The following is a 57,671-nucleotide window of genomic DNA, read 5'->3' on the forward strand; positions in this document are numbered from 1 at the left end:
ATGAACGATTTCTGGCAACACTGTTCCGCACTGCTGGAGCGCGAGCTGACGCCCCAGCAGTACGTGACGTGGATCAAACCCTTGGCCCCGGTGGCCTTCGATGCGTCGGCGAACACGCTGTCCATCGCCGCGCCGAACCGCTTCAAGCTGGACTGGGTCAAGAGCCAGTTTTCGGGACGGATCAGCGATCTGGCCCGCGAATTCTGGAACACGCCGATCGAAGTCCAGTTCGTCCTCGATCCCAAGGCAGGCATGCGCAGCGCCGCCGCCGGCGCAGCACCGGCCGCCCCGCGCGCGCCGCTGGCCCCGACCGGCCCCGCCGCGACGGTGGCCGCGATCGCCGCCAACCTGACTGCGAATGCTTCGGCAGCGCCCGCCGCGCCGGCCGACGTGCCGATGACGCCGTCGGCAGCCGCCGCGCATCACCTGAACGCCGACGACGCCGACATCGACCTGCCGAGCCTGCCCGCGCACGAAGCGGCCGCCGGCCGCCGCACGTGGCGCCCGGGCCCGGGTGCCGCGCCGGCCAACGGCGGCGAAGCCGATTCGATGTACGAGCGCTCGAAGCTGAACCCCGTGCTCACGTTCGACAACTTCGTGACCGGTAAGGCGAACCAGCTCGCGCGCGCCGCCGCGATCCAGGTCGCGGACAACCCCGGCATCTCGTACAACCCGCTGTTCCTGTACGGCGGCGTCGGCCTCGGCAAGACCCACCTGATCCATGCGATCGGCAACCAGCTGCTGCTCGACAAGGCCGGCGCGCGGATCCGCTACATCCACGCCGAGCAATACGTGTCGGACGTGGTGAAGGCGTACCAGCGCAAGGCGTTCGACGATTTCAAGCGCTACTACCACTCGCTCGACCTGCTGCTGATCGACGATATCCAGTTCTTCTCCGGCAAGTCGCGCACACAAGAGGAATTCTTCTACGCGTTCGAGGCGCTGGTCGCGAACAAGGCGCAGGTGATCATCACCAGCGACACGTATCCGAAGGAGATTTCGGGGATCGACGATCGCCTGATCTCGCGCTTCGACTCGGGCCTCACCGTCGCGATCGAGCCGCCCGAGCTGGAAATGCGCGTCGCGATCCTGATGCGCAAGGCGCAGTCGGAAGGCGTGAACCTGTCGGAAGACGTCGCGTTCTTCGTCGCGAAGCACCTGCGCTCGAACGTGCGCGAACTCGAAGGCGCGCTGCGCAAGATCCTCGCGTATTCGAAGTTCCACGGCCGCGAGATCTCGATCGAGCTGACCAAGGAAGCGCTGAAGGACCTGCTGACCGTGCAGAACCGGCAGATTTCGGTCGAGAACATCCAGAAGACCGTCGCCGACTTCTACAACATCAAGGTCGCGGACATGTATTCGAAGAAGCGCCCCGCGAACATCGCGCGGCCGCGGCAGATTGCGATGTACCTCGCGAAGGAACTCACGCAGAAGAGCCTGCCGGAAATCGGCGAGCTGTTCGGCGGGCGCGATCACACCACCGTGCTGCACGCGGTGCGCAAGATCGCCGACGAACGCAGCAAGGACGCGCAGCTCAACCACGAGCTGCACGTGCTGGAACAGACGCTGAAGGGCTGAGCGCGCGGCGCGCTTGATAATTCGGCCTCCGCCCCAATTTAAGGGGGGCGGTTCGGTTTTGAGGCACAATACTGGTTTGACCGCCCCGGTGGTGGCGGGCCAAGAGCCCGGCCGGCGGGGCGCTGCGAGGCTGCTGCGCTGCAGGCCGTTACTCAACGAAGGAACTCTATGCAACTGGTCAAGACCGAACGAGACACCCTCCTCAGGCCGCTGCAAACGGTCAGCGGCATCGTCGAACGCCGCCATACGTTGCCGATCCTCGCCAACCTGCTGATCACCAAGAACGGCTCGGACGTTTCGTTCCTGTCGACCGACCTGGAGCTGCAGATCACCACGCGCGCCGATTTCGGCGTCGGCGGCGACCAGGTCGCGACCACCGTCGCAGCGCGCAAGCTGCTCGACATCCTGCGCGCGATGCCTGACGGCCAGGTCACGCTGTCGCTCGCCGACAAGCGCCTCACCGTTCAATCCGGCAAGAGCCGTTTCGCACTCCAGACGCTGGCGGCCGACGAGTTCCCGACCGTCGCGCAGGCGAAGGATTTCGGCGCCACGCTCACCGTCCCGCAGAAGTCGTTCCGCCAGCTGCTCGGCATGGTGCACTTCGCGATGGCGCAGCAGGACATCCGCTACTACCTGAACGGCATGCTGCTCGTCGTCGACGGCGACCAGCTGATGGCCGTGGCCACCGACGGCCACCGCCTCGCGTTCTCGTCGATGAAGCTCGAAGGCGGCACGTTCGGCCGCCAGGAAGTCATCGTGCCGCGCAAGACGATTCTCGAGCTGCAACGCCTGCTCGAAGACATCGACGACACCGTCACCATCGACATCGCGCAAACCCAGGCCAAGTTCACCTTTGGCCAGGTCGAGCTCGTGTCGAAACTCGTCGAGGGCAAGTTCCCCGACTTCCAGCGCGTGATCCCGAAGGCGCACAAGAACACGTTCGAGATCGGCCGTGAAGAGCTGCAGCGTTCGCTGCAACGCGCGGCAATTTTGACGTCAGACAAGTTCAAGGGCGTGCGCTGCATCATCGCGCCGGGCCAGCTGAAGATCATGTCGACCAACGCCGATCAGGAAGAGGCGCAGGAAGAACTGGAAATCGCCTACCAGGGCGATACCGTCGACATCGGCTTCAACGTCACGTATCTGCTCGACGTGCTCGCGAACCTGAAGGTCGACACCGTGCAGGTGAGCCTCGGCGACGCCAGCTCGAGCGCGCTGATTACCGTGCCCGAGAACGACGAGTTCAAGTATGTCGTGATGCCGATGCGCATCTGACGCGCGCGACATCACGACACACACCAGGGGGCGGCAAGCCCCTTTGGCGTTTTTATGGCGAACCGACAACCCGTCCTTTCGGTGCCTGACCGGCACCCTGGACGAGCCAGGAAACTGGAGCGGCCCGGCGATTTCTCTCGCTGAAACGCACCGCGCCGCCACTAGAGTGGCCTCGCAGAACCGGAAGATATCCATGAGTGAACAGCACAATTCGCAACCCGATAACAGCAGCTACGGCGCCTCGTCGATCCAGATCCTCGAAGGCCTGGAAGCGGTGCGCAAGCGCCCCGGGATGTACATCGGCGACACGTCGGACGGCACCGGTCTGCACCACCTCGTGTTCGAGGTGCTCGACAACTCGATCGACGAAGCGCTGGCCGGGTACTGCAACGACATCCACGTGACGATTCACGCCGACAACTCGATTTCCGTGACCGACAACGGCCGCGGGATTCCGACCGACGTGAAGATGAACGACAAGCACGAGCCGAAGCGCAGCGCCGCTGAAATCGTGATGACCGAGCTGCATGCCGGCGGCAAGTTCGACCAGAACAGCTACAAGGTGTCCGGCGGCCTGCACGGCGTGGGTGTGTCGTGCGTGAACGCGCTGTCGAGCTGGCTGCGCCTCACGGTGCGCCGCGACGGCAAGAAGCGGTTCATGGAGTTCCATCGCGGCGTCGCGCAGGATCGCGTGCTCGAGGTGGTCGATGGTGTCGAAGTGTCGCCGATGCTGGTGACGGGTGACACCGAGAACCGCGGCACCGAAGTGCACTTCATGGCCGATCCGACGATTTTCGGCACGGTTGAATATCACTACGACATCCTCGCGAAGCGGATGCGTGAGCTTTCGTTCCTGAACAACGGTGTGCGGATTCGCCTCACCGATCTGCGTTCGGGCAAGGAAGACGATTTCGCGTTCGCCGGCGGTGTGAAGGGTTTCGTCGAGTACATCAACAAGACGAAGACCAACCTGCACCCGACGGTGTTCTTCGCCAACGGCGAGAAGGATGGCGTGGGCGTCGAAGTCGCGATGCAGTGGAACGACAGCTACAACGAGAACGTGCTGTGCTTCACGAACAACATTCCGCAGCGCGACGGCGGCACGCACCTGACCGGCCTGCGGGCCGCGATGACGCGCGTCATCAACAAGTACATCACCGACAACGAAATCGCGAAGAAGGCGAAGGTCGAGACGACTGGCGACGACATGCGCGAAGGGCTGTCGTGCGTGCTTTCCGTGAAGGTGCCGGAGCCGAAGTTCAGCTCGCAGACGAAGGACAAGCTGGTTTCGTCCGAGGTTCGTGCGCCGGTTGAAGAAGTTGTGGCGAAGGCGCTGGAAGAATTCCTTTTGGAAACGCCGATCGACGCGAAGATCATCTGCGGGAAGATCGTCGAAGCGGCGCGTGCGCGTGATGCTGCCCGGAAGGCGCGTGAAATGACGCGCCGCAAGGGCGTGCTCGACGGCGTCGGCCTGCCCGGCAAGCTCGCGGACTGCCAGGAGAAAGACCCGGCAAAGTGCGAAATCTACATCGTCGAGGGTGACTCGGCAGGTGGGTCGGCCAAGCAAGGGCGCGATCGGAAGTTCCAGGCCATCCTGCCGCTGCGCGGCAAGGTGCTGAACGTCGAGAAGGCTCGCTACGACAAGCTGCTGTCGTCGGAACAGATCGTCACGCTCGTGACCGCGCTTGGGTGCGGCATTGGCAAAGAGGATTACAACCTCGACAAGCTGCGCTATCACCGCATCATCATCATGACCGACGCGGACGTCGACGGCGCGCACATCCGGACGCTGCTGCTCACGTTCCTCTATCGCCAGATGCCGGACATGATCGAGCGCGGGTACGTGTATATCGCGCAGCCGCCGCTTTACAAGATCAAGGCGGGCAAGGACGAGCGGTATCTGAAGGATGACGTGGAGCTCAACGCGCATATGCTGCGGTTGGCGCTGCAAGGGTCGGAGCTGGTGCCGGGTGAGAATGCGGCGGCGATTTCCGGCGATGCGCTTGGGGAGCTGGCGCGGTCGTATCTGCTGTCGAAGAGCGTGATCGAGCGGTTGAGCCGGTTGTATGACCCGGCCGCGCTGGAAGCGGTCATGGACGGTGTGGTGATCGATCTTTCCAACGAAGAGTCGACCGAGGCTTCGGCTAAGGCGCTGCACGCTGCGTTGCATGATGAAGCGCTGAAGAACGAAGTGCGCGTGGTGCCTTCGTATGACCCGGTTCGCGAACAGCGGGCGCTGCATGTCGAGCGGACGCATCACGGCAACGTGCGCGTTTCGGTCATCGACCAGGAATTCCAGCACACGGCGGATTATCAGCAGCTCGTGACCACGGCGAATACGTTCAAGGGGCTTATTGGGGAAGGTGCAGTCATCAAGCGTGGTGAGCGCAGCATGGCTGTGGCGGACTTCAAGAGCGCGATGAAGTGGCTGCTGGCGGATGCGGAACGGAACGTCTCCAAACAACGCTATAAGGGGCTCGGCGAGATGAACCCCGAGCAGCTTTGGGAAACGACGATGGATCCGGCAGTGCGGCGACTGCTGCGTGTGCAGATCGAAGACGCGATTGCTGCGGATGGGATCTTTACCACCCTCATGGGGGATGATGTCGAGCCGCGGCGGGCGTTTATCGAGTCGAATGCGTTGCGGGCAGGGAATATTGACGTTTAACCTAGGCTCTAAGTAACCTCATAGCCCGAGAAAATCGGACCCATAAGTCGAGAGATTTATGGGTCTTTTTTTAAGAGCCGGACTCCACACTCACTAGCTGAAGAAGTAATATTCTCGACGTCCGCGACATATTTGTCTCGGGATGCTCCACGAATCAACGGGTGCTTGTTTTCCGAAGACGTATACAACGATGGCAAAAGAGAAGAAAGACATCGCTTCAATATTTCGCTACATGGGGCCTGCATTAGACGCGCTCAGAGCGCTTGGCGGGTCCGGTACGCCGGACGAAGTTGTGGAGCGCATTGCTCAAGATCTCAATATTTCAGACGAGGCGCAGAACGAAATTCTGTCCTCAGGGGAAGGACGCTTCCGCAATCGGATACGATGGGCAAGGCTCTATCTCGTGAGGGAGGGTTTAGTTGATTCGTCGAGACGTGGGGTCTGGGCGCTCACCGAAACCGGTCGTCGCACGAACCTTTCGATAGACCAGGCTCGCAACTTAGCTACAAAATGGAACCGCATTTTTGCCGAGGAGCGTCGAGCGCGGGCTGATAGCTCCGAGCCCATTGCAGAGGAAGGCTCGGAGCCCGCAAACGTAGTCACAAACGATTACCGCTACCAACTCATTCAAACACTTAAGAATTTGCCAGCACCAGGCTTTGAACGGTTATCTCAACGACTTCTTCGTGAGGCCGGCTTTGTGCAAGTGGTTGTCACAGGCAGCAGTGGTGATGGGGGTATCGATGGGCACGGTACGCTACAAATCAATCCACTCGTGTCGTTTAAAGTCCTCTTTCAATGCAAGCGCTACGCGAAGTCGGTGTCGCCGTCACAAGTTCGCGACTTCCGAGGAGCAATGTCTGGGCGAACCGACAAAGGCATAATCATCACAACTGGAACATTTACGGCGGAAGCACGTCGTGAAGCTAGCCGCGACGGCGTCCCGCCAATTGAACTTATCGATGGTGAGAAGCTTGTTGACATGCTCGAACATCTTGAGCTCGGACTGCGGCCTGTACAAACCTACGTTGTCGACACATCTTTCTTTGACGAGTTCAAGAACTGACCTCCGGCCGCAAATCGATACTTTGGCGTATCACAATGCCGTAAAGCTGAGATCGATGCCGAGCAGCAACGAGATAAGACAACAAAGGCGAAATTCTACGCTCGACCTAGTCAGGAACTGACGCCTCGCATTCTCCATCGATAGAAGCGCCTGCGACCTCTGCCAAGGAACGACATGCCGCGAATAGTATTTGGACGAGATTGCGCCGCTGGCTTTTGGGGTAAGCTGTATAAGGCAGGACTAGATCAAGCAGACAGCGTCAGATCATCTGACTCAGTTCGGCCAGAAGCAGTCGGTCGGCATGAGCGCCTCGCTACTGGGCGCTCATGCCGCTAGCATCGGGCAGTTGTGCAGGACCAGACCGGTAGCGCGATATCCAATGTGGACGACGAGCGCGTAGGATCCTTGATCTCCCGCTCTGGTCAGCGGTTCAGTTCTTTCTACACATGGTAGAGGCATTGTATTCATGTCAGTCATTCTTAACGCGGGGGCCCTGATCGGTCAACCGAACGCAGCCCTCCAGATCCGCACCGGAAGCAGGGACGTCATTGCGGCTGGCACCGTCATCACTGCAGATAGTCGCAACTTGGAGTTTCAACTCGCGCACCTGCGCTTTGTATTTGAGTTTTCCACGGATGGCGGTAGCCCAAGAATAGAGTTCGACGCCCCCGGCACTTCTGCGCTGAATTTGCGCCTCTACAACTTTAGTAGCTCCATAGGATCCGGAACCACGTCACCAATTGAGATTGGAACGCTTGCTGGACGGAAACTTTTGCTCGCATTCGTGGTGTATGCGCTCAGCCCCGAAAGCAGCAAAACCGTGCACTACACGTTCATGGCGGGAGAACCGACATGAATCAAGGTGAAAATAGCACGCAGATCCAGGGAGAGCTTCGCACGCCCACGCTCCCTTCTTCATCGGGCACAATCGCCACCCCGATCCCTGGTGTGGTCACGCAGCAAATTGGTTCCGGCGAACATGCTCAGAACTCCATCGTGTATCGGACGATACTTTGGTCCTTCATTGGGGGCGGCCTGCTGTCTGTAGCGGCAGTGGTGATTGCTCTTCGTGACGGTAGCGAGAACCCCATGTCCCAGATAAAAGACGTCTGGTCGATTTTCGCGCCGCTGATAACTCTCGCCTTGGGATACGTGTTTGGCAAGGGCAGAGATGCCTAACGGCTCGGCAAATAGCATACTGCATTCAGTTTCTTCATCAGGTAAATCTGATGCAGCACCGTCCTCGAACGACCACACCGTTCACGAAATCCGCAAGAGTACGTCGGGCGACGCAGTTTCAGAGCAGCCTGCGGTGAGCCGAAAAGACATGTACAAAGAAGCCATCGCGATGGTCAAAGATACACTCGACGTCGCATGGAAAGTCGCTCCTGTTTCCTTCCTTCCAGCCGCGCTATTCGTTTGGAGTTATCTGCGGTCAATACATTGGACAAGCTTGTTCCAGGATTCGGCAATGTCAGGCAGTGGCTTGATCTTTCTTTTTATTGCAGCAATGCTTATCGCGGTCGCGGTCCTATTACAGTTCATCGCACCCTCGCTGCTTCTGATTGGCACCATGTGGAACTATCGTCAGGAACGCACTCTTCCGAAAGCGGTTCCACGGTTGTTTCTATGTGCAACTATTGGATGGCTCGCTGGATTCTTCTTGGTGGTTGAGCTGGACACGAGCCAGGTCTGGATTATGTTCGTGATGGCCTTTCTTGCAGCATTTTCGTTTGGAATCTATAACAGCAGATCATTAGATGTTTCTCAGAAGAGCGGTGCAAATTTTTCTATCCAAGCAGTCCACGCTGGTGGCTTGGCTCTAGCTGCCATTTTGGCACTGGCAGCGACATCGATTCCTCTCCTGATTACTCTGCACATCGCAGAGCGATATGCAGACGGCGGTTGGCTCGAGAAGCTGCTCGTGTTCACCGTATTCATTGGCACAACGGCCGTTAGCCTGCTGCCTGCAATCATGTATCTTAACGCTCGTACCTGGAGGTCGGGCTTTTACCAACCCCTTAAGCTGGCTTCGCTTGGGGTCTTTCTACTTTCGTACATCGTAGTGTCCGGCGCAGCGCTTTTTGTGCCCGTTTCTTCTACGGTCATGCGACTAGCCGGCATCTACAGCAACGAACAGCAAAGTTTTCAGATCTTGCAGCCCAGTCTCACCGCGGCACTTGACGCTGCCGGTGTACCAATTCATAAAGGTGAACAAACAAATATTGCCACCGGATACGTTAGGTATGGCTTCGGAGGTATTCGTCTCCTTTGCCGGCAGCCCTTCGATCCATCTCTCGTATCCGCCGATGCGATAAAGTTGGCGCAGAAAAACAAAACCCCTGATCCAACGATGCTCGCAGGTTCTGGTTGCGTCCAGGCGATGTCATCAGAACTGCGGCCCTTACGGATGTAAGAGAACATATGCCGGCACGACGGTGATCCGTCAAAGTATGGAATGGATCACAGCGTATGTTGATTTCAAGCGCAATGCTTACTTATGATATTGCAAAGGTCCACTGACCTGCCTGATTTCTTCGGGCCATTTCAATCTTGGAGAACGGCCTCGGTTACATCGGTTGAACAATACTGCTGCTTGAACTCGTCGGGCGTCAGGTATGCCAGACTTGAATGTTATCGCACAGCGTTGTAGTGACGCCGCCACTGCTCGATCACGACCATCGCCTCGGTGCGCGTCCGAAACCATTCGAGGCTCAGGCACTCGTCGCGGAATTTACCGTTGAAGCTCTCGTCCGCACCATTTTGCCAAGGCTTGCCGGATTCGCTGAGCGCCATTTCCATCCGACTATCCGCTGCCCACTTCAGGATAGCGCGCGACACGAACTCCGGACCATTGTCTGAGCGAAGGTAGCGTGGCGCTGACCAGCTTCGACAGAACCTCGATGACCCGTCCGGAGCAGATCGATCCCGCAACATCGATGGCCATGACCCGCACTCTCGCGCAGGGCGCCAGAGTACGTGCGACAGGCCTATAGCCCGATACCAACACGAGACCTTCCAGCTGTGCTCGCCCGATGGCAGTCACGCGCAATTCGCTGCACTGCGTGCGTGGCTGCTCGGCGACGGTCTGATTGGTGTTTGACGATATGGCAGGCGAGGCCTGCTCGAATTGTTGTCCCATGGCGGCTCCCTGTTCTTGTTGTTATTGGGCGGAGACGACACGTGTCGTGCATCGATATGCTTGCCTTTCTTCATTGGACGAAAGCCAAGATCAGTCTGGCCTTGGCTAACACAGCTCATCATTATGGCAGCAGCGGCAGCCCCAGCTCTTTGAGGAATTCGTTGTGCTGCTCGCTGGCCATCTTGATCTTCTTATCCAGCGAAACCAGTTCCGCATGTACTGCAGCGAGGGCGATCTTCTCCTCGATTTCCGCGGTGCTCACATAGCGTGAAATGTTCAGATTGAAATCGTTTTGCTCGATTTCTTCCATGCCCACGCGCCGCGAATAGCGATCCTCCTCCTTACGGAACTGGTAGGTATCGATAATCTTATCGATGTGCTCAGGCAGGATCTGGTTTTGCCGCTTCCCCTTCTCGAAATGCTCGGCTGCGTTGATGAACAGCACGTCATCGGGCTTCTTGCATTTCTTGAGCACTAAAATGCACACAGGAATGCCGGTGGAAAAGAACAGGTTAGCGGGCAGGCCGATCACTGTATCGATGTGGCCATCCTTGAGCAGCTTGGTGCGGATGCGTGCTTCGGCGCCCCCACGGAACAACACGCCGTGGGGCAGGATGATAGCCATTACTCCGTCTAGCTTCAGGAAATGGAAGCCGTGCAGCAGGAAGGCAAAGTCGGCAGCCGACTTGGGCGCCAATCCGTAATTCTTAAATCGCACGTCCTCGCCCAGGGCTTCGGTAGGCTCCCACCGGTAGCTGAACGGGGGATTAGCTACCACCGCGTCGAACTTCGGCATCTTGGCCGGATTGGTTTCACACAGCATGTCCCACTCGTTGAGCAGGGTGTCACCATGGAAAATCTCGAACTCCGAATCCTTCACCCCGTGCAGCAGCATGTTCATGCGCGCCAGGTTATAGGTGGTGATGTTCTTTTCCTGGCCGTAAATCTTCCCGATCGTTCCCTTTGCTTCTTTCAAGCGGTGGCGCACGTTCAATAACAGAGAGCCTGAACCGCAAGCCAGGTCCATCACACTGTCTAGATGAGAGCGCTTTCCCGTGGCGGGCTCTTGGCTATCGAGCGTCACGATGGCTGACAGGATGTCCGAAATGCGCTGAGGAGTATAGAACTCTCCCGCCTTCTTGCCCGAGCCAGCCGCAAACTGACCAATTAGGTACTCGTAGGCATCGCCCAGCGTGTCGCTATCGGTAGAAAACTGCTTCAGTCCGTCAGCAATTTCCTTGATGATCTTGCACAGGCGGGCATTGCGCTCGGTATAGGTTTTGCCGAGCTTGTCGGATGCCAGGTTGATCTCCGAGAACAGCCCTCGGAAAGTGCTGGCGAAGGATTCTGTCTCGATGTAACTGAAGCCCCTCTGCAAGGTTTTCAAGAGCGCCGCATCTTGTGTCCGCGCCATCTCGGCAATATTGCCCCACAGGAATTTCGGCTCGATCACATAGTGCACCTTCCGGCGCATTTGCTTCTCGAACTCCACTACATCGTCTAGGTTGCTCTCGTACCAGCGTTGCAGAGGCGTGGACACCGAGTTATCGAGCTGCTGCGGGTACTCCCGCCCCAACTCCTTCTTGGCAGCAGCTTCGTAATTGTCGGACAGGTAGCGCAGAAACAAGAAAGCCAACATGTAGTCGCGGAAGTCGTCTGCATTCATTGCGCCGCGGAGCTGATCTGCAATGGTCCAGAGAGTCTTGCCGAGCTTTTGTTTTTCGAGATCAGTCATTGGGTGCCTGCTTCCTCAACGGCTTGAGGAAATAAATCTGGATTAAAGGGATAGCGATTCAGGAAGTCGTTCAGAATCTTCCTAAAGTAAGCCTTGTTCTCGTCGAGCATCCGCTGGGGTTCGAACAGTGAATAGTTGCCGTGGCTCAGGATATTGATCAGGCGCGTGTACAAGATACCATCCGGGTCATCGTCTTCCTGCTTGATGCAGACTGAGAAGTTCTTGTGGCCGTGAAAGCTCGCCGTCTTCTCCAGAATGGTGCGCAGCATGTTGAAGTGATGGGTGAAAAGCCGATCGTCCTGCGCAGCCTGATACAGCTCGGCCAAGGCGGCGACGTGATGGAAGAACGGTGTGTCACCTGTTTCCTCACGCAACACATAGCTGCTGCCTGTTGAGATCTTGTTGACGAAATACTTGCGAGCCTTGCCCAGCTCGTTGCACAACACATTGAAGAACAACGTGTGGTGTGTCGAGATCACGGTTTTGAGCTTGCTGTCGGGCCGCTTGAGCAGTTGTGCCAAGTGGTTAGCCACGGCGATAGCGTTGTGCTCATCCAGCGACGAAATGGGATCATCGATGTAGATGTATTTCACCCACTGGTAGGCCTCTGCACCATCCAGCGCCAACTGGACGATTGCAAGGAAGAAGCACCAGACAAAGATGTTTTCCTCGCCGCGCGACACCTTGATGTTATCGATGGTTTTCCCGTCCACCGTGCGTGAAAAGCGCACTACCCATTCCTGGGTGTCGATTCGGAAATCAAAGTCCGCATAGCGCTGCAACAATGGACGGATACGGTTGTCCATCTCCAGCTCCGCCAGCCCGGCAAAGAAGCGAGAATCCGCGTTGAGGGTCAGCCGTCGGTCACTGTCGCCGTCAAGGTCGTTATCCCAGTGGAACAGGTCCTCGGTGAAAGCATTGAAGTAGAGCGTATCGCGCTTGGCCTCGTCACCTTCCCCCTGCCTGCCAAGGGTCTTGAATTCCATCGACAGGCGCGTCTTGCCCGTACCGTTGTAGGCATAAAGCAGGATGGTCTTCTTGTTCTCCAGTTCTTGCCGTAGCTGCGCCGCCAGCGCGGGCAGGTCGGCGAAGGCTTGGCCCGGCTTCATTCCTGCACCCCACTCTGCGCTACGAACAACCGCTGCATCAAGCCCTTCTTGTGGACTAGGAGGACGTCGATCTTTTGGTTTTGGACGGCGATTAGATCGTCAAGAGATGACAAACAATCGGCAATTGCTTGTTGTTCCTCTCGCTGTGGAACCAATGCCGTGAGACTCAAAATGTCACCCCGTGAAAGCCCCGGAATGAGATTGCCAGAAGCCAGCGCAATCAACCGTTGCCGTTGCGTCGCCAGAAAATGAAATAAAAACTCCCCATGTACACTTTTTGGTCTGACCGCCATCAACTGACGCCCCATAGCTACTTCATCAAGTTCTAGGTAGAGTAACTCACCCACACCACTCCCCTTGACAGTTATGAGGATGTCTCCCGAACGCCCTGAATTGACACTATGCGAAGTCCATTTGCTAACCAAAGCCAAATCATTTGCGTAATCTGACGGTCCTGTGAAGTATGGAACATCGCCAGCATCCGCGTACTCGTCTGGTGCTAGGTGAAGCCCCGAGATGAGGTCGATCCACGTCGAAAGTGCTGCTTCCTTCCACGCCTCAGCGGCCCGAAATTCAGGAAAACGCAAACGGGGGATGGTTTCGCCTTCGCGGGGGAAAAGCTGCTGCATCAAGCCCTTCTTTTGGTTCCTAATGGCGTCAAGCTTTTGATTTTCCGCCATGATCAGATCGTCGAGAGAAGATAAGCAATCGGCGATTTTTTGCTGCTCTGCTTTCTGGATAGGCAGCACAATAGGAAAAGATAAAAACATTTCAGCCTGAATGCGCTTCGCCTTTCGTCCGCCATCCGCAACCTCCCCATTCTTCTTATAGAACCCCTCGCGCTTCACATACTCAAGAAGAAATACTGGATCTAACTCTTCCCCGATGTCAAAACATGGCAAATCGACAGTAGATTCAAATCCGTCAAGCTCCTTCGGTACGATTCCAAAGGCTTGGTTGAGAAAATCAAGCTTACTGTAAATGAACTGTCCGGCTCGACGCTTATAATATTTAGTGTTCTCGCTACCCTTGATTGATTCTCGCTTTGCGAATACGCCTTTTCCCCAAAGCTTTACGGTAATTTTCTTCGCAATATCTCCAGCGCTACCTTCGATTCGACTTTCCGTCAGAAATTGTGCAAGCTTTTTCTCGTGCCACTCCCCTGCCTCCCGAAACTCGGGAAACCGCAACTCTGGCACCAGCGTCCGCTGCGCGCTCTTCTGTTCGCTCATCGCGCTCTTGTCCTTATTGCTCATACGCACTCAGCCCCGAAATCTCGCGCCCCTGAGCGAGTTTGTGCAGCAGTGGCGTCAGGTCTTCCACCAGCGCCAGTTCCTTTTGTGTGCGCGCTTTCCAGCCCAAACCTAGCGGAGCCATCAACTCGCTCAATGCTTCGCCATCAAAGATCCGACGGCGCAGCACCTCATCGATAAACGCATGCAGTGCATCAGCGGCCAGCCCGTGCTTACTAGCGATCTCGGTTAGTTCGCGCGTCTTCTTCTCGGCCTCGAAGCGCTCGTAGCCGTCGCGGATTTGCGTTTCGTCTAGAGCCTGCCCCACGGGCAGGCCACGGATGTATTCAGCAATGTCCTCGCGCTCGTCTATGAACTTCGCGTCGGACTGGATCAGGCCGATGAGCTGCTCGCGGCTGAGAGTTAGCTTGCCGGGCTTCTGCTGGGTCATGCGGGCGATCAGGCTCATGATGTAGTCGTAGTCGATCACCGCCGAGGCGAAGAGCACGAATTCGAAGTCGAGCTGCTGCACCTCTGGCGGGGTCTGGTCGCGGTCTTGCAGTGCCTTCAAGCGCTTGGCTGTCTCAAGGTACACCCCCTTGAAGCCCTGCATCCGGTCTGGCGGCACGATCTGAGCGATCTGCGCTTTTTGTTCTTCCGACAGGTCGGTGTACTGGTCCAACTGCGTCTTGAACCGCTGCACTTCCTTGAACAGGTTAACGAACTGGCTGCGTGCGGCATCGCCCTTCAGGTTGGAAACTTCTTCCGGCGCGTTCGTTAGTCCTTGTGACTGCATGAAGTCCGCCAGCTTTTGCGTGGCGGCTTGCAAGGTGTCGATGACCTTGGGTGCCGGGTCTACCAGCCAGATTTCACGAGGGTTGTCGGTCTTCTCGCCCGAGAACAGCGCAATGGCTTTTTCCACTGGCTCCTGTTGCTGGCGAAAGTCGAGGATGTTGCCGTAGGGCTTGCTGTCGTTGAGAACTCGGTTGGTGCGCGAAAAGGCTTGAATCAGGCCGTGGTACTTGAGGTTCTTGTCCACATACAGAGTGTTGAGGTACTTGGAATCGAACCCGGTAAGCAGCATGTCCACCACGATGGTGATATCGATCTTCTGCCTGTGCGGCAGATCGGCGTTGGGGTACTGCTGGTCCTTGATGCGCTTTTGCACGTCTTGGTAATACAGGTCAAACTCGCTGATGCGGTGATTCGTACCGTAGCCCGCGTTGTAGTCGGTCATGATGCGCGTGAGCGCGGCTTTCTTGCCCTCCGGGTCCTGCTCGTTGTCAGCCTTCTCCTGCGGCAGGTCTTCCTGAATCTGCTGCACGTCCTTGTTGCCTTCGGCAGGGGGTGAGAAGACGCAGGCAACGTTCAGCGGCACGAAGCCGTCATCCTCGGCCCGCTTCTTGTCCTGCAGCTCTTTGAAGGCCTCGAAATACTCGATAGCGTCATTGATGCTGGCCGTGGCCAGCACCGCATTGAACTTGCGCCCGTTGGTGGCGGCGTCGTGCTTAGCCAGGATGGTCTCGATAACCTTGGCCTTCGGCAGCCCCTCGCCCGGCTTAGGCGGCTTCTTGCCTTCGGGCTTGAAGAAGTCTATGTGGAACTTCAGGACGTTCTGGTCGTCAATGGCGTGCGTGATCGTGTACTCGTGCAGGCAGCGCTGGAACAGGTCATCCGTTGTGCGGTGGCTTGCTTGCTGGCCCTCGATCTGAACGACGGTGGCGTTGTCCTTGAAGATCGGGGTGCCCGTGAAGCCAAACAACTGGGCCTTCGGGAAAAACTCTTTAATCGCCTTGTGGTTGTCGCCGAACTGCGAACGGTGGCACTCGTCAAAGATGAACACAATGCGCTGCTCGCGCAAGGGTTCCAGACGCTGCTTGTAGGTTTCCTTGCCCTGCTTTTCCTTCTGCTTGTTGCGCTTGCTGTTCTCGTCAAGCGCCAGGCCGAGCTTTTGGATGGTGGTGACGATGACCTTGTCGGCGTAGTCGTCGGACAGCAGGCGGCGCACCAGCACCTCTGTGTTGGTGTTCTCTTCGACGCAGCCTTCCTGGAAGCGGTTGAACTCTTCACGGGTCTGGCGATCCAGGTCTTTGCGGTCCACCACGAACAGGCATTTGTCGATGTCCGGGTTGTCCTTGAGCAGAGTGGAGGCCTTGAACGAAGTCAGCGTCTTACCCGAGCCGGTGGTGTGCCAGATGTAGCCGTTACCACAATTCAGGTGGATGCACTCCACGATGGCTTTAACAGCATAGATTTGGTACGGCCGCATCATCAGCAGCTTCTGCTCGCTGGCCACCAGCACCATGTAGCGGCTGATCATCTGGCCCAGAGTGCACTTGGCCAAAAACTTGTCGGCAAAGGCATCCAAGAGGGTGATTTTCTTGTTGTCCTCACCCGCAAACTCGTACACCGGCAGGAAGCGCTCATCTGCTGTCGCGGGGCGGCGTAAAGGAGCCGGGGATGGGCGGCGTAATGGCGCCAGCAGAACCGGGGGTAAAACGCGGATTCGAACGGTTTCAAGGTTGCGGTTTTTTGCCGTTTTTGGCAACTGCATTTTGAGGGGGATCTGGCATCGGTTTCGGGGTGCGGTAACTGTCGCCCTCGAGGACGAGCCGGTAGGCGCCGTGGCGTAGTCGGTCGAGTGTGGCGGTGCCGAGGATGCGGTTGTCGGGGAACGCGGCGCCCCATTCACCGAAGTCGAGATTCGACGTCAGGATGGTCGCCGCGTGCTCGTAGCGGGCCGCGACGAGATCGTGGAAGTCCTCGTCCTGCGGGGTACGTAGCGGTTTGAGCGCGAAGTCATCGACGATCAGCAGCGGCACCCGGGCGTACTGCTGGAACTTGCGGTCATAGGCGCCGGTGGCGCGCGCGGCGTTCAATCGCTTGAGCAGCTCGGTCTGCGAGATGAACAGCACATCGCGGCCTTGGCGGGCGGCGCAGTGGCCCAGCGCCTGGGCCAAGTGGCTTTTGCCGGTGCCGGTTGGACCGGCGATCAGGATCGCGACCTTCTCGTCGAGATACCGGCCTGTCGCGAGATCATGAACGTGTGAGCGGTTCAACGTAGGCAGCCGGTCGAAGTCGAACGTCTCGAGCGTCTTGCCCATCGCGAAGCCGGCGCGCAGCAGACGGGTGCCGAGCTTCTTGTGTTCGCGACGGGCAACCTCGTCGTGCAGCAGCATGGCAAGGAACTCGGTATAGGCGAGCTGCCCGTCGATCGCCTGACGGTTGCGCTGCTCAAGCGAGTCGAGGATGCCGGACAGGCGCAGCTGTTTGAGGATGGAATTCAATTCGGGACTCGGGTTCATGGTGTCAGTGGATCAGCAGGGATTGGAGATCACGGCCGAAGCGGCCGCCGTTCTGGTAAGCGCCAGTCGGGGCCGACGCGGGACGCGGCACCGGTTCGCTGTCCAGGCCTTTGTCGAGGATGCCCTTGATGGTGCTGTACTTCGCGCTGCTGAACGCGAGCGCACGCTCGCAGGCTGCTTCCAGCCTCTGATCGCCGACTTTCTGTCGCAGCCGGATGATCCCCTGCGCGCCGCGCAGGTTGACGAGCACCTTGTCGTTGAACAGCGCGAGGATCACGCCGTGGCACGACGGCCCGATCTCCTTCGCGCGCGCCAGACACCACTGCGGATCGTGCTCGAGCCAGGCCTGCGCTTCGGGCGGCTGGTGATCTCGCACCGTGTGGCGACCGCCGGCCCGCTGCCGCGGATGGGTTGCGACGAGTTCATGCCGATGGAACAGCTGGATGACCGTATCGGTCGCCTTCAGCCAGAGCGACTTGCCGACGAGCGTGAACGGTGCAGAGTACAGCGCGTGCTTGTAGACGACGTGGCCGTCGCGATGGACCGCCACCTCCTTCCAGACCGACAGTACCGGCGGCACGTCCGGCAATGCAGCGAGCAACGGGCGCTCGACGCCGAAGCGCGTCAGCGGCCGTTCGTGGACGGTGCCGTGGATACGAGTGCCGGCCTGCTGCATCACCCATTCGCGCAGTTGCCGGTTGGCGTCGGCCAGATCCCGGAACTCGCGCAGCGGCACGAAGGACTTCTTGACGTATTTGACGCCCGATTCGACGACGCCCTTCTTCTGGGGATCGTGCGGCGGACAGGCGTCGATCCGGAATCCATATCCCTCGGCAAGCGCGGCGTACGAGCGTTGCACCGCCGGCTCGTATCGACACGCCCGGATGATCGCGCACTTCGCGTTATCGATGATGACCCGGTCGGGACAGCCGCCGAACCATTCGAAGGCGCGCCGGTGGCTGGCGAGCCACGTCTCGACGGTCTGGTCCAGCACGATCTCGGCATACTGGTGGCGCGACCAGCACAACGTCATCACGAAGATCCACGTCCGGACCGCAATGCCCTCGACCGTCAGCACGGGTCCCGCGCCGAAGTCGACCTGCGCGGCGTCGGCCGGTGCGAAGTCGAGGATCGTTGTGGTGGCCACGCTGCGCTCGGCAGCCAGATGGCGCAGCATGCGCTTCACGGCACAATAGCTGCCGGCGTAGCCATGATTGCGTTGAAGGGCGGCATGGATCGTGGTGCCCTGAACGCCGGCGGCAAGCCATTCGCGGACCTGTTCGCGATATGGCTCAACCGTCGACACACAGGTGTGCGGCAGGTGCGGCGTGCGCCCGAAGACACCCGCGATCGTAGCGTCGTCCGGCAGCGGCTGCACCGGATCCAGCCAACTACGCGCTTCAGCCTCGCGGCGCACGGTCGTCAGCTTCTTGCGCCCCATCAAACCGCCGCGCGCGATGTCGCGGTCAGAATCGCCTTGCCGCATGCGGACAAGGACTTGGCGGTATTCAAACAATTCGAACCTCCTGTTGGCCATGGACGCTCCGTTCAAAAAGAACGGAGCGTACCGACTCGGAAAGTTCGAACCGCGTTCTCGCCCTGATGCTGCTGGCGCCTATGCGCCGCCCCTAACGTGGCGCCATTACGCCGCCCTTGGACTGGCGCCTATGTGCCGCCCCTCAAGTGGCGCCCTTATGCCGACCCCGCATTGGCTCCATAGCGCCGCCCCGTGACATCTGCATTGAAGCTGAAGTGTCGGGTGTTGTTGTTCGCGAAATACTTGGTGATCTTTCCGTTGCTGACGATGAAGAGCTGCAGAAAGCACAGCAGCGTCTTGCCGTAGCCGTTGCCAGGGTTGCTCTTGTAATCGACGATCTGCTGCATGGCGCGGCGCGGGCTCACGTCCAGCGTCTTCAGCTCGATCTGCACCACCGGCACGCCGTTGATGAGCAGCATCACGTCGTAGCGGTGATAGCTGTTGTCGGTGTTCACGCGCAGTTGGTTAACGACCTCGAAGTCGTTCTTGCACCAGTCGCGGATGTTCACCAGGGTGTAGTTCAGGGGCGTGCCGTCGTCACGCTCGAAGGCGTTGATGCTGCGCAGCGTCTGGGCCGCGTTGTAGACATCAGTCGTGATGATCGTGTCCAACAGCCGCTGAAACTCGCTGTCCGTCAGCCGCACCCGGTTGAGCGCTTCGAACTTCGCGCGGAAATTTGCTTCCAGTGTTGCACGGTCGCGGATATCCGGGCGGTAGGTGTACTTGAGGTCACCGAGCTTGGCGATCAGGCCCAGCTCAATTTGGTGTTCTGTTGTCGTCATGAATCTGTTCCGGCCGTCATGGATGTGTTGATGCGGTGGGCGGGCGGCTCCCTGTAGCTCGAGCAGCCATGTCAAGCGCTCGCCTTGGCCGGCTCTCCATTCGGGCGATCCAGTCTCAAGTCATGACTGCGCGCGTATTCCAGCACCAGGATTTCGATCATCGACGCCACCGAACGGCGCTCGCGATCGGCCGCCAAGCGCAAGAGCTGCTTGATCTCGGCAGAGGTGCGGATGGAAAGGGTTTCGTCCTTTAGGCGTGACATAGCGGCGTCTCGTTAATGGTGTCACGCAAATGTACTGCGTTATGCACTAATTTGCCAGACATGTGATGGGCCACGCATCCCGACCACCGGACCAGATGGACGGCAGGAGCGCTGAGCGACGATTTATGTGTGTTCCAGTGTTCCCCGTCGTCGTTCATCGATATCTAGACTTGTGCCGTATTTTTCTGCGGCGAAATTCGAGAAGATATACCGATTGGCCACTCGTCGAATTTTCCATATTTCGAGATACCCAGTTCGGTAGACTCAAACGGCATCACCGCAAAAAAGCGCGGGCCGCATGGGCTGCCACCCATACGACCCGCTGACCACAACCAACTCGCATCAGGAGTCGGAAGATGGCTAACGCCAATAGTAAGTCACGTCCCAAGAAGCTCAAACAGTATCCCGAGGTTGAGCTGACCCTCGGCAACAAGCCGGACCTTCCCCAGGAGGGCCAGCCGTACATGCCATGGATGCGCGCCATCGACGCGCATTTCGAGATGTTCGGATTCAAGCCGGGTGATCGCGTCTATCTGCGGTTCAGCTTTGCTTCCCGAAGGGTCACCATCACGCCCGACTACAGCGCGCTTAACTGGCAAGAGCAGCCCTATGGTGCAGCTGCCCAAGAAGAGGATAGGGAAGAGGAATACGCAGCGCTGGCCTCTTTGCGCAGCTCTACTGCCTGGTGATGGCTCGGCGTGATGCATTTCGGCACACGCGTTGACGCAAATGGACCGCGGTGGGGCTGCAGGTAACTTCAACAACCGTCACAACTGACGAAAAGTTGCGTTCCGCTCTCTCGGCATTCAACGGCATCGCAAGCATCCGCGCATGCAGCACGACAAGCATCCATGCCGAGTACTCCACGCACATTTCTGCCGCGCCAATGCAAAAACCCCCGCCTTTCGGGCGGGGGTTCTCGGCTTAGGGAGCCTGACGATTACCTACTTTCACACGGGAATCCGCACTATCATCGGCGTAGAGTCGTTTCACGGTCCTGTTCGGGATGGGAAGGGGTGGGACCGACTCGCTATGGTCATCAGGCAAAGAGGGTTGTTGCGCTGGCTTTGCAGCACAACCAATCCGGGAAGAAGCAGTAATTTTGAGTTGTGTGTATCACACACGAGAATCCAACTTGTCGCTTTGGATCGCAGCTCGTGCAAGGCACGGCGCCGATCTACAAGGCAGACTTGTTATAGGATCAAGCCTTACGGGCAATTAGTATCAGTTAGCTGAACGCATTACTGCGCTTACACACCTGACCTATCAACGTCCTGGTCTCGAACGACCCTTCAAGGGGATCTAGTCCCCAGGGATATCTCATCTTAAGGCGAGTTTCCCGCTTAGATGCTTTCAGCGGTTATCTCTTCCGAACATAGCTACCCGGCGATGCCACTGGCGTGACAACCGGTACACCAGAGGTTCGTCCACTCCGGTCCTCTCGTACTAGGAGCAGCCCCCTTCAAATATCCAACGCCCACGGCAGATAGGGACCAAACTGTCTCACGACGTTTTAAACCCAGCTCACGTACCTCTTTAAATGGCGAACAGCCATACCCTTGGGACCGGCTACAGCCCCAGGATGAGATGAGCCGACATCGAGGTGCCAAACACCGCCGTCGATATGAACTCTTGGGCGGTATCAGCCTGTTATCCCCAGAGTACCTTTTATCCGTTGAGCGATGGCCCTTCCATACAGAACCACCGGATCACTATGACCTGCTTTCGCACCTGCTCGACTTGTCGGTCTCGCAGTTAAGCACGCTTATGCCATTGCACTATCAGCACGATTTCCGACCGTACCTAGCGTACCTTCGTACTCCTCCGTTACGCTTTGGGAGGAGACCGCCCCAGTCAAACTGCCTACCATGCACTGTCCCCGACCCGGATCACGGGCCAAGGTTAGAACCTCAAACAAACCAGGGTGGTATTTCAAGGACGGCTCCACCGAAACTAGCGTTCCGGTTTCATAGCCTCCCACCTATCCTACACAGATCGGTTCAAAGTCCAATGCAAAGCTACAGTAAAGGTTCATGGGGTCTTTCCGTCTAGCCGCGGGTAGATTGCATCATCACAAACACTTCAACTTCGCTGAGTCTCGGGAGGAGACAGTGTGGCCATCGTTACGCCATTCGTGCAGGTCGGAACTTACCCGACAAGGAATTTCGCTACCTTAGGACCGTTATAGTTACGGCCGCCGTTTACCGGGACTTCAATCAAGAGCTTGCACCCCATCATTTAATCTTCCGGCACCGGGCAGGCGTCACACCCTATACGTCCACTTTCGTGTTTGCAGAGTGCTGTGTTTTTATTAAACAGTCGCAGCCACCAGTTTATTGCAACCCCTTCACCCTCCTGGCGCAGGCCAGTCAAGCTACAAGGGCGTACCTTATCCCGAAGTTACGGTACCAATTTGCCGAGTTCCTTCTCCCGAGTTCTCTCAAGCGCCTTAGAATACTCATCTCGCCCACCTGTGTCGGTTTGCGGTACGGTCATCGTTAGACTGAAGCTTAGAGGCTTTTCTTGGAACCACTTCCAATTGCTTCGCTCCCTAAGGAGCTCGCGCCACACCCTTGAATTACGCGCCCGGATTTGCCTAAGCGCCTTCTCCAATGCAGCGACCGGGACTTCCAACACCCGGACAACCTTCCGCGATCCGTCCCCCCATCGCATCTAACAATGGTGCAGGAATATTGACCTGCTTCCCATCAGCTACGCATTTCTGCCTCGCCTTAGGGGCCGACTCACCCTACGCCGATGAACGTTGCGTAGGAAACCTTGGGCTTACGGCGAGGGGGCCTTTCACCCCCTTTATCGCTACTCATGTCAGCATTCGCACTTCCGATACCTCCAGCACGCTTTTCAACGCACCTTCGCAGGCTTACGGAACGCTCTCCTACCATGCGTGCAAAGCACGCATCCGCAGCTTCGGTATATAGCTTAGCCCCGTTACATCTTCCGCGCAGGACGACTCGATCAGTGAGCTATTACGCTTTCTTTAAAGGGTGGCTGCTTCTAAGCCAACCTCCTGACTGTTTTAGCCTTCCCACTTCGTTTCCCACTTAGCTATATTTGGGGACCTTAGCTGGCGGTCTGGGTTGTTTCCCTCTTGACACCGGACGTTAGCACCCGATGTCTGTCTCCCGTGATTGCACTCTTCGGTATTCGGAGTTTGCTATGGCGGGGTAATCTGCAATAGACCCCCCAACCATGACAGTGCTCTACCCCCGAAGGTGAGACACGAGGCACTACCTAAATAGTTTTCGGAGAGAACCAGCTATTTCCAAGTTTGTTTAGCCTTTCACCCCTATCCACAGCTCATCCCCTAACTTTTCAACGTTAGTGGGTTCGGACCTCCAGTACGTGTTACCGCACCTTCATCCTGGCCATGGATAGATCACTTGGTTTCGGGTCTACGCCCAGCAACTGAACGCCCTATTCGGACTCGCTTTCGCTACGCCTGCCCTATACGGTTAAGCTTGCTACTGAACGTAAGTCGCTGACCCATTATACAAAAGGTACGCCGTCACCCCTTACGAGGCTCCGACTGTTTGTATGCATGCGGTTTCAGGATCTATTTCACTCCCCTCCCGGGGTTCTTTTCGCCTTTCCCTCACGGTACTGGTTCACTATCGGTCGATCACGAGTATTTAGCCTTGGAGGATGGTCCCCCCATCTTCAGACAGGATTTCACGTGTCCCGCCCTACTTGTCGCACACCTAGTTCTTTCATACTGTTTTCGCCTACAGGGCTATCACCTGCTATGGCCGCACTTTCCAGAGCGTTCGGCTAACAATACAAATAAAGAGTGCAAGGCTCATCCCATTTCGCTCGCCACTACTTTGGGAATCTCGGTTGATTTCTTTTCCTGCGGTTACTTAGATGTTTCAGTTCACCGCGTTCGCTTCGCATGGCCTATGTATTCAGCCATGGATACTCCAAAAGGAGTGGGTTTCCCCATTCGGACATCTACGGATCAAAGCTCGTTTGCCAGCTCCCCGTAGCTTTTCGCAGGCTACCGCGTCCTTCATCGCCTGTGATCGCCAAGGCATCCACCACATGCACTTGTTCGCTTGACCCTATAACGAGTCTGTCTCGTTACAGGTTGAGTTCTCGCGTTGTGCCGTATTCCAAATTGAGTCAAACATAGAGTTCGAATCATCTTGAGATACATCGATACAATCACAACCCGGATAGTTTCCACGTCCATCTCAAGACGCTTCCGCTATCCAAATTACTTGCTTCTTCCAGATTGTTAAAGAACGACAGCCGATATGGTTTTACTCATATCACTCTGACTGGCTCAATCGCCAATGAGAAAAACTCGAACCAAACTTCATTCGAATGTTTGTCATTGATGATTATCGAAAGCGGCCGGCATTATAACCGGTTAAACCGCTAACAGACAGTCTTTCTGTCTTTATCAACAGCCGATAAGCGTGAGCGCTCAACTTGTGCGAGAAGCTCTGGAAAGGAGGTGATCCAGCCGCACCTTCCGATACGGCTACCTTGTTACGACTTCACCCCAGTCATGAATCCTACCGTGGTGACCGTCCTCCTTGCGGTTAGACTAGCCACTTCTGGTAAAACCCACTCCCATGGTGTGACGGGCGGTGTGTACAAGACCCGGGAACGTATTCACCGCGGCATGCTGATCCGCGATTACTAGCGATTCCAGCTTCATGCACTCGAGTTGCAGAGTGCAATCCGGACTACGATCGGTTTTCTGGGATTAGCTCCCCCTCGCGGGTTGGCAACCCTCTGTTCCGACCATTGTATGACGTGTGAAGCCCTACCCATAAGGGCCATGAGGACTTGACGTCATCCCCACCTTCCTCCGGTTTGTCACCGGCAGTCTCCTTAGAGTGCTCTTGCGTAGCAACTAAGGACAAGGGTTGCGCTCGTTGCGGGACTTAACCCAACATCTCACGACACGAGCTGACGACAGCCATGCAGCACCTGTGCGCCGGTTCTCTTTCGAGCACTCCCGCCTCTCAGCAGGATTCCGACCATGTCAAGGGTAGGTAAGGTTTTTCGCGTTGCATCGAATTAATCCACATCATCCACCGCTTGTGCGGGTCCCCGTCAATTCCTTTGAGTTTTAATCTTGCGACCGTACTCCCCAGGCGGTCAACTTCACGCGTTAGCTACGTTACTAAGGAAATGAATCCCCAACAACTAGTTGACATCGTTTAGGGCGTGGACTACCAGGGTATCTAATCCTGTTTGCTCCCCACGCTTTCGTGCATGAGCGTCAGTATTGGCCCAGGGGGCTGCCTTCGCCATCGGTATTCCTCCACATCTCTACGCATTTCACTGCTACACGTGGAATTCTACCCCCCTCTGCCATACTCTAGCCTGCCAGTCACCAATGCAGTTCCCAGGTTGAGCCCGGGGATTTCACATCGGTCTTAGCAAACCGCCTGCGCACGCTTTACGCCCAGTAATTCCGATTAACGCTCGCACCCTACGTATTACCGCGGCTGCTGGCACGTAGTTAGCCGGTGCTTATTCTTCCGGTACCGTCATCCCCCGACTGTATTAGAGCCAAGGATTTCTTTCCGGACAAAAGTGCTTTACAACCCGAAGGCCTTCTTCACACACGCGGCATTGCTGGATCAGGCTTTCGCCCATTGTCCAAAATTCCCCACTGCTGCCTCCCGTAGGAGTCTGGGCCGTGTCTCAGTCCCAGTGTGGCTGGTCGTCCTCTCAGACCAGCTACTGATCGTCGCCTTGGTAGGCCTTTACCCCACCAACTAGCTAATCAGCCATCGGCCAACCCTATAGCGCGAGGCCCGAAGGTCCCCCGCTTTCATCCGTAGATCGTATGCGGTATTAATCCGGCTTTCGCCGGGCTATCCCCCACTACAGGACATGTTCCGATGTATTACTCACCCGTTCGCCACTCGCCACCAGGTGCAAGCACCCGTGCTGCCGTTCGACTTGCATGTGTAAGGCATGCCGCCAGCGTTCAATCTGAGCCAGGATCAAACTCTTCAGTTTAAACCTGTTACTGTTTTCGGTTCAGTTAAGAACCGGTCGCTCACTCAAAGCTGACAGGTAAATGAATTACTTCATAAACCTGACTTACTTTAGTGTGAGACTCTTGATACTTTCGCTATTTGATCCGAGGATCAGCTCGCTTCCATCAAGCGCCCACACTTATCGGCTGTTAATTTTTAAAGAGCATTCTGCGAGGAACTTCGTGTTTCCCGGCAGCGCTGCGTTTTCAGCAGCAGAGAAGCGAGATTATCAACCGTTTTTTTAAATCCGTCAACAACTTTTTTAACTACTTCGTTGCGACGACTACGGTTTAATTTCGTCAGCACTGGAATCGATAAAACCGACTTCAACAGCACCGCTTCCCTCCTTTCCCCGCGCTGCGTTTCCGTTAGCGCGAAAGAGGCGTGATTCTAAGCACCTGCCTCAGTCTCCGCAACCCCTTTTGTGAAATTATTTTGACATGTGGTAGCGGGGGTCGCTGAACCTGTTCTCCAGTCATATATATGCGACACGGCGGGAACAGCCCCGGTTGCCCGTGAACCGCCCCGCCGCATCGAGCGCAATCCTCCGCCGCTCACCGCCCCACCATCGCCCTCACCACACCGTCCCGTCGAATCAGCCCGTGATACAGTGCCGCGGCAAAGTGCGCGAGGAATGTCGCGAAGAACAGATACGCCAGCACCCGGTGCGCGACCCGGAGCCACGCGAACGTCACCGGATCAGCCGACACCAGCGCCGGCAGCTGCACACCGCCACCCAGCGTCACCGGATACCCGCCCGCCGACAGCATCGCCCACCCGATCAGCGGCATCGCGAGCATCAGCGCATACAGCACGAGATGCGACCCGTGCGCGGCAACCTTCTGCCACCACGGCAGATCCTCGGGCAGCGCCGGCGGCTTCGACAGAACCCGCACCACGATCCGCACGCACACGAGCACCAGCACGGCAATGCCCAGCGGCTTGTGAATCGCCACCAGAAGCGCATGCCGCTCGGAAACGGACGCCACCATCCCCCCCCCGATGAACAGCATTGCGATGATCATCGCGGCCATCACCCAGTGCAGCACCCGCGCCGGCAAGCCAAACGTCGTCGAAGCTTTCATCACCGTCCCTCCCCACTCAATCGCGCCACGCCCGCTACCCCGGCCTCTTCACTCGTCCTGCGCAGATACGAATCCGCATAAGCTGCCGACCGCGCCGCCAGCAACGGATCCCCCGATACCTGAATCCCCTGCGGCAGCACCGTCGGGTCGTAATTCACGTCGCGACACGGCCCGCTGTCCTGCGCCTCCACGTGGTCGAGCACGAGCGTGCCCGCATCGATCGTCGTGCGCTGCGCGGGCCAGACCTTCGTCGCGTCGTCCACCGGGTCGCCAGGCTCCGCCAGCGTGACCAGCAGCTTCCACTTCTGCGGACCGGCCGCGATCCGCTGCGTCACGTCCTGCTGCAACACGTTCGGGTCCGCGGCCGTCGCGACGTCACCGGCGCCGGCCGTCTGCTCCGGCACGACACGCCACCGCACCGCGTGGCGCTTGCCCGCCGCGTCGACGAAGTAGAACGCGTTCAATCCGTAATAGCTTTCGGTGACGTAGCTCGCGCTCGGCTTCGCACCTTTTATCCATTCGCGGAACGCGGCCGTCTCCGGATGTGCGCCGAAAAACGCCTTCACCTTCGCCGGATCGGGCTTGCCCGTCTTCGGATCGGCTCGCGTCGCCACCAATTGCGCGTAGAACGCCTGCGGCGTCGCGACCGGAAACACGGGCATCGCGTTCATCCCGGTTCGCCATTGCTCACCATCAGGCGCGGTGAGCTTCAGCGCGAGGCTGCGGATCGGCACGCTGCTGTCGGGTGCATACGGATTCCCGCCCGGCAACGCGAACCGGCCGACCACCGGCGTGCGCACCGCCTGGAAGAACGGCGCGACCGAATACGCGCTCGCCGCGCCGTTGCCTTCGAAGTAACCGGTCACGCACACGCCCTTCGCGTGATTGCGCCGGAAGCCCGGGTGAATGCCGCCGCCGGCCGTCTGCAACGCGTCGACGATCCGGTGCGGGGTCAGACGCGCCGGCGCGAGCCAGCCGCCGACATACCCGAACGCCACGGCCACGCCGGCCACCGCGCCGCCGATCGCGGCCCAGCGCCACCACCCGCGCCCGGGCTCGCGCTGCGGCGAAGAAGAGGAAGAAGATCGCTCCATATATAGGCTCCCGACCGTCAGGTCATTGTCGAACCCGCGTAGGACGCCACCCGCGCCGCTTTATTCCACGAAAAGTTTTTTCGTATGCTGGTGGAATAAGCGGCGCCGACCGGCGTCCTACGTGGCATCTCGACCCTTTCGGCAACCGGCCCGGCCATGCCCTCCACCGCCCTCGACGACGAAGCACTGCGCGAACTCATCCCCAGGCTGCGACGCTTCGCGCTCTGGCTCGCGCGCGACGTCCACGCGGCCGACGACCTCGTGCAGTCGACGCTCGAGCGCGCGCTGTCGCGCTGGACGAGCCGCCGCGACGACGCGTCGCTGCGCAGCTGGCTCTTCACGATCCTGTACCGGCAGTTTCTCGACGGCAAACGCAGCGCGAAGCGCTATGCCTGGCTGCTTGGGCGCATTCGCGACGACGACGAAGCGCACTGGCCGTCCGCCGAACGCGAATTCGCGGCGCGCGCGACGCTCGAAGCGTTCGGCCGGCTCTCCGACGAGCAGCGCAGCCTGCTGCTGCTCGTCGCGGTCGAGGGCTTCACCTATCAGGAAGTCGCCGACCTGCTCGACATTCCGATCGGCACCGTGATGTCGCGGCTCTCCCGCGCGCGCCAGGCGCTGCGTCAGCTCAGCGACGGCGAGCTTCCCGCTCCTTCTCTCCGGTTGATGAAGAAATGAACACGCCTCCGAACGAACATGACCTTCAGGCCTATGTCGACGGCCAGCTCGACGACGATGCGCGTGCCGCGGTCGAGCGCTATCTCGCGCTGCATCCGGCGCGCGCGGAACAGGTCAGGCAATGGCAGCAGGATGCGCAGCGGTTGCGGGCCGCGCTCGAGAGCGTGCGGATGCCGGCGGATAACCCCGCGCTGGATCCGGCCGCGATTCGGGGCCGGAGGGCCGATCGCACACGCATGCGGTTCGCGATGGCGGCTTCGTTCGTGTTCTGCATCGGGCTCGGGACGTTCGGCGGATGGCAGGCGCGCGGGTGGAACGCGCCTCCGCCCATCGCGCCGATGAGCGATGCCGTCAAGGCTTATCAGATGATGGTGGTCGATCGGACGGCCAAGGTCGATTACCGGCCGACCGGTGCGGGCGATTTGCAGGGATGGCTCACCAAAGGCGTGGGCGCATCGGCGAAGCTGCCGGATTTGAGCGCGGCGGGGTTCCGGCCGGTCGGTGGGCGGTTGTTCACGACGGACAGCGGGGCGACTGCCGCGATGGTGCTCTATGAGGACGAGGCCGGCCGGACGCTGAGCTTCTATCTCCGGCCGGCGGAATCGAAACATCGGCTGCTGCCGGCCGGGCAACGCGTGGATGGTGCGTTGCTTGCGCGGTATGGATCGGTGAACGGGCTCAACTATGCGGTGGTCGGGCCGACGGGGAGTCTTGGCGAAAAGGCAGTCGTGCAGGCGCTCGACCAGCAGACTTGAAGTGGCAGGATGCGCGCCCGGCTGGCGGTTAGTGGCAGCCGCCAGCGCCTTTAATGGGGCGGCCCGGCGGGCTTGAACGGGCGCCCGCTCACCACTCGCCCGCACATCGTTTCGACTGACTTTCCCCGGCTGTTATGCACATCGCGCCGCGCCAGCGCCCTCACCTTTGGAATCACAGGGTTTCGAGTCGCAGTGGAACGGGATATCCACATCGATCACGGGTAAGCGATCTGGCTTCCAAGGCGGGCTACGATCCTGTCCGTCCAGGTAGCGTCGCCACGGAGACCTGGCTGCCGGCAAGCATCTTGTTCGTCCGGCGCACGAACACCCAGTGCCAAACCCAGAGGAAAACCGCGACACCGCCAGCGATCGAGCCAATGGCATTGGGTATCAATGAAAGAACCTGGGCGAGACACCACCCGATGCCGCTGGTCCGGCCGAACGAGCGCAACCCCGACAGAGCCGGATTGATACGAGACTCCGCTTCCAGGGACTTCGCCACGTTGGAAATAATGAAGAAGTCCTCGATGAAGTTGTAGGGCAAGAGGAACATCAGCCAGACGCTGTTGGGTTCGGCCGCGCGCGATCCTCGGTTGACCAATTTCAGGGTCGTCCTGAGGTCGCTCGCGTAGGCATAGACCAGCGCCAGGAAAACCGCGATGACGACGATGCTGCCGATTGTCCCAAGCACCGCTATTTCGCCGAGAACGCCTCCTTCTTCGGACGGATGGACAAGGGGATAGGCCAGCCCAACGGCAATGGGGATGCTCAGAATGGCTTTGAGAAGGGTCCGTGCAGTTGCGCTCATGTGTGTCGCGGAGGGAATCGGTGCGTTGTCACCGGCAGCATAGCGAACGGTCATCCTCGCTGGGCGACTTTGTCCTGGCATATGCCGCCTTCTCTCGCGACGCTCGCCGAGTCGGTGCCTGAAGCGAACCGCGAATCGTGGAGTCGAGTGGTATGAAAGTGCGATATCCACGACCCGTGAGATAACGCGAACATCCTCGCCGAATTCGCGCACCCTCACCCGTTGAATGCACAGGATTTCGAGTGCGTTGGCTGCTCGATATCCACAAGGCATTCCATCACGACGGATCGCGCGAGCACGCTCCACATCGCCTGCGCTATTCCGGAAAATCCCTGTCAGACAAGGCGTTCGGGCTGATTCGCATGGTTGAATGCATGGCGCTCACCTGTTCGACGCACAGCGATTCGACTGGTTGGGTATGCGAGTTGTCCACATACGCGCTGTGGACAAGCGCACGAAACCCGATGCACGTTCCTCATACACCCCATTCTCAGCGCTTGCTTCTCTCCGTTCAGTCGCGTGCTCGAACATTCTGATCGGCTTGTCGAGGTCAACATTCGCCGAGATCCACACCCAACTGGTGATCCGGGCAAACGCTCACCTTGTGTCAGCACAGCGTTTTGCATCGTTTTGTGCCGCAGTTGTCCACACGTGAAGGCTGACGACCTTCACCACCTCCGAAGTCACTTGGTCAGATAAACCCCGAGAATCTCGCCGGTTTCCGGAGAAACGACGTACTGGATCGAAATTCCGAGCGGACTCGCGTTACCGAGCCCGCGCGAGCACATGTCGCGCGCTGGCATCACTTATCCCGTCTCGAGCAGCGCCCTAAATTCACGAAGGCAAGCGCCGCAGGTCGTTGTCAATAAACCGATCGCCGCCTCCATCGATTCGTCGTCGCTGAAGCGATAAACATCACCATCCTCGTACGTGCCGCCCAAATCGGCGATCGTCCCTCTCTCCGAATCGAGCATGAAACCCGGATATTCGATCTCGTCACGAACAAGCGTCAAAGGCACGACACCATCATCGTCCTTCCAGCTCTGACGATCATTGACGAGATGGCGCACGGCTTGCGTAACAAGCTCGCCGCCGCCGCATCCGTGAGACGTGCAATGCACTAACGGCATCGAGCCTCCGTTGTCCTGACACCTGATCTCGCGAATGCATCGCGTATCGATAGCGAAGAAAAGCCATGTTGAAGCACGCCCGCCCCTCTTTGTGTTGCTGGCCGACCTTCGCTCGACTCGACTCACGACCAGAACGTCGCACGCAATCGTCGATTCGGCAGGCAAGCTGATGACCCAGTGCGCTTCCGGCCGCTTCTGCAGCGGCAGCCGAATTGCTGGCCTTGTTCAGCTCTGCCGCCTGCGCATCCTTCAATGCGGCCCGCGAGAAAGACACTCCGCTCGTTCCCGCCACTCGTCGACCGTATAAAGCAGGTTGCGTGATCGACTACCTCGCCAGATAGATCGCAAGGATCTCTCCGTTCTCTGGCGAGATGACGTAGTTGATCGACTTCCCGAGCCGGTTTGCGTTACCAAGGCCCTTCATTCCCGGGATGAACTTTGCGGTAAACGATACGCCAATGACGTCTTTTCCATCGACACCTTCGCCGTTGGATGCCTTTCGTTCGTAGACGGACACTTCGAAATTATTGATGTCCTGCTCGCTCTTTTCGAAGTCGGCATAGGCCGAGCGCAGCCCGATGACTGTTGCGGTATTGAGGGTGACGCTATCGTTGTCCGCATCACCAAAAATTGTTTTACTCATGGCAAGTACAGGAATCGTCAATAGAAGAAGCGGGGCAATGTGCTTCATAGTGAATAGACCGTTTTCGTGGCGGCATGGTAGCCCTTGTGGCCATCGCTTGGCGTGCCGAGATAACCTCGATAGTCGGGGTCGTCACCCAGCCCCATTGCGGCCACATCCTTGTCCTGTTTCGAAAATTCATTGCTGTTGTAGGAGTCCCTGCTCCTTGTCGTTCTATTCCCACGCCGATCCGTGTGATCGCCGTGCGTGTGCCAGTAACCGACCTCTTGTGCGCAATTCGGAGGTTGGGGCGCGCGCGGATCCCACGGATTAACGACATCTCCTTCCCCCCTGATCGCCTTCGTATAGTCGAACCGACCATCCGGCGTCCGGTAGATGAGTCCACCGTATTCCAGGTTGTCACGAATCGACTTGTCGTTGTATCGGAGCAAGGCGGCCTTTGCCGCACCATCCGGCGTCGCAAACCGGCCGGACCTGAACTTCTTGCAGGTCGTACCCAACGGATCAATCCAGCCCGTGGGATTGGGGCCGTACCGATACGTATTCAGTCCGCCCTGCAAGCCGACAGGATCCTTCGAAATGAAACGTCCGCTCTCCGGAGCGTAGTAACGATGTCGGTTGTAGGCAAGCCCGGTCTCGTCATCCAGTTGCTGCCCCTGGAATCGGATCGGATTGCGCACCGTCAAGCCCGTGGCACGCGATACGCGCTCGATGACTTCTCGGGCGCCACCCCAAGCCTTGTAGCTGGCCTCCCACACCACGTCCCCAAGCTCGTCGGTCAACAACTGCGGCGTGCCGATCTGATCGCAGTGGTAGTAGTACACCCCTGCCTTCGACTTCGGTTCCGGAATTCGCCGCAGTGGATCATCCTCAGGCGTATGACGCATCGCGGCATCGTGGCTCGGCGTTTCCACACCTTCGACCGCCGCGCCGACATACTGGGCGAGCGGCACGAACGAATCAGCCTCGTACACGTAATGCGTACTGCTCGTGGCGCCGCTTTCGTATGCGAGCGCGTTGCCTTCCCAGCCATACGTCGTCACAACACCATCGACTTCCTTCGCGATTCGCCGCCCGAACGCATCGTAGAAATAACGTGCCTCGCTGCGGCGTGCCTCGGTTTCAGTCAGGGCCCGTGCCAGTCGATTGAATCCGTCCCACTCGAAGCGCTGCAGGCTGCCCGCCGCTCGGGTTTCGACGAGGTTGCCCTGCGGGTCATACTCGAGTTGCTTGCCCGCATACGCACGAAGCAGGTTGCCGAGCACCTTCGATACCTGCGGTGGCAACGTGCTTTCAGGCCGAACCGGGTTCGCCGGCGTGCGCGCCTGAGGATGATCAGGACTCCGTGCGTCGATCACATTGCTCGCCGGATCGAACGCGAACCGCTCCGTGCCTCCGGGCCCGATCGACTCGATCAATCGTCCGATCGGATCGTATCGGTAGTCGCTCAATCCGCGCCGACTGTCTTCGACATGCGTCAGCTGACCCGCGAGATCGTAGCGGTAATGTCTGCCGCTCAGCGGCGCCGGCGCATGTTCGCGCCGGAGTGTCTGGCTGCGGATCAGGCCCGCCGGATCGTAATCCGTACTCTGGATCAGTTTGCTCGGCAGCACACGCCGGACCTCACGGTGCAGATCGTCCCGCTCGAACTGCATCCGTTCGTCGCCATCGAGCAGCATCCCATGGACATGCCCGGAACCGTAGGTCAACCAGTCGATCGCATGGCCATCCGGTCGGATCGTCCGCTTGCGGTTGCCCAGCTCGTCATACGTGTGATGCCACACGTAGCTGCGCTTGACACCGAACAAGTCGTACGCGTGATGTTCGCGAACCAGATTGCCGACCGGATCGAAGAAATGCTGCACCCGGCTGAATGCATTTTGCGCGTCGGCCAGACGACCGAGCGCATCGTAAGCGAAGCGCTCGTCGGCATCGCCGCTTGTGCGGCGTGTCAGCCGGCCTGCACCATCGTATTCGACCCGTGTGACCTTTCCCGCAACGTCGATGGTCGACAGGCGATTCGTTTCGTCATCAAAGCCGTAACGCGTCACTATCCCGTCAAAATCGACCGTTTCGAGCAGCCGGCCGACAGGGTCATAGGTGAATCGATAGCTGGCCTGATTCGCATCGATCAGACTGACCAGCCGGCCAAGGCGATCGTGGCCGTAGTTCAGCGTGTGGCCGAGCGCGTCGCTGCGTGCGTGCAACCGACCCGCCGCATCGTAGCCGTAGCGCGTCGTGCGGTTCATTGGATCGGTGTAGTTCAGCAGGCGCCCTTCCGCGTCGTATTGAAAGCGTTCGACGCCCGCTGGCGTACGCACCTCATTCAGCCAGCCGTTTGCGCCATAGCCGAACCCTGTCGCGATACCCATCGCATCCGTGGCTTCGACCAACCGACCTTGCGCATCGTATTTCCACTGCGTCGTCTTGCCCGAACAATCGGTATGCGCAGTTAGTCGTCCAGCCTCATCGTATGCCATGACCGTCGTGCCACCCTTCGCATCGGTCACTTCACTCGGCAGCCCCTGCGCGTTGTAGCTGTATTTCGTCTCGTGGCCGAGCGGGTCCGTCTCCAGCACGACGTTCCCCGCTTCGTCATAGCCGCGTTTCCATGCATGCCCCTGCGGATCGACAATGCGGATCATCTGATCCTTCTCGTCATATTCCATCTCGATCACGCTGCCGTCGACACGCTGGTGGCGCACCATGTTGCCGCGGGCGTCGTACGTCATCTTCTCGTTGCCGCCATCCGGATACGTATGCTGCACGAGATTGTGGTGCACATCGCGATACATCCACTCCTCGCTGCCTTCCGCATAGACGATTCTGAACGGATAGCCGTAACGGTCGTAGTAGTGTCGCGTGACGTTGCCGAGCGCATCGGTCACGCTCACCATCCGGAAGTCGGGGTGCCAAGCGAAGCGCGTCTCGTCGCTGCCACCATCCGCATATTCGCGAACACATTTTGCCTTCGGTCCGGTTCCGCTCCATTCAAGGTTGGTGCCACGACCGGTGCGGTCCGTATAGCGCGTGATCAGGTGGTGACGGTACGCATATTCACGACGGTTGCCGTTGCGATCCGTCGCCGCGACGAGATCGTTGTCCTCGCTGTATTCGTAACGCGCAAGCGTGCCGACCCGTGCTCCTTCGCTATCGTGATGCAACACCTCGGCGATGCGATGCTTGTCGTCGTATGCGAACGCAACAATCGCTTGTGGCGCGATGATCCGAGAAAGGCGTTGCTGCGCGTCGTAGTCGAGTGTCAGCTGATTGCCGGAGCGATCCTTGATGAATGCGAGACGAAACGCGTCGCCGCGCTTCTCGTATGCTTCAAGCAATTCGTGGCCTCGCGTGACAGTGACCCACGACTCGTCCAGCCGCAACAAGGTCAATCCTTCGCCGCGATCATCGTGCGCGTCGCCCGGGGAAAGCAGCGGATAGTCGATGCTGCGACCGGTCGCATCGTGATATACGAGCTTCGATGCATGCATGTCGATGCGCGTCGTCAATGATGTGATCCATCGGGCGCCGAGCTCGCCATGCACGTCATTTGCGTCGAAGAAAGATCGATAGGTGCGGCTCCATATGATCGGCATCACACCGGGAAGGACAAAATCCTGATGGGTCACCCTTTCGTCGCCCAGCGCAAACCCGACTGAACGTCTCGTCGCCGCCGCGGGCGTCGACGCCGGACATCCGAGCTTGCAGTCGTTCGGGCCGGGATGCTGCGCCTCTTCCGTATGCCGGACCGATTCCTTCTGGCCTTCACCCTCCTGGCGGTGCACTTTCGTGCTGCCTTGCTCCTTGATTCCGGTCTGGTGTTTGCGCTGACGATGCAAAAAGTCGCGCTTCTTGTCGATGGCGACCTGGATAAGATTGATCAGCCAACCGATCTTGCCCGCGTCTACACCGCCGAGCGCAAGGATTTTTTCCTTGATCACCGGCACCAAGGTGCGCAACGTCTTCGCCATGTTCAGCAGCGGCTCGCGATACTTTAGATCGAGTGCCTTCGCCACCTGCGTCCCTGTATTGATGAGCTCCTTCGCCTCGATCTTCACGAAGTCGACGATCAGATGACCGAGCCCCGCAAACGTCTTGCGTGCATCATGCGCCGCGAAGCCAGACGCAACCTGGCCCGCATGCTGCCCAACCGCCCGCACATTGTGCGCGACGCTCAATTGCTTCTCGCCCGCCACCTCCTCGAACAGGCGCGCGAAGCCGATCATGAATTTCTCGATGTAATCGGCGCAAGTCTTGAGCAGGTTGTCCAGCTCTTTCTTCACGCCATCGACGAAACTCTGAATACGGCCGGCGAACTGCTCGCTCAGACTGTCGATGAGTGCCTGCAGCAGTGCGGTCTGCATGACCTGCAATGTCGCTTCACCGACTGCCTTGCCGCTTTCGACGACCTTTTGCCGCACGAGCTTCATCACCGGACGTACACCCATCCGGAATTCGGCAGTCCCGGGTGGAATCGGGATGATCCCGATCAAGTCGAGACCGAGGTTCAGATAGTCGAACACATCGGGATGCTTGCCGCTCTGTCCATGCTCGATCATGTCCTTGATATCGAGCACGAGATCGACGGCTGCCATGATGTTCGCCACCACCGGCAGCGCGTTGGCAACCATCTCGATCCGCTCGATGGTGATGAAGTCGTGGCTGATGGCACGCAACCACCGGTCACAAGCCTTGACGCCGGCCTTTACATCGATGGTCTCGATCTGCAGCAACGGCGCGACGTAGACCTCAGTCGGCTTGGGAAGAATGACGCCCGAAGAAGCGGTCATGGTTGTTCTTTATTCGAAAGTGATGGATCGCGCCTTGCGCGAGCGGATACTCAGAGAACCTTCAGCGCAGGCACGGCACTTCGCGCGGCTTGGGCGAGCGCACCGACCTGGTGGGCTGCGGCGCCGAGTTGGCTGGCCTGCGAAAGGGCCGCACCGGCACCAGACGGTAATGCGCTGGCAAGGGCACCTTTGGCGAGGCTCACCGCCTGACCAACACCTCCCTGGACAACCTGCCCCGCCATGCCGGCCAGTTGGGTCGCCCCCGACACCGCGCCCATCGCGCCTGACGGCAACGCGTTAGCAAGCGCCACCTGCGCGAGCCCCGTCACTTGTCCGCTCAACGCCTTCCCGATGCCGCCCTGGGCGGCCTGCCCCGCGACGGCTGCAACCTTCGTCGCACCCGGCAGCGCCCCAGGTGGCAACAGGCCGCTGAGTTGAGACATCGCCGTCGCAGCCGCATTCCCTTCCTGCATCGGCTTAGCTGGCCATTGCGCCGTCTTGAATACGCTCGACGGATCGTACTGATTGCGCGGATCTTCGCCGAACTGGACCTGCGCTGCGCCGGCCGGCAAGCCGCTCACGATCGTGTGTCCCTTTGCATCCAGCGCACCTTCTCTCAACACGCCACCGCTGGCGTCCAGCACCTTGAATTTGCCGCCCTTGAAACCCTCGCCATTCGCGTACTGGTGCAGCAATTCCAGTTGTCCCGGCTGATCCGGTCGCGGGCTCGGCAACAGATACCCCATGCTCGCCGGCCCCGCGAACGTATGCGACGCCCCCTTCACGTCGATCGTCCCGGGCGCATGGACCTCGACATTGCCATCCTTGATCCGGATGTATGCCCCGCCGCTCGTCAGCAGGATCCCCTGATCGGCCGCGATCTCGATCCGGTCCGTCGCCGACACCACCTTCACCGCCTTCTGCGCGGTCACCTCGATGTTGTCCGACTGCGCCTGGATCTCCACCTTGCCCTTGCCCGCGAACAGCTTCATCCCCGCGTTCTGTACGAACAGGCTCAGCTTCTGCCCGATGCTCCCGATCAGCGACTTGCCTGCGGCCACATGCACGCTCTGCCCGCTCGCCACGTTCACGTGATCGTTCGCGACCACATGCACCGACTGCTGCGTCGACATCCCGATCCCCGACGGGCTGCCGAACAGCATCACCGGCTCCTTGAATGCGTTCGCGTTACCTGTGCCGCCGCCGGCCGTACGCCCGCCCGACGCGCTACCCGATGCGCTGTCCTGCGTCGCATCCGTGAACGCGCGCATCGTGTCCTGCGCGTCCTTCAGGCTTTCCGCCTGATGCTGCTCGCTCACGCCCGACATCGCCTCGACGAGGCTCTCGCCCGTCACGAGTTGCTGCTGCGCTTCCTTCACGTCGAGCGGCTGGCTGTTCGCCGCCTTCGGATGCGTCGTCACGTACAGGCCCTGGCTCGCCCGCACCGCGCCGTACGCATCCGAGCGCAGGTCGAAGCCGCTGCCGAGGTACGACCCGCGCGAATTGCCGTTCTGGTCGATGATGTAGCCCAGATGCAGCAGGCTGTTCGCACTGCTGCTCATCAGCTGCACGCGGTTCTGCCCGGTCGCGTCGTCCATCACGAGCTGGTTATAGCCGCCGCCCGAATACTCCTTCGACCGATACCCGGACAGGATCCCGTCGGTATGCCATTGCGGCTGGTTCGCACCGTTGTACACGCGCCCGACCGCGAGCGGACGGTCGCAGTCGCCGCCCACATAATCGATCAGCACTTCCTCGCCGATGCGCGGCACATGCACGCCGCCGTAGCCGCCGCCCGTATCCGACTGCACGACGCGCACCCAGCACGACGCGTTCTCGGTACCCGGATTCAGGCGGTCCCACACGAACTGCACGCGGATCCGGTTCAACTCGTCGGTATAGACCTCCTCGCCCTGCGGCCCGACGACGATCGCCGTCTCGAGATGCATCTCCGGCTTGTGATGTTCGAACGGGCTGCGATACGGCACGCTCACGCGCTGCGCTTCGACTTCGACGAGATAGAAGCCGGCCGATCCGTCGTTATGCGAAACCTGAAGCCCTGGCGTGTTTTCGTATCGCACTCGCGTCCGGTCAATCGAACGTTTCAAGCTATGCGGGAAATCCGAATCGCTAGCGGGTACGGGCAAGTTGTTCTCGATCCACCACGCCACCTCGATCGCGGCGAACTCCCGCTGGTCGGCCACGTCGCGATCATGCACCGGATGATCGGCCAGCGTGAAGCGCCGGCCGGCATCGATCGCGCGAACCCCGCCAGAACCATGGAAGCGCTTCGCCCGCGACTCCCACTCCTCCATCTTGACCTTCGTCAGATGGTCGCCGCGCGTCTGATCGAGATACGTGTAAGCGCCCGTGTACTCGTAGACTTCGAGTTGATCCGGCAACTCGCCCTGGCCGCCCATCGTCGGCAGCGACGTGCCTTTCGGGTTCGACGGCTGCGAAGGATTCTTGTAGTCGAACGTGCGCGTCGTGAGCGTCACGCTCTGCAGTGTCCGGGTCCCTGACCATTGCGTGAACGCGTCGGCTTCGCCTGCCGTGCCGCCGCGGTAGAAGCGCACGGTTTCCGGCGACAGCGGCACGAACGCCTGCAAGTTGTCGGTGATGACGAGCGTATGCGACTTGCCGTCGTCAGCTTGCTGCCATGCGCAGTAGAGCCCTTCGCTCTCCATCAATCGGTGCACGAGGTCCCAGTCCGTTTCGCTCTGCCGCGTGTACGAACGGTTCGCCAAAGGCTGCGACAACGCAAAGCGGAAACGCGCGCGTGCTTCCGGGTGCATTCCAAGCACGTCGGAAATGATTTCCTCGACATTCTTGTCGATCCAGATCTTCTCGTCGCGGCGGAACCGGAGCACATGCATCCAGGCACGCAGCTCAAGCTGATAGGTCGTCAGGCCGCCGTTCGCGCCCAGCCGACGCGCGGTATAGAGATAGCCGCTGACAGGCCGGTACGCATTGTTCTCGAGCTGAATCCAGAGCGTCGCAGGCTGAGCGATCAGCTTCTTGAGTTCAAGACTGTCATTGTTCGATACGACATCGAGTGTGAATGAGTAGTCCCTGCCTATCCGCGATCGGCCGACCGCGCGCCGTACGGCAAGTGCGTTGGCGCCCAGGGGGGTGTCCAACTTGAGCAAACGATCCTGCTGAAGCAAGCCACCGCGAATCGCGGCGCCAATGTCCGGCATATCCATGATGCAGCCCTTTTTTTATTTCAGCACCCTCGGATGGTGTCTGTGACTTAGTCGGGCGAGATTTTACCGCTTAATCAATGCGTCAATGTTAATCGTCGGATCAGAAACAGAAACAGAAACAGCTGTGCGATCCGTCATGTGGATCACCCCAGCCGTCGTCGCTTCGTTCAGTTCAGGCTGGTGTGTCGTCGTCACCCAGGCCGCTGCGTTTCAACGTTTCGCGCAGGCAGTACCGGCACACGGGTTCGCCGGCATTCCACAACACCCGGAACGCTTCCTCGTCAGCGATTCTGAGCGCCGAATCCTCGACCCCGGCTCCCGGCCCAAGCACCTGATGCAGAAACGCTTCGCTGAACCAGTACTTCTGCTCATACCTCGTTGTGCCATCGATCACCTGCACGACACGACAATCGCGAATCCCGCCGGTCGACAGGATCGCTGCTTTGATATCAGGCGATGTCAGTACCGGCGAGATCAACCCGTGACGCTCGCATTGCACGAAACCCTCCGGCCATGTCGCATCGGCCGCGACGACGGATGTGTCGAATGCCTGCTGCAGCGACCTGGGCTCACGTGGTGTTTCACCAGACCGCACGAGCAACTCGTCAACACACGTCGAGCAGCCATAGGCCCGCAAACGCTCGAGCGCTGCAATTTTCGGGAACGCGGTGACATGAGCAACGTTCCCGACGAACGGCGCTTCGACCTCGAGTTCGTCGAACTCGGCACGCAGCACCCACATTTCACGGCTGTACTTCGGCCGGTCGAGCGAGACCTTGACCAGTTCCCCGGGCGCAAACTGGCCGCGCACCCGGACGCGTGCATGGGCACGTTCCGATGTCATTCTGACAACGTTGAACCCGTGGCGATGGCAAACAATCGGTCCCATCACTGGCTCCCCTTGCGAGCATCATCGTTGGTATCGCCCTGCTTTTTACCAGGGTTCATCTCGTCGCGGAAAACATCGATAGCCGGGTCAACGAAGAATCACTCATCTGTCGCGAGCCTGTGCGCCAGGCCTTCGGATCCTGAATGCCGGCGATTCTACAGATACAGCGGCTCGCGCATCGTCCGATGCGCCTCACAGCTTGCCGCTTCGTTCATCCAGTCACCGCACGCAGTGCATATCCTGCGCGGATCACAGTCGACGGACTGTGCTTATCCAAAGGTGTTAACAGAGTTCGTATACATACGTAGTGATAGTTAACAAACCCTGTGCCTCACTGTGGATAACGTCCCTAACCCCATGAATTCTCGACGGGAAGCAGAATGCATAACCCTGGGTGCGCGACGTGAACAGCTCCCGGCAGCACAGAACAACTTTTCGTCGATTCACAGCCGCGGCGACATATCCTCAATCGTTCCACTGTGAATCCAGAGGCTTGCCGGATGGTTATCCAGAGGGCAATGTGGATAACACCACAGCGCATCGACGCGTTTTGCTGTGATGCGAACAGGTGAAGCCAGCGTTCGCGGCATCGCCACGCAACATCGATCGTCGGCCCTCACGCACCTCGATTCAAAAAATTTTCACGAAGGGGCTTGTGCTCCTCAAAAACCCTCTCTATAATTCGCGGCTTCTTAGGCTCGTAGCTCAGTTGGTTAGAGCACCACCTTGACATGGTGGGGGTCGTTGGTTCGAATCCAATCGAGCCTACCAACGAACAAATGAAGGGGTCTGGCAGCACAACTTGCCTACAGGCAATGCGGCTCGCCAACATACAAACGCCACGCGGCAACATCGCGTGGCGTTTTTCTTTTTCCAGCCGAAACAACGCATGTCGCCCCGATGCGTTGCGCGATCCACGGCATCGCATCCTTCCTCGCCGACACTTCGATCCGCCATACAACGGCCACTGCGCCGCGCGTAGAATCGTGGGCGCATCGAAGCGGCGGTTCCGACCGTCTCCCGATCTCCAACACATCAAAACAACGACGCGCGATCCGCGCGACTGAGAGCACACGACCATGTCCGACGTCACGACCGCCACATCCTCCGCGAGCAACGACGAGATCGCCGCTTACGTCGGCAAGAAAGCAGCCTGGTTCGAAAGGAAGTGGGAGATCGCCGCATCGCGAAAGAACCGGCAGTCGTGGAACTGGGCCGCCTGTTTCCTCGGCCCGGTGTGGATGGCGTATCGCTGCATGTACTGGCAGGCGGCGGCCGTCCTTGGCGCGACGCTCGCGATCACGCTGGTCGAGCTGCTGTTCTTCCCGCGTTACTTCGAATCGGCCACGTTCGACCCGGTCACCATCGGGATCGCGGTCACGCTCGGCTGGTGCGGGAACAGCCTCTACAGGACGCACGTCGTTCGCCAGATCGAAAAACTGCGCCCGAGCGCGACGTCCCGCGAATCATTGCTCGCGCTGCTGGAAGCGCAGGGCGGCACGAACTGGCTCGCGGCAGCCGGTTTCGCGATCGCGACGCCGTTGCTGGGCTTCCTGATCTACATCGTGGCCGGGACGTATTGATCGCAGGAGCCGGCGGCCGGCAGCCGGTAAAGCAGGGCGGCAGGGCGAAGAAAAAGGCCGCATCGCGGCCGCGCATGCGCACAGCACCCGACGCGCGATCCCACCACCCTCAATGCAGATGCTTCAATTTGTCAGGATTCCGCACGACATAGATCGCGACGATTTTTCCGTCCTCGATCTCGAGCGCCGTGGTTTGCAGCTCGCCGTCCGCTTCCTGCGTAACGAAACCCGGCAGTCCGTTGATGAACCCCGTACGCACGAGCTTCGACGCATGCGTGGCGAACAGTCTGGCCAGGTACTCGTGCACCTTCATCACACGCTCGAAGCCGAGCACCGGTATGCCCGCGGCCGGGCGCTTGCCGCCGCCATCCGCGTGCAGGCTCACGTCCTCGGCGAGCATCGCGCCGAGCGCGCGCATGTCGCCGCTGCGTGACGCCGCAAAAAACGCCTCCGCCAATTCGATCCCGCGCTGCTTCTCGACATGGAAGCGCGGCCGCGCCTCGCGCACATGCGTGCGGGCCCGCGCAGCGAGCTGCCGGCACGCGGCCGGGTCACGCTGGATCGTCGTGGCCACTTCGTCGAACTCGAGGCCGAACACGTCGTGCAGCAGGAACGCCGCGCGTTCGAGCGGCGAGAGCCGTTCGAGCGCGAGCAGCAGCGGCAGCGTGACGTCTTCCTGTTCGTCTTCCTGGACGACCGGCTCGGGCAGCCACGGACCGACATAAGTCTCGCGCTGGTGCCGCGCGGACTTCAGCTGGTCGAGGCACATGCGCATCACCATGCGGCGCAGGAACGCTTCCGGCACGCGTACCTCGGCGCGGTCGACGTCCATCCAGCGGATGAACGCCTCCTGCACCATGTCCTCGGCATCCGCGACGGAACCGAGCATCCGGTACGCGACGCGGATCAGCGTGCGACGCAGCGGGTCGAAGCTCGCCGCCGCATCGGCCCGTGCTTCGGCGCTGCCGTTGGCCGGGTCGAGGTTCGGCATCAGGCCACCATCTTCGCGGCGGCGGCCTTTGCTTCGGCCGGTTCGATCCACAGCCCGAAGCCGACCGCGAGCCGGTTCCAGCCGTTGATCACGTTGATCATCAGCGTGAGTTTCACCTGTTCCTCCTGGCTGAAGTGGTCGTTCAGCGCCGCGTAGGCCGCTTCGTGTGCCGCGTGGCCCTCCGACAGTCGCGTGAGTGCGTCGGTCCAGCCGAGCGCCGCGCGTTCGCGGTCGGTGTAGCAGGGCGCTTCGTGCCACGCGGACAGCAGGTAGATGCGCTGCTCGGTCTCGCCTTGCTCGCGGGCTTCGGCCGCGTGCATGTTAATGCAGTTCGCGCATGCGTTGATCTGCGATGCGCGGATCTTGACCAGCTCGACCAGCGTCGGCTCGAGGCTCTGCGCGGCGGCGACCGAGACGGTCATCCAGTGCTTCATCAGCGCGGGTGCGGCGGCAAACGGGTTGAGTTTCGCAGTCATGGTCCGTCTCCTTTGGTGTGGGTTCCGGTGATATGACGAGCGAGCCCCCGCGTGTGTGACATCGACGCAAAATTTTTTTCGAAGCCGGTGAGCGGATCGGCGCGGAAGGCCGCGGGGGAAGAGCGGGCAGGGTGATCGTCGAACGCAACAAACGCGGCGAGCATGCTTCGCACCCAAATGCTGGTCAGACGATTTCGCATTCAAATCAGGGAGACGATCACGCCCGCGGCGTGCGTCGATCACAACGGCCGACGCGTGCCCCTCCGCATGCTCCTCGATACGTGCTGATGTCAGCAATTGGCAGGTGATCGGTTGCTTTCATTTACATTTATCTGCCGTTTCATCCGCATCTCGGTCAGCAACATTCACATTTCTGGCCCATACTGTTCTGCACGGGCAGATGAAGTGACGCCGCATCCGCGGCCCGGCGCGCGCGCCGGCTGCCCGACGACGCAGCAGCAGGTCGCACGTCAGCCGCGCGCATCACGCGCAAGGCTTTCCTTTTTCCGGCAACACGCAACGCAGCGAATCGCGACGTGGACGGTAAACCGATGAGCCTCCTTGCATCACAGCTTCAGCGCCGTTACCAGGACGTGCGCGCCCATAGCGTCGCGTTGACCGCGACGTTGTCCGCCGAGGATCAGGCCGTGCAGTCGATGCCCGACGCCAGCCCGACGAAATGGCACCTCGCGCATACGACCTGGTTCTTCGAAACCGTCGTGCTGATGCGACGCGTGCCCGGCTACGCGCCGTTCAACGCGGCCTTCCAGTTCCTCTTCAATTCCTATTACGAAGCGCTCGGCCCGCGCCATCCGAGGCCGCAACGCGGGCTGCTCACGCGCCCGTCGCTCGACGAGGTGCATGCGTACCGGCAGCACGTCGACGACGCGATGCTGCGCGCGCTGGCCGATGCCGATGCGGCGCTGCTCGAGACGATCGCGCCCGAGGTCGAACTCGGGCTGCATCACGAGCAGCAGCATCAGGAGCTGATCGTCACCGACATGCTGCACGCGTTCTCGTGCAACCCGCTGAAGCCGGCGTTCCGGCCGCGCAACGGGACGGACGCGGGCGCGATGGCCGCGGGCGACGCCGGCGCGCAGCACTGGCTGCATCAGCCGGGCGGGCTCGTCGAGATCGGCCACGACGGCGAGGCGTTCTCGTTCGACAACGAACGGCCGCGCCATACGGCGCTCGTGCGGCCGTACGAGATCGCGAGCCGCCTGGTGACGAATGCGGAATTCGCGGCGTTCGTCGCCGATGGCGGCTATACGCGCCCCGAGTTCTGGCTGTCGGACGGCTGGGCCACGGTGCAGCGGGAAGGGTGGCAAGGGCCCGCGTACTGGATGCCCGACGACGACGATGCGGCCGCCACGCGCGTACGGCGCACGTTCGGCCTGCACGGCGTCGAGCCGCTCGCCCCCGACGCGCCGGTGTGCCACGTGAGCTTCTACGAAGCGGCCGCGTATGCGGAATGGGCGGGCGCCCGCCTGCCGACCGAATTCGAATGGGAAGCCGCGTTCCCCGCCGAAGGCATCCGGCAGATGCTCGGGCACGTGTGGCAATGGACGCGCTCGTCCTACGAGCCGTATCCGGGCTTTCGGCCGCTCGTCGGGGTAGCGGCCGAATACAACGGCAAGTTCATGGTCGGCCAGCAAGTCCTGCGCGGCAGCAGCATCGCGACGCCGCCCGGACACGAACGGCCGACGTACCGCAATTTCTTTCCGCCGGCCGCGCGCTGGCAGTTCACGGGGGTGCGACTTGCGCGAGACGTCTGACCAGACGGCCACGAGCGGTGGCCAGCAACCCGCCCGCGATTCGCGGCCGAGCGCGTTCGAGCGCGACCTGATCGACGGGCTGTCGCGTACGCCGCGCAGCATTCCGCCGAAATACTTCTACGATGCGGCCGGCTCCACGCTGTTCGATCGCATCTGCGAGTTGCCCGAGTATTACCCGACCCGCACCGAGCTCAGCATCCTGCGCGATCGCGCGGCCGAGGTCGTGCGGCGCGTCGGCCCGCATGCGGAACTCGTCGAATTCGGCGCGGGCTCGCTCGAGAAGATCCGTGTGCTGCTCGACGCGTTCGCGGGCAACTATGCGAACGCGCCGGCGCGCTATGTGCCGGTCGACATCTCGGCCGACTACCTGCACGGCGCCGCCGCGCGGCTGCGTGCGGCCTATCCGTGGCTCGACGTCGCGCCGATCGCGGCCGATTACACGAAGGCCGAGCAACTGGTCGAGCTGACCGCGACACCGGCGCGGCGCATCGGCTTCTTTCCCGGTTCGACGATCGGCAACTTCACACCGGAAGAAGCCGATGCGTTCCTGCGCGATGCCGCGCGGCTGCTGCGTGGCGGCGGCTTGCTGGTCGGCGCGGACCTCGTGAAAGACGAGCGCACGCTGCACGACGCGTACAACGATGCGCAGGGCGTGACCGCGCAGTTCAACCTGAACCTGCTGGTGCGCGCGAATACCGAGCTTGGTGCGGATTTCAACGTCGACGCGTTCTCGCATTGCGCGTTTTACGACCCTGCGCGACAGCGTATCGAGATGCATCTCGTCAGCGACGTCGCGCAGACCGTGCACGTGCGCGGCCACGCATTCCGCTTCGACGCCGGCGAGCGCATCCACACGGAAAATTCGCACAAGTTCACGATCGACGGTTTCCATGCGATCGCACGCCGCGCCGGATTCGTGCCCGATACCGTGTGGACCGACACGGACAACCTGTTCAGCGTTCACTGGCTGCGCAGCGTCGACGATATCCGCGCGTGATGCGCGTGCTTGTGAACCGCTCGCGGATGGTGCGGGCGGTTCGCTTTCCGCGCTTTCGAATGCTCGCCTGCCCGTGCCGATCGCCCGGTTTCGTACCGAAAATCCCGTTTTTACCGACCCGATGCACCGCTGCAACGGTGTTTGGAATGCCGCCTCTTCCTTGTCCCGCAAGGCTTTGCGGGCGCCTGTAAACGTCCGTTACCTGTCTCGCATACCCGTTTCACCTGTGTCTGTGTCCGGTGCCTAGACTCCGAACCGTATTCACATGACGCACGACACGTGCAGGGAGTTGCGAGATGAACAAGAAACTCATTCTCGGTGCAGTTCTCGGTGTAGCGGCGCTGGCAGCTTCGGGCGTCGCCTCGGCCCACGTCGACCTGTCGGTCGGCATCGGCGTACCCACCTATGTGGCGCCGGCGCCCGTCTACGTGGCGCCGCCTCCGCCCGTCATGTACGCGCCGGTCGGCTATCGCGATGACGGTTGGCGCGGCGACGGCTGGCGTGAGCGCGAATGGCGCGAACACGAGTGGCGCCGCCGTGAATGGCGCGAGCACGAGTGGCGCGATCGCGGCGGCTGGCGTGGCGGCCGCTGGGATTGAGCGAAGCGGCTCGACTTGATCTCCACATGAGGAGAATGAAAACATGATGCCCATTCGACACATCAGGCTGTGTGCCACCGCGGCCGTCGTTGCGCTGGCCACCATCGGCAGCGCGCACGCGGCGGGCTGCATGAAGGGCGCGGTGGTCGGCGGTGTGGCCGGCCACTATGCGGGGCACCACGCGGTCGTCGGCGCGGTGGGCGGCTGTATCGTCGGCCACCACATGGCGAAGAAGCAGGCTCAGGAGCAGGCCGCGCAACACAGGGCCGCCGCGCAGGGCATGCAGCCGGCGCAGTAAGCGTCATCGTTGTCGGGGCGGCGCTGCGGCCGCCTGCCTCGACCGGCGCGCCCGGTGCGTGCCTCATGAAAAAAGGGCGGCTCATCGCCGCCCTTCGTCTTATTGCCCGGCGCTCGCCCGTGGCGTCGCAGGTTCGAACAACGCGTCCGCCTGCCTCACGCGCACGAAGCGCGCCGCGCCGTCGCCGTCCACCAGCGCCCGGAAATGCGCCTCGCCGCACGCGAGCTTCGCGCGCTCGTGCTCGCTCGGCACGTGGCCGTCCGCATTCGGCGTATCGACGACGAAGTACAGCCGTTCGCCGCCGTCCTGTTCCGCGAGCACCGCCCAGTCCGGGTGATAGCTGCCGAGCGGCGTCTGCACGCGGAACCAAGCAGGCAGCTTTGCATACAGCTTCACACCGTCGTGCGCCTCGAGCGCATCGGCGAACGCGCGCTCCGCGTCCGTCTCGCACACGACCGCCTCGTGGATCGACTTTTGCGCATCGGGCCGCAGGTTGCGCAGGTAGCCGGTCAGCGCTTCGCTCTCGAACGATTCGAGCGCATGCACATGGCGTTCGCCGAGCTTGCGGTACGCGATGCCCGCGACGAGCGCCTGGCGCTTGCAGCGGTTGATCGCATCGGCCGCGACCGCGATGAACTGCTGCGGATTCACGCGGAAATCCTCGAGCCGGCCGCTGTCGGCCAGGATCGTCGCGAGCGAACGGCGCGTGAGCTGCGTGCGGTCCTGCAGCTCGGTGAGCAGGTCGGGCAGCGGCAGCTCGCCTTCGTCGAGCAGCACCGTGCCGGCGCCGGCCACCTCGATCGCCTCGATGCCGGCCTTGCCGATGTCGATCTCGGCCTTGCGCCACTGCAGCCGTGCGCGCGCGATGTCCGGCGCGTCGTGCAGCGCGGCCGCGCAGTCACGCACGAGCTTCGCGTTGTCGAACTCGACGCGGTACACCGTGCGATGGCGGATGCGGTCCCACAACGCGCGGAAATCCTCGCCGAACACGACGGCCTTGCCCGACGCATCGCGCCGCAGCGCAATCGCACGGCGCTCGTCCGCGTTGCGCACCGCGAAGCGGCCCGACAGCTTGCGCAGCGTCGCGACGATCGGTGCGCGCAACATCTCGAACGCCTCCGGCAGCACCAGCGCGCTCTGGCGCAGCGCATCCTTCAGCCGGTCGAGCACCTTGCCCTGCGCGTCGACGTAGCCTTGCTCGTGCAGGTGGTTCCACAGCACGCGCGACAGCTCGACGCCGAGCGCATGCGCGGGCCCGTCGCCTTCCTGCACGGGCAGCGCCGCGAACTGGTGTTCCTCGACGATCCCGAAACGGATGCCCGTATCGGCCTCGATTTCCTTCTGCAGGTTCTCCGCGAACGACTCGTAGCGCTCGGTCGCGATCACGGTGAGCGTGTTCACGCTCGGATCGCGCACGCGTTCGCCGTCCTGGTCGACCGCGAGGCGCAGCCCGCGGCCGAGGGTCTGGCGGCGCTCGCGTTCGGTCTGGATGTCGCGCAGCGTGCAGATCTGGAACACGTTCGGGTTGTCCCAGCCTTCCTTCAGCGCCGAGTGCGAGAAGATGAACTTCAGCGGCGTGTCGAACGACAGCAGCGCTTCCTTCTCGCGCATGATCAGGCCGTACGCACGCTCCGCGTTCTCGCGGGCCGCGGCGCTGCTTTCGCTCGTGTCGGTCCAGCCGCCCTTGCGGTCGATCGAGAAGTAGCCGTTGTGCGCGCGGCCGACTTCGAGCGCGACGTCGACGCCGTCGAACAGCGCGCGGTAGGCCGGCACGCGTGCCGCACGTGCATATTCCTCTTCGAAGATCAGCGCGTAGTCGCCCTTCGCGGGCATGCCGTTCTCGTCGTAACGGCGATAGCGCTCGACCGAATCGACGAAGAACAGCGACAGCACCTTCACGCCGCGTTCGGCCAGGCGCAGTTCCTTGTCGAGATGTTCGCGGATCGTGCGGCGGATCATCTCGCGCTGCACGGCGAGCGTGTCGATGTCGCCGAACGCCTCGCCGAGCGACAGGAACGCCTCGCCTTCCGGATGGCGCAGCTCGACGTATTCGGCGCCCTTCACCGCATGGACTTCGCCGATCCGCAGCCCCGCGTACAGCGCGCGCTTGGTCAGGCGTTCGAGATCGTCGCCGTCGGTGGCCGACACGATCTGGCGCTTCACGCCGGCCGCCGTCGCGACGTCGAGCTCGATGCGCGCGCTGATCGCGCCGCGCCGGTTTGACACGCCGACGAGCCGCACATACGGCTTGTTGTGCGCATCCTCGACGATCGCCGATGCGATCTCGATCTGCTTGACCAGCTTGCGCTCGTACGCGTCGACCGCGTCGAGCCGGTACACCATGTGGTGACGGTCGACGTGCGTGGCCGAATAGCGCAGCGTGCAGAGCGGCGCCATCGCGGCGAGCGCTTCGCGGCCGCGGCCTTCGAGCCCGCCGTCGACGCTTTGCGGCTCGTCGACGATCACGATCGGCCGCGTCGCGCGGATCAGGTCGATCGGCTTCTCGCCGCCGGTCTTCTCGCTGTCCTTGTAGAGGTTGTTGATTTCCTTCTTGTTGATCGCCGCGACCGTCATCACCATGATCTGGATCGCCGCGCTCGCCGCGAAGTGGCGCACCTGGCCGAGCTTCGCGGAGTCGTACAGGAAGTAGTCGTACGGCACGCCCGCGTACAGCGCGCGGAAATGATCCTCGGTGATCGCGAGCGTCTTGTGCACGCCTTCCTTGATCGCGATCGACGGCACGACGATCACGAACTTCGTGAAGCCGTAGCGGCGGTTCAACTCGAAGATCGTGCGCAGGTACACGTAGGTCTTGCCGGTGCCGGTCTCCATCTCGACGGTGAAATCGCGCGAGCCGGGCTGGCCGGACGGCGGCAGCCCGCCGCGCAGCTGCACGTCGGCGAGGTTGCGCGCGAGCGCGTCGTCGGTCAGCGACAGCCGGTTGCCGACGCCTTGCTCCGACACCGCGAAGCCGAGCGAGCCTTGCGCGGCGGCCGTCGTGCCGGGTGCGGCGTTCGCGAGCACGCTGAAGTCGCCGCGATACGATTCCTGGCCGCGAAACAGGTCGCAGACGGCGTCGATCGCCTCGCGCTGGTAGTCGAGATCCGCTTCGAAATGCAGCCGCATCACAGGCTCCGCACGCGCTTCACGCCGTGCTGTTCGAGCAGCGCGGCGAGATTGAGCTTCGCGACGTCGTCGACGAAGCCGCTGTCGCGGAACAGGCACGTGACGTCGTGCGTCGTGCCGGTCGCATCGAGCAGGTCGACGATGCCGTCGGCCAGCGGCCCCGCGTCGTCGCGCGAAATGCGCGCATCGAAGCACGCGACGATCGCGCGGCCGATCAGGTGCACGGTCTTGCCCGCCACCTGGTGATGCTCGACCGGCGTGCACAGGTCGAGGCCGAGCTTCAGCGTCAGCTCGGCGAGCAGGTCGTCCTCGCTGCGGCCGGTCTTCACGTGCTCGACGGACGCGAAGAGCGCGTGGTCGAAGTCGTCGCGGCGCGGATCCCACTCGATCACGTTGGTCGTGTCGAGCCGGTACACGCGAAAGCCGAGGTCGCCATAGCTTTCCGGATAGTCGCGCGCGACCTGTTGCGCGGCGCGGCGCAGGCGCTCCTTCGTGATTTCGGCGAGCGTCAGCGGCTTCTTCAGCTTCGCGCAGAAGTCGGCGGCCGCCGTCTGCGTCTTGTCGCGCCGGTCGAGCGCCTCGGGCAGCTGCACGAGGATGTAGCGGCGCGCGCCGCCGTCGGTCGCGTTCACCTGCATCACCGCGTGGCCGGTCGAGCCGGAGCCGGCGAAGCAGTCGAGCACGATGTCGTCGCCGCGCGTGCACCAGCCGATCACGGCCGCCGCGAAATCGACCGGCTTGGGCAGGTCGAACGGGATGCCGAGCGTCTTCAGCAGCGCGTCGTCGGAGCCCGCGAACGGCAGCACCGACGGCACGTTCTCGTACATGTTCTCGTCGAGGTAGTAGATCCGCTGCGGCTGCGTGGTTTCATCCGGGCCGAATTCGATCTGGCCGCGCTCGAGCAGCGCCTGCATCGTCGCGGGCGGGTTGCGCCAGCCACGCGCCGGCATCGCGCACGGCTTGCCGGTAACCGGGTGGATCAGCGGCGTGAAATATTCGTCCGGCGCCTTCTTCTTGTTCGGCCAGGCCATCGACACGAGGCGGTACACGCGGCCTTCCGGCGACAATCGGTCGTACATCACCTCGCCGCCGGACAGGTTGGTCTGCGCCTTCATCCATGCGCGGTACGCCTTCTGCGCGTCCTTCGGGTTGCCGCTGCGGTACACGGCGTCGTGCGCGGCATCGAGCATGCGCTGCGCATTGCGCTTCGGGCGCTTGAGCGGCGCCTGTTCGAGCAGCGTCTCGGCATTGCGCGCGAACAGCACCAGCGATTCGTGCTGGTACGCGACGCCGCGCGCGTCGCCCTTCGGGTTGCGCTTGTCCCACACGGCCACGCCGAGCTCGTTCTCCTCGCCGAAGATCTCGCGCAGCATCAGCACGAGCGCATGCACTTCGTGCTCGTCGATGTGCACGGCGATCAGCCCTTCGTCGGACAGCAGCGCGTGCGCGAGCTTCAGGCGCGGATACATCATGTTCAGCCAGTCGGTGTGGAACCGGCCGTTCGCCTCGGTGTTGGTGCTGCGCTTCGCGCCGCCCTGGGTCTGCCCGGTCATCGCCAGGTAGTGGCGGATGCTGTCGCTGAAGTCGTCCGGATAGACGAAATCGCTGCCGGTGTTGTACGGCGGATCGATGTAGACGAGCTTCACCTTGCCTGCGTAACTCTTGTGCAGCAGCTTCATCACGTCGAGGTTGTCGCCCTCGATCACGAGATGGCGCGTGTCGTCCCACGCGACGCTGTCGTCGGGGCAGGGCCGCAGCGTGCCCGTCGACGGCGTGAGCGCGGCCTGGCGCGCGCTGCGCTTGCCGTGCCAGTGGAAGCCGTAGCGCTCTTCGGCGTCGCCGACCGTGCGGTCGCCGACCAGCGCCTTCAGCACGTCGACGTCGACCGACGCGCCGTCGGGGCCTTCGGTCACGAGTTCGGGGAACAGCGCCTTCAGGCGCGCGACGTTGTCGGCGGTGAAATCCGTCGACATCGCCTGCGGGCTGGCCGCATCGAGTTTCTGCATCGTCTTTTCCATCGGAGCCCGGCCGCGCGCGCCAGGACATCGGGCGCACTCACGGCAGCGGCGGCAACGGCCACCCGGGCAAACCCGAAACGCTATCGAGTCACCCGGCCGAGGTCAAGCGCCGATGTGAGGCGATCGTGCGGGCATCGGCCGCGATTGCCCGCCGGACGGGCCGCAAGCGGATTCGGGCGGGTTGTCGCAAGGTCGGCCGGCGGCCGACTGGAGGGCATCCGCCGGAGCCCGCCGGAAAGGACGAAAAAAAGGGCACGGTCGGCGCCCAGCGCCGGCGTGCCCGCATGGAGAATCCCGGACGGAGGGCGGGACGGGGCCCGTCGGGCCCCGTTTCGGGTCAGAAGCGCGTGCGGATGCCCGACGTCAGTTCGAGCTGGTTCTTCGCGCCGAACGTCGACGACACCGTGTAGCCGCCATGCAGCTTCATGTAGTCGCCGGCCAGGTAGACCTCGGTGCGCTTGCTCAGGTGATAGAACACCGACCCGTAGATCGTTTCCTTGAAGCCGTTGGCGACGCCGTTGGTCAGGCTGAACGCGCCGAGGTTCGCATTCGGCGTGAAGCCGTCGGCGTTGTTCGCGGCGTTCTTGATGCGCATCTGCTGGTAGCCGAGCTCGTAGTCGAGCGCGCCCTTCGGCGCGATCTTCATCGACACCGTCCACGAATCGTCGTGACGCTGGCCGAGCGAGCCCTGGTCGCCGTTGTAGCGGAAGTAGCCGGCGTTCAGCCGCACGATGTCGAACGTGTAGTTGCCGCCGACCGAGAACGTCTGGTTCCGGTAACCGTCGTGGTTCACGTGGTTGTAGAAGCCCGACACGTTGAACGGCCCGCCGTTGTAGCCGAGCGCGACCTGGTACGCGGAGCCGGTCGCGAACGCGGTCGAGTTGCTGAACTGGTAGCCGGCGCTCGCGAAGATGCCGTTGCTGAACAGCTTCTTCCACGCGACGCCGTTGTTGTAGCGCGTGCCGGTCGGGCCGGCCGCGTAGAAGATCATCTGCTTGAAGTTGTTCGAGTTGGTCCAGCCGCCTTCCTCGGTCGACAGCTTCGAGGAACCGTACGCATCGCCGTAGATCGTGGACGCATCGCGGGCGATCGTGTTCTGGAAGCCGGCCGTCAGCTTGCCGAAACGCTCGTCCTCGACGCCCACCCACGCGTCGCGGTCGAAGATCTGGCCTTCGTCTTCCATCTGGCCGTTCGCGACCACGAATTCGCTTTCGAGGCGGAAGATGATCTTCGTGCCGCCGCCGATGTCTTCAGCGCCCTTCAGGCCCCAGCGGCTGCCGCTGAACCACGGCTCGCCTGCGTTGCCCATCCCGATCACGTGATTGCCGTTCGCGTCGGCGTGGGTCCGGTAGGTCGGAAAGCTCAGGTCCATCAGGCCGTAGAGCTGCACGCTCGACTGCGCATGCGCCTGGGTGCCGGCGCACAGGCCAGCCGCCGCGATGGAAAGGGCAAGGGTTTTTCGTTTCAAGATCGTCTCCTCCGAGCTGCCGCATTGGAATCTGGTCGTTGGCAGTACGCAATGTATGCCGACTCTTGCCGGCCACAGCGAGAGGGCCGACGCGTAGCATCGTAGAGGGTGCAATCCTTCACGACGCTTTCCCGGGCGCAAGAATCGGATCGGTGAAAACACCGAACGCGCAACAATCGCGGATCGGGCAGGCGGGCGGAAGCAGGCAAGCCGGGGGCGCCGGCATGCGTCGATGACGTTTCGTGCTACGAATCGGTATTCAGGGCGCGCAAAGCGGCCCGTCAGTCCTGCGTGCTCTTCATGCGCAGGATGTAGCCGAGCCCGCGCAGCGTGATGATCTCGGCCGTGCTGCCCGCGAGATGCTTGCGCAGCCGGTGGATGTAGATGTCGATCGCGTCGGCGCTCGGCTCGTCGTCGAGCGCGAACACGCTGTCCATCAGGCGGGCCTTCGACACCGTCTTGTTCTGCTGCAGCATCAGCGTTTCGAGGATCGCATGCTCGCGGCGGCGCAGCGCGAGCACCGTTTCGCCGCAGCGGAATTCGCGCGTGCCGAATGCGTAGACGAGATCGCCGCACACGAGCTGCGTCGTGCCGACGCCGGCCTGCCGGCGGATCAGCGCGCGAATCCGCGCAACCAGCTCGCGCGATTCGAACGGCTTCACGACGTAGTCGTCGGCGCCCGCGCCGAAGCAGTCGACCTTGTCGTCGACCGAGCCGTGCGCGGTCAGCATCAGCACCGGCACGTTGTCGTTGCGGCGTCGCAGCCGCGCGAGTACTTCCTTGCCGCTGATGCCGGGCAGGCGCATGTCGAGCAGCACCGCGTCGTAGCGTTCGGTTTTCAGTACCGTATCGGCGCGCTCGCCGTCGCCGACGGCATCGACCGCGAAATCCTCGCCGCGCAGCAGGTTCACGATCCAGTGCGCGAGTTCGGCGTTGTCTTCGACCAGCAGGAGTTTCATGACGGCGTTCTCTTCAATCGTAGGCGGGCAGCCGTACGGTTACGACGATACCGCGATTGCCGGCGCCCGGCGCGAGCGAAACGCTGCCACCGTGCGCCTGTGCGATCTCGCGGACGATCGCGAGCCCGAGGCCCGAGCCTTCGGTGTCGGCCGACACGCGGTAGAACCGCTTGAACACGTGCGGCCGCGCCTCGGCCGGGATGCCGGGGCCGTTGTCGACCACGTCGAGCACGATTGCGTCGCCGTCGCGGCGGGCGCAGACCGTCACGCAGCCGCCCGGCTGCGTATAGCGCACCGCGTTGTCGACGAGGTTCATCACCAGCGCGGTCAGCAGGCTGTCGCTGCCGGCGACGTCGAGCCGTTCACCGAGATCGGCGCCGAGATCGATATTGCGCTGCTGCGCGAGCACGATCGTCTCTTCCAGCACGCTCGACACCACGGCCGCGAGATCGACGCGATGGGTCAGCAGCGTCGACGGCGTCGCTTCCGCATGCGCGAGCAGCAGCAGCTTGTCGGTCACGTCGGCCATCTTGCGGCTGCTGCGCTGCATGCTGTCGAGCACCGACGCGAGTTCACGATCGTCGTTGCCGCGCTGCTGCGCGTACTGGATCTGCGTATCGAGCACCGCGATCGGCGTGCGCAGCTGATGCGCGGCATCCGCGATGAAACGGCGCTGCGTGGCCGTGTGCGTGTTCAGCCGCGCGATGCACTGGTTGATCGCGTCGACGATCGGCCGCAACTCGTGCTGCAGCCGCTCGGGGCGGATCGGCTCCAGCTCCATCGGCCCGCGGTCGGCCACGTCGTCCTTCAGCTTCATCAGCGGGCGCAGCTCGAGCGTGAGGCCGAGATAGACGAGCACCACCGCGAGCACCAGCATCAGCGACAGGCGCACGAGCTGCGGCCGCCAGATCGTCGCGACCATCGCGCCGTAAGAACGCGTCGTCTTCGCGACGACCACCGTCACCGTCTCGATCTGCCCCTCGTCGTACAGCTGGCGGTCGTAGGCCACCGCGCGCAGCGGCACGCCGTCGAGCGACGTGTCGTACAGCGTCGGCTCGACGCCGTGCCGCGCCGGCAGGTCGAGCGCGGGATTGCCGGCGAGCAGGCCGTCATGGCCGTCGATCACCTTGTAGAACACCGAGTCGCGCGACGGCGATTCGAAGATCTCCAGCGCGGCGGGCGGCACGTCGGCCGCCGGCCGCCCGTCGCGCCATTCGACGTCCTCGCCGATCGTGCGCGCCGACGCGACGAGCGCGCTGTCCTGCACGAGCGCGGCCGTGGTCCGCGCGGTGTCGTACGACATCGCGCCGGCGATCAGCACGAACACCGCGAGCGGCAGCAGCAGCCACCACAGCAGCCGTCCGCGCAGGCTGTGCGCCATCCCGTTGCGCTCCTTCTCCGAAATGCCGAACCGCGCCGGGGTCGCCGGCGCGGTCGGGTGTGTCATGTCAGGCGTCCGTCTGCGGCGTTCAGAACGCCGCGGGGCGCCACTTCAGCAGCCGCTTCTCGAGCCACGTCAGCAGGTAGTCGGCGGCCAGCGCAACCACCGCCAGCACGATCATCGCCGCGAACACGCCGCTCGCGTTGAACGCGCCCTGGGCGGTGGAGATTAGCAGGCCGATGCCCTGCTTGGAACCCAGGAATTCGCCGACGACCGCGCCGACCAGCGCGAAACCGAAGCTCACGTGCAGGCTGGCGAGAATCCAGCTCAGCGCGGACGGGATCACGACCGACGTGGTGATCTGCCGGCGCGACGCACCGAGGATCTGCGCGTTCGCGATCAGGTAGCGGTCGGCTTCGCGCACGCCCTGGAACGCGTTGCCGAACACGACGAAGAACACCATCACGACGGCCAGCGCGATCTTCGACGCCATCCCGAGGCCCAGCGCGATCACGAAGATCGAGCCGAGCACGACGCGCGGAATCGAGTTCGCGATCTGGATGTACAGGCCGAACACGTCGGCCATCAGCTTGTTGCGGCCGAGCACGATTCCGCAGATCACGCCGGCCACCGAGCCGATCACGAAGCCGATGCCGGTTTCCTCGAGCGTGACCCACACCTGCGTGAGCAGCGGGCCCTGCGACGTGCCGTTGACGAACCAGTCCTGGATCTGCGCGAAGATCAGCGTCGGCTGCGAGAAGAAGAACGGATCGATCCACTTCAGCCGTGCGGCGAGTTCCCACCCGCCCAGCACGATCACGAGCACGGCGATCCGCAGGCCGATGATCAGTTGCCGGCGGCGGCGCAGGCGGGTTTGAGCGGCGCGCGACTCGTCCTCGAGCGACGTCGCCGGAATGGCGGTGGGGGGAAGCGTCATGTCGGTCATGCTCCTGTCCTTGCGGTCCTTGCCTTGAGCGTATGCGTCAGCCGATCTGCACTTCTTCGCGCAGGTCGTGCCAGATGTCCTTGGAAATTTCGATGAAGCGCGTGTCGTAGCGGATCTCCGACGTGACGCGCGGGCGCGGCAGGTCGATCTCGTACACGCGCTTGAGCGTGGCGGGCCGCGCGGTCAGCACGAACACGCGGTCGGCCAGCGCGATCGCCTCTTCCAGATCGTGCGTGACGAACACGACCGAGCCCTTGTTCG

40 protein-coding genes, 1 tRNA gene, 3 rRNA genes and 2 pseudogenes (1 of these 46 running past the window's edge) are annotated in these 57,671 nt (G+C 61.2%); 16 read left to right on the forward strand and 30 right to left on the reverse strand.

Annotated elements, in window-relative coordinates:
• The 7 genes from dnaA to CFB47_RS40095 all read left to right on the forward strand — a co-directional run.
• A partial coding sequence (gene dnaA / locus CFB47_RS00005; RefSeq protein ID WP_089460201.1) for a chromosomal replication initiator protein DnaA occupies positions 1-1,578 on the forward strand: 1,578 nt, incomplete at its 5' end.
• Between the two features lie 168 nt (positions 1,579-1,746).
• On the forward strand, positions 1,747-2,853 hold the full coding sequence (gene dnaN, locus CFB47_RS00010) for a DNA polymerase III subunit beta (protein ID WP_039364632.1): 1,107 nt from the start codon (positions 1,747-1,749) through the stop codon (positions 2,851-2,853).
• A gap of 193 nt (positions 2,854-3,046) precedes the next feature.
• On the forward strand, positions 3,047-5,521 hold the full coding sequence (gene gyrB / locus CFB47_RS00015) for a DNA topoisomerase (ATP-hydrolyzing) subunit B (protein ID WP_089460202.1): 2,475 nt from the start codon (positions 3,047-3,049) through the stop codon (positions 5,519-5,521).
• A gap of 190 nt (positions 5,522-5,711) precedes the next feature.
• A complete protein-coding gene (locus CFB47_RS00020) occupies positions 5,712-6,587 on the forward strand; it encodes a restriction endonuclease (protein ID WP_089460203.1) in 876 nt (291 codons plus the stop codon).
• Positions 6,588-7,053: 466 nt separating this feature from the next.
• On the forward strand, positions 7,054-7,443 hold the full coding sequence (locus CFB47_RS40090; RefSeq protein ID WP_105749880.1) for a DUF6864 domain-containing function: 390 nt from the start codon (positions 7,054-7,056) through the stop codon (positions 7,441-7,443).
• The gene (locus tag CFB47_RS00025; RefSeq protein ID WP_105749881.1) at positions 7,440-7,766 is read left to right on the forward strand and encodes a hypothetical protein; all 327 of its coding nucleotides are present in this window, start codon (positions 7,440-7,442) and stop codon (positions 7,764-7,766) included. The genes CFB47_RS40090 and CFB47_RS00025 overlap by 4 nt, the downstream gene beginning before the upstream one ends.
• Positions 7,767-7,914: 148 nt before the next feature.
• Complete coding sequence (locus CFB47_RS40095) at positions 7,915-9,003, forward strand: hypothetical protein (protein ID WP_105749882.1); 1,089 nt, start codon at positions 7,915-7,917, stop codon at positions 9,001-9,003.
• Between the two features lie 131 nt (positions 9,004-9,134).
• Here CFB47_RS40095 and CFB47_RS00030 read toward each other — a convergent pair.
• From CFB47_RS00030 to CFB47_RS00070, 9 genes and pseudogenes are all read right to left on the reverse strand, one after another.
• Positions 9,135-9,534: pseudogene (locus CFB47_RS00030) on the reverse strand (integrase core domain-containing protein); the annotation flags it as partial.
• A gap of 316 nt (positions 9,535-9,850) precedes the next feature.
• On the reverse strand, positions 9,851-11,464 hold the full coding sequence (locus CFB47_RS00035) for a type I restriction-modification system subunit M (protein WP_089460205.1): 1,614 nt from the start codon (positions 11,462-11,464) through the stop codon (positions 9,851-9,853).
• The gene (locus tag CFB47_RS00040) at positions 11,461-12,573 is read right to left on the reverse strand and encodes an AAA family ATPase (RefSeq protein ID WP_089460206.1); all 1,113 of its coding nucleotides are present in this window, start codon (positions 12,571-12,573) and stop codon (positions 11,461-11,463) included. Before CFB47_RS00040 ends, CFB47_RS00035 begins: the two co-directional genes overlap by 4 nt.
• Complete coding sequence (locus CFB47_RS00045) at positions 12,570-13,805, reverse strand: restriction endonuclease subunit S (protein ID WP_256946629.1); 1,236 nt, start codon at positions 13,803-13,805, stop codon at positions 12,570-12,572. Before CFB47_RS00045 ends, CFB47_RS00040 begins: the two co-directional genes overlap by 4 nt.
• A gap of 13 nt (positions 13,806-13,818) precedes the next feature.
• Positions 13,819-16,359, reverse strand: a complete 2,541-nt coding sequence (locus tag CFB47_RS00050; RefSeq protein ID WP_256946630.1) for a type I restriction endonuclease subunit R — start codon at positions 16,357-16,359, stop codon at positions 13,819-13,821.
• Positions 16,322-17,110, reverse strand: a complete 789-nt coding sequence (gene istB, locus CFB47_RS00055; protein ID WP_012213993.1) for an IS21-like element ISBmu1 family helper ATPase IstB — start codon at positions 17,108-17,110, stop codon at positions 16,322-16,324. The genes CFB47_RS00050 and istB overlap by 38 nt, the downstream gene beginning before the upstream one ends.
• A gap of 4 nt (positions 17,111-17,114) precedes the next feature.
• Positions 17,115-18,626, reverse strand: a complete 1,512-nt coding sequence (istA, locus tag CFB47_RS00060) for an IS21 family transposase (protein WP_027809980.1) — start codon at positions 18,624-18,626, stop codon at positions 17,115-17,117.
• Positions 18,627-18,844: 218 nt separating this feature from the next.
• A pseudogene (locus tag CFB47_RS00065) lies at positions 18,845-19,429 on the reverse strand (type I restriction endonuclease); the annotation flags it as partial.
• A gap of 71 nt (positions 19,430-19,500) precedes the next feature.
• Positions 19,501-19,692 carry a hypothetical protein gene (locus CFB47_RS00070; RefSeq protein ID WP_089460208.1) on the reverse strand — a complete coding sequence of 64 codons (192 nt, stop codon included), beginning with the start codon at positions 19,690-19,692 and terminating at the stop codon, positions 19,501-19,503.
• A gap of 356 nt (positions 19,693-20,048) precedes the next feature.
• On the opposite strand from CFB47_RS00070, the gene CFB47_RS00075 reads away from it, so the two are divergent.
• Positions 20,049-20,381, forward strand: coding sequence for a hypothetical protein (locus CFB47_RS00075; RefSeq protein ID WP_089460209.1), 333 nt, complete (start codon positions 20,049-20,051; stop codon positions 20,379-20,381).
• A 242-nt stretch (positions 20,382-20,623) separates the two neighbouring features.
• Here CFB47_RS00075 and rrf read toward each other — a convergent pair.
• The 6 genes from rrf to CFB47_RS00105 all read right to left on the reverse strand — a co-directional run bounded on the left by rrf (position 20,624) and on the right by CFB47_RS00105 (position 27,894).
• A 5S ribosomal RNA gene (gene rrf, locus CFB47_RS00080) occupies positions 20,624-20,736 on the reverse strand.
• Positions 20,737-20,889: 153 nt separating this feature from the next.
• Positions 20,890-23,771: ribosomal RNA gene (locus CFB47_RS00085) — 23S ribosomal RNA — on the reverse strand.
• A 391-nt stretch (positions 23,772-24,162) separates the two neighbouring features.
• Positions 24,163-25,695, reverse strand: a 16S ribosomal RNA gene (locus CFB47_RS00095).
• Together the 16S, 23S and 5S rRNA genes form the textbook arrangement of a ribosomal RNA operon.
• A 176-nt stretch (positions 25,696-25,871) precedes the next feature.
• On the reverse strand, positions 25,872-26,051 hold the full coding sequence (locus tag CFB47_RS40105) for a hypothetical protein (RefSeq protein ID WP_076841315.1): 180 nt from the start codon (positions 26,049-26,051) through the stop codon (positions 25,872-25,874).
• A 218-nt stretch (positions 26,052-26,269) separates the two neighbouring features.
• Positions 26,270-26,800 carry a cytochrome b gene (locus CFB47_RS00100; RefSeq protein ID WP_179258910.1) on the reverse strand — a complete coding sequence of 177 codons (531 nt, stop codon included), beginning with the start codon at positions 26,798-26,800 and terminating at the stop codon, positions 26,270-26,272.
• Positions 26,800-27,894: a catalase family peroxidase gene (locus CFB47_RS00105; RefSeq protein ID WP_089460211.1), complete on the reverse strand. Its 1,095-nt coding sequence runs from the start codon at positions 27,892-27,894 to the stop codon at positions 26,800-26,802. The genes CFB47_RS00100 and CFB47_RS00105 overlap by 1 nt, the downstream gene beginning before the upstream one ends.
• Before the next feature lie 156 nt (positions 27,895-28,050).
• Here CFB47_RS00105 and CFB47_RS00110 point away from each other — a divergent pair, with 156 nt between their 5' ends.
• Entirely contained in the window at positions 28,051-28,572 is a 522-nt protein-coding gene (locus CFB47_RS00110) for a sigma-70 family RNA polymerase sigma factor (RefSeq protein WP_089460212.1), read from the forward strand.
• Positions 28,569-29,327: an anti-sigma factor gene (locus tag CFB47_RS00115; protein ID WP_089460213.1), complete on the forward strand. Its 759-nt coding sequence runs from the start codon at positions 28,569-28,571 to the stop codon at positions 29,325-29,327. The genes CFB47_RS00110 and CFB47_RS00115 overlap by 4 nt, the downstream gene beginning before the upstream one ends.
• A gap of 247 nt (positions 29,328-29,574) precedes the next feature.
• Here CFB47_RS00115 and CFB47_RS00120 read toward each other — a convergent pair whose 3' ends face one another.
• The 6 genes from CFB47_RS00120 to CFB47_RS00145 all read right to left on the reverse strand — a co-directional run bounded on the left by CFB47_RS00120 (position 29,575) and on the right by CFB47_RS00145 (position 40,793).
• On the reverse strand, positions 29,575-30,135 hold the full coding sequence (locus tag CFB47_RS00120) for a hypothetical protein (protein WP_089460214.1): 561 nt from the start codon (positions 30,133-30,135) through the stop codon (positions 29,575-29,577).
• 806 nt (positions 30,136-30,941) lie between these two features.
• A complete protein-coding gene (locus tag CFB47_RS00125; protein WP_089460215.1) occupies positions 30,942-31,265 on the reverse strand; it encodes a hypothetical protein in 324 nt (107 codons plus the stop codon).
• Between the two features lie 325 nt (positions 31,266-31,590).
• Positions 31,591-31,956: a hypothetical protein gene (locus CFB47_RS00130; RefSeq protein ID WP_306426900.1), complete on the reverse strand. Its 366-nt coding sequence runs from the start codon at positions 31,954-31,956 to the stop codon at positions 31,591-31,593.
• Positions 31,953-36,698 (reverse strand): RHS repeat-associated core domain-containing protein, encoded by a 4,746-nt coding sequence (locus CFB47_RS00135; RefSeq protein WP_089460216.1) that lies wholly within the window; start codon positions 36,696-36,698, stop codon positions 31,953-31,955. Before CFB47_RS00135 ends, CFB47_RS00130 begins: the two co-directional genes overlap by 4 nt.
• 50 nt (positions 36,699-36,748) lie before the next feature.
• Positions 36,749-39,904 (reverse strand): type VI secretion system Vgr family protein, encoded by a 3,156-nt coding sequence (tssI, locus tag CFB47_RS00140; protein WP_089460217.1) that lies wholly within the window; start codon positions 39,902-39,904, stop codon positions 36,749-36,751.
• 172 nt (positions 39,905-40,076) lie between these two features.
• Positions 40,077-40,793: a hypothetical protein gene (locus CFB47_RS00145; protein WP_143330786.1), complete on the reverse strand. Its 717-nt coding sequence runs from the start codon at positions 40,791-40,793 to the stop codon at positions 40,077-40,079.
• Between the two features lie 694 nt (positions 40,794-41,487).
• On the opposite strand from CFB47_RS00145, the gene CFB47_RS00150 reads away from it, so the two are divergent.
• Positions 41,488-41,564: transfer RNA gene (locus CFB47_RS00150), tRNA-Val, on the forward strand.
• Positions 41,565-41,872: 308 nt separating this feature from the next.
• A complete protein-coding gene (locus tag CFB47_RS00155; protein WP_089460219.1) occupies positions 41,873-42,376 on the forward strand; it encodes a DUF2628 domain-containing protein in 504 nt (167 codons plus the stop codon).
• Between the two features lie 109 nt (positions 42,377-42,485).
• On the opposite strand, the gene CFB47_RS00160 is transcribed toward CFB47_RS00155, so the two are convergent.
• Both CFB47_RS00160 and CFB47_RS00165 read right to left on the reverse strand, forming a co-directional pair.
• On the reverse strand, positions 42,486-43,367 hold the full coding sequence (locus CFB47_RS00160; protein WP_089460220.1) for a sigma-70 family RNA polymerase sigma factor: 882 nt from the start codon (positions 43,365-43,367) through the stop codon (positions 42,486-42,488).
• Positions 43,367-43,843, reverse strand: a complete 477-nt coding sequence (locus tag CFB47_RS00165; RefSeq protein WP_089460221.1) for a carboxymuconolactone decarboxylase family protein — start codon at positions 43,841-43,843, stop codon at positions 43,367-43,369. The genes CFB47_RS00160 and CFB47_RS00165 overlap by 1 nt, the downstream gene beginning before the upstream one ends.
• Before the next feature lie 551 nt (positions 43,844-44,394).
• On the opposite strand from CFB47_RS00165, the gene egtB reads away from it, so the two are divergent.
• The 4 genes from egtB to CFB47_RS00185 all read left to right on the forward strand — a co-directional run bounded on the left by egtB (position 44,395) and on the right by CFB47_RS00185 (position 47,512).
• A complete protein-coding gene (gene egtB, locus CFB47_RS00170; RefSeq protein WP_089460222.1) occupies positions 44,395-45,618 on the forward strand; it encodes an ergothioneine biosynthesis protein EgtB in 1,224 nt (407 codons plus the stop codon).
• Positions 45,602-46,615 (forward strand): L-histidine N(alpha)-methyltransferase, encoded by a 1,014-nt coding sequence (egtD, locus tag CFB47_RS00175; RefSeq protein ID WP_089460223.1) that lies wholly within the window; start codon positions 45,602-45,604, stop codon positions 46,613-46,615. Before egtB ends, egtD begins: the two co-directional genes overlap by 17 nt.
• Positions 46,616-46,911: 296 nt before the next feature.
• Positions 46,912-47,214 carry a hypothetical protein gene (locus CFB47_RS00180; protein WP_089438874.1) on the forward strand — a complete coding sequence of 101 codons (303 nt, stop codon included), beginning with the start codon at positions 46,912-46,914 and terminating at the stop codon, positions 47,212-47,214.
• A 43-nt stretch (positions 47,215-47,257) separates the two neighbouring features.
• Positions 47,258-47,512: a hypothetical protein gene (locus CFB47_RS00185; protein WP_089438875.1), complete on the forward strand. Its 255-nt coding sequence runs from the start codon at positions 47,258-47,260 to the stop codon at positions 47,510-47,512.
• A gap of 99 nt (positions 47,513-47,611) precedes the next feature.
• On the opposite strand, the gene CFB47_RS00190 is transcribed toward CFB47_RS00185, so the two are convergent.
• The 7 genes from CFB47_RS00190 to CFB47_RS00220 all read right to left on the reverse strand — a co-directional run.
• The gene (locus CFB47_RS00190) at positions 47,612-50,638 is read right to left on the reverse strand and encodes a type III restriction-modification system endonuclease (RefSeq protein WP_089460224.1); all 3,027 of its coding nucleotides are present in this window, start codon (positions 50,636-50,638) and stop codon (positions 47,612-47,614) included.
• Positions 50,638-52,656: a site-specific DNA-methyltransferase gene (locus CFB47_RS00195; protein WP_089460225.1), complete on the reverse strand. Its 2,019-nt coding sequence runs from the start codon at positions 52,654-52,656 to the stop codon at positions 50,638-50,640. Before CFB47_RS00195 ends, CFB47_RS00190 begins: the two co-directional genes overlap by 1 nt.
• A 337-nt stretch (positions 52,657-52,993) precedes the next feature.
• Entirely contained in the window at positions 52,994-54,124 is a 1,131-nt protein-coding gene (locus CFB47_RS00200; RefSeq protein ID WP_089455312.1) for a porin, read from the reverse strand.
• Between the two features lie 281 nt (positions 54,125-54,405).
• Entirely contained in the window at positions 54,406-55,083 is a 678-nt protein-coding gene (locus tag CFB47_RS00205; RefSeq protein ID WP_069246727.1) for a response regulator, read from the reverse strand.
• Positions 55,084-55,096: 13 nt separating this feature from the next.
• Positions 55,097-56,464 (reverse strand): sensor histidine kinase, encoded by a 1,368-nt coding sequence (locus CFB47_RS00210; RefSeq protein WP_089455313.1) that lies wholly within the window; start codon positions 56,462-56,464, stop codon positions 55,097-55,099.
• A gap of 88 nt (positions 56,465-56,552) precedes the next feature.
• A complete protein-coding gene (locus CFB47_RS00215) occupies positions 56,553-57,410 on the reverse strand; it encodes an ABC transporter permease (protein WP_089438879.1) in 858 nt (285 codons plus the stop codon).
• A gap of 37 nt (positions 57,411-57,447) precedes the next feature.
• Positions 57,448-57,671, reverse strand: partial view of an ABC transporter ATP-binding protein gene (locus tag CFB47_RS00220; protein ID WP_039351969.1) — the 3' portion only. It continues 574 nt past the right edge of the window; 224 of the gene's 798 nt are visible here — the last part of the coding sequence; the start codon falls outside the window, past its right edge — the gene reads right to left on this strand; its stop codon occupies positions 57,448-57,450.

The sequence above is a fragment of the Burkholderia sp. AU27893 genome (genome assembly GCF_002223205.1).
Classification (GTDB): domain Bacteria; phylum Pseudomonadota; class Gammaproteobacteria; order Burkholderiales; family Burkholderiaceae; genus Burkholderia.

Bases quoted from the DNA above. Each gene is read 5' to 3' on its own strand.
- dnaN (WP_039364632.1), top strand. From the start codon at position 1,747: ATGCAACTGGTCAAGACCGAACGAGACACCCTCCTCAGGCCGCTGCAA.
- gyrB (WP_089460202.1), top strand. From the start codon at position 3,047: ATGAGTGAACAGCACAATTCGCAACCCGATAACAGCAGCTACGGCGCC.
- CFB47_RS00020 (WP_089460203.1), top strand. From the start codon at position 5,712: ATGGCAAAAGAGAAGAAAGACATCGCTTCAATATTTCGCTACATGGGG.
- CFB47_RS40090 (WP_105749880.1), top strand. From the start codon at position 7,054: ATGTCAGTCATTCTTAACGCGGGGGCCCTGATCGGTCAACCGAACGCA.
- CFB47_RS00025 (WP_105749881.1), top strand. From the start codon at position 7,440: ATGAATCAAGGTGAAAATAGCACGCAGATCCAGGGAGAGCTTCGCACG.
- CFB47_RS40095 (WP_105749882.1), top strand. From the start codon at position 7,915: ATGTACAAAGAAGCCATCGCGATGGTCAAAGATACACTCGACGTCGCA.
- CFB47_RS00035 (WP_089460205.1), bottom strand. From the start codon at position 11,464: ATGACTGATCTCGAAAAACAAAAGCTCGGCAAGACTCTCTGGACCATT.
- CFB47_RS00040 (WP_089460206.1), bottom strand. From the start codon at position 12,573: ATGAAGCCGGGCCAAGCCTTCGCCGACCTGCCCGCGCTGGCGGCGCAG.
- CFB47_RS00045 (WP_256946629.1), bottom strand. From the start codon at position 13,805: ATGAGCGAACAGAAGAGCGCGCAGCGGACGCTGGTGCCAGAGTTGCGG.
- CFB47_RS00050 (WP_256946630.1), bottom strand. From the start codon at position 16,359: ATGCAGTTGCCAAAAACGGCAAAAAACCGCAACCTTGAAACCGTTCGA.
- istB (WP_012213993.1), bottom strand. From the start codon at position 17,110: ATGAACCCGAGTCCCGAATTGAATTCCATCCTCAAACAGCTGCGCCTG.
- CFB47_RS00070 (WP_089460208.1), bottom strand. From the start codon at position 19,692: ATGTCACGCCTAAAGGACGAAACCCTTTCCATCCGCACCTCTGCCGAG.
- CFB47_RS00075 (WP_089460209.1), top strand. From the start codon at position 20,049: ATGGCTAACGCCAATAGTAAGTCACGTCCCAAGAAGCTCAAACAGTAT.
- CFB47_RS00100 (WP_179258910.1), bottom strand. From the start codon at position 26,800: ATGAAAGCTTCGACGACGTTTGGCTTGCCGGCGCGGGTGCTGCACTGG.
- CFB47_RS00105 (WP_089460211.1), bottom strand. From the start codon at position 27,894: ATGGAGCGATCTTCTTCCTCTTCTTCGCCGCAGCGCGAGCCCGGGCGC.
- CFB47_RS00110 (WP_089460212.1), top strand. From the start codon at position 28,051: ATGCCCTCCACCGCCCTCGACGACGAAGCACTGCGCGAACTCATCCCC.
- CFB47_RS00115 (WP_089460213.1), top strand. From the start codon at position 28,569: ATGAACACGCCTCCGAACGAACATGACCTTCAGGCCTATGTCGACGGC.
- CFB47_RS00120 (WP_089460214.1), bottom strand. From the start codon at position 30,135: ATGAGCGCAACTGCACGGACCCTTCTCAAAGCCATTCTGAGCATCCCC.
- CFB47_RS00125 (WP_089460215.1), bottom strand. From the start codon at position 31,265: ATGCCGTTAGTGCATTGCACGTCTCACGGATGCGGCGGCGGCGAGCTT.
- CFB47_RS00130 (WP_306426900.1), bottom strand. From the start codon at position 31,956: ATGAAGCACATTGCCCCGCTTCTTCTATTGACGATTCCTGTACTTGCC.
- CFB47_RS00135 (WP_089460216.1), bottom strand. From the start codon at position 36,698: ATGACCGCTTCTTCGGGCGTCATTCTTCCCAAGCCGACTGAGGTCTAC.
- tssI (WP_089460217.1), bottom strand. From the start codon at position 39,904: ATGGATATGCCGGACATTGGCGCCGCGATTCGCGGTGGCTTGCTTCAG.
- CFB47_RS00145 (WP_143330786.1), bottom strand. From the start codon at position 40,793: ATGGGACCGATTGTTTGCCATCGCCACGGGTTCAACGTTGTCAGAATG.
- CFB47_RS00155 (WP_089460219.1), top strand. From the start codon at position 41,873: ATGTCCGACGTCACGACCGCCACATCCTCCGCGAGCAACGACGAGATC.
- CFB47_RS00160 (WP_089460220.1), bottom strand. From the start codon at position 43,367: ATGCCGAACCTCGACCCGGCCAACGGCAGCGCCGAAGCACGGGCCGAT.
- CFB47_RS00165 (WP_089460221.1), bottom strand. From the start codon at position 43,843: ATGACTGCGAAACTCAACCCGTTTGCCGCCGCACCCGCGCTGATGAAG.
- egtB (WP_089460222.1), top strand. From the start codon at position 44,395: ATGAGCCTCCTTGCATCACAGCTTCAGCGCCGTTACCAGGACGTGCGC.
- CFB47_RS00180 (WP_089438874.1), top strand. From the start codon at position 46,912: ATGAACAAGAAACTCATTCTCGGTGCAGTTCTCGGTGTAGCGGCGCTG.
- CFB47_RS00185 (WP_089438875.1), top strand. From the start codon at position 47,258: ATGATGCCCATTCGACACATCAGGCTGTGTGCCACCGCGGCCGTCGTT.
- CFB47_RS00190 (WP_089460224.1), bottom strand. From the start codon at position 50,638: ATGCGGCTGCATTTCGAAGCGGATCTCGACTACCAGCGCGAGGCGATC.
- CFB47_RS00195 (WP_089460225.1), bottom strand. From the start codon at position 52,656: ATGGAAAAGACGATGCAGAAACTCGATGCGGCCAGCCCGCAGGCGATG.
- CFB47_RS00205 (WP_069246727.1), bottom strand. From the start codon at position 55,083: ATGAAACTCCTGCTGGTCGAAGACAACGCCGAACTCGCGCACTGGATC.
- CFB47_RS00210 (WP_089455313.1), bottom strand. From the start codon at position 56,464: ATGGCGCACAGCCTGCGCGGACGGCTGCTGTGGTGGCTGCTGCTGCCG.
- CFB47_RS00215 (WP_089438879.1), bottom strand. From the start codon at position 57,410: ATGACCGACATGACGCTTCCCCCCACCGCCATTCCGGCGACGTCGCTC.